The 56,398-nt window shown below is 50.5% G+C and carries 55 protein-coding genes, 1 tRNA gene, 1 other RNA gene and 4 pseudogenes (1 of these 61 cut by a window edge); 40 read left to right on the top strand and 21 right to left on the bottom strand.

Features of this window, described 5'->3' with window-relative positions; all coding sequences use genetic code 11:
• The 6 genes in view from mlaE to murA are tightly spaced (at most 9 nt apart) and all read left to right on the top strand, a layout consistent with a single transcriptional unit that may run on beyond the window.
• A protein-coding gene (mlaE, locus tag BZG82_RS00740) for a lipid asymmetry maintenance ABC transporter permease subunit MlaE (protein WP_175418646.1) crosses the window boundary here: on the top strand, positions 1-199 show its end. 581 nt of this gene lie to the left of the window's left edge; the window shows 199 of its 780 coding nt (coding positions 582-780); its start codon lies beyond the left edge, outside the window; its stop codon occupies positions 197-199.
• Positions 200-201: 2 nt separating this feature from the next.
• On the top strand, positions 202-681 hold the full coding sequence (gene mlaD, locus BZG82_RS00745; protein WP_077479454.1) for an outer membrane lipid asymmetry maintenance protein MlaD: 480 nt from the start codon (positions 202-204) through the stop codon (positions 679-681).
• 4 nt (positions 682-685) lie between these two features.
• On the top strand, positions 686-1,360 hold the full coding sequence (gene mlaC / locus BZG82_RS00750; RefSeq protein ID WP_077479453.1) for a phospholipid-binding protein MlaC: 675 nt from the start codon (positions 686-688) through the stop codon (positions 1,358-1,360).
• Complete coding sequence (locus tag BZG82_RS00755; protein WP_077479452.1) at positions 1,357-1,671, top strand: STAS domain-containing protein; 315 nt, start codon at positions 1,357-1,359, stop codon at positions 1,669-1,671. The genes mlaC and BZG82_RS00755 overlap by 4 nt, the downstream gene beginning before the upstream one ends.
• A 2-nt stretch (positions 1,672-1,673) precedes the next feature.
• Positions 1,674-1,928, top strand: a complete 255-nt coding sequence (ibaG, locus tag BZG82_RS00760; RefSeq protein WP_077456380.1) for a BolA family iron metabolism protein IbaG — start codon at positions 1,674-1,676, stop codon at positions 1,926-1,928.
• A 9-nt stretch (positions 1,929-1,937) separates the two neighbouring features.
• Entirely contained in the window at positions 1,938-3,197 is a 1,260-nt protein-coding gene (gene murA, locus BZG82_RS00765; protein WP_077764951.1) for a UDP-N-acetylglucosamine 1-carboxyvinyltransferase, read from the top strand.
• 102 nt (positions 3,198-3,299) lie between these two features.
• Here the strand turns inward: murA and degS are convergent, their stop codons facing one another.
• From degS to zapG, 3 genes are all read right to left on the bottom strand, one after another.
• Positions 3,300-4,373, bottom strand: a complete 1,074-nt coding sequence (gene degS / locus BZG82_RS00770) for an outer membrane-stress sensor serine endopeptidase DegS (RefSeq protein ID WP_077764952.1) — start codon at positions 4,371-4,373, stop codon at positions 3,300-3,302.
• Between the two features lie 141 nt (positions 4,374-4,514).
• Positions 4,515-5,879 (bottom strand): Do family serine endopeptidase, encoded by a 1,365-nt coding sequence (locus tag BZG82_RS00775; RefSeq protein ID WP_101494742.1) that lies wholly within the window; start codon positions 5,877-5,879, stop codon positions 4,515-4,517.
• Between the two features lie 68 nt (positions 5,880-5,947).
• Positions 5,948-6,355, bottom strand: a complete 408-nt coding sequence (gene zapG, locus BZG82_RS00780; protein WP_077479449.1) for a Z-ring associated protein ZapG — start codon at positions 6,353-6,355, stop codon at positions 5,948-5,950.
• A gap of 200 nt (positions 6,356-6,555) precedes the next feature.
• Here zapG and zapE point away from each other — a divergent pair, with 200 nt between their 5' ends.
• The 8 genes from zapE to sspB all read left to right on the top strand — a co-directional run bounded on the left by zapE (position 6,556) and on the right by sspB (position 12,947).
• Positions 6,556-7,662 (top strand): cell division protein ZapE, encoded by a 1,107-nt coding sequence (gene zapE / locus BZG82_RS00785; RefSeq protein ID WP_077764953.1) that lies wholly within the window; start codon positions 6,556-6,558, stop codon positions 7,660-7,662.
• A 251-nt stretch (positions 7,663-7,913) separates the two neighbouring features.
• Positions 7,914-8,342: a 50S ribosomal protein L13 gene (rplM, locus tag BZG82_RS00790; RefSeq protein WP_077456388.1), complete on the top strand. Its 429-nt coding sequence runs from the start codon at positions 7,914-7,916 to the stop codon at positions 8,340-8,342.
• A gap of 13 nt (positions 8,343-8,355) precedes the next feature.
• A complete protein-coding gene (gene rpsI, locus BZG82_RS00795) occupies positions 8,356-8,745 on the top strand; it encodes a 30S ribosomal protein S9 (protein ID WP_069588094.1) in 390 nt (129 codons plus the stop codon).
• 365 nt (positions 8,746-9,110) lie between these two features.
• Complete coding sequence (gene petA / locus BZG82_RS00800; protein ID WP_069588092.1) at positions 9,111-9,701, top strand: ubiquinol-cytochrome c reductase iron-sulfur subunit; 591 nt, start codon at positions 9,111-9,113, stop codon at positions 9,699-9,701.
• Positions 9,701-10,966: a cytochrome b gene (locus BZG82_RS00805; RefSeq protein WP_069588091.1), complete on the top strand. Its 1,266-nt coding sequence runs from the start codon at positions 9,701-9,703 to the stop codon at positions 10,964-10,966. Before petA ends, BZG82_RS00805 begins: the two co-directional genes overlap by 1 nt.
• Positions 10,963-11,700 carry a cytochrome c1 gene (locus BZG82_RS00810; protein WP_077662367.1) on the top strand — a complete coding sequence of 246 codons (738 nt, stop codon included), beginning with the start codon at positions 10,963-10,965 and terminating at the stop codon, positions 11,698-11,700. The genes BZG82_RS00805 and BZG82_RS00810 overlap by 4 nt, the downstream gene beginning before the upstream one ends.
• A gap of 87 nt (positions 11,701-11,787) precedes the next feature.
• Positions 11,788-12,426, top strand: a complete 639-nt coding sequence (gene sspA / locus BZG82_RS00815) for a stringent starvation protein SspA (protein ID WP_069588088.1) — start codon at positions 11,788-11,790, stop codon at positions 12,424-12,426.
• Entirely contained in the window at positions 12,426-12,947 is a 522-nt protein-coding gene (gene sspB, locus BZG82_RS00820; RefSeq protein WP_077479446.1) for a ClpXP protease specificity-enhancing factor, read from the top strand. Before sspA ends, sspB begins: the two co-directional genes overlap by 1 nt.
• Positions 12,948-13,068: 121 nt before the next feature.
• Here sspB and pyrI read toward each other — a convergent pair whose 3' ends face one another.
• The 3 genes from pyrI to argF all read right to left on the bottom strand — a co-directional run bounded on the left by pyrI (position 13,069) and on the right by argF (position 15,699).
• Complete coding sequence (gene pyrI / locus BZG82_RS00825) at positions 13,069-13,536, bottom strand: aspartate carbamoyltransferase regulatory subunit (protein WP_069589977.1); 468 nt, start codon at positions 13,534-13,536, stop codon at positions 13,069-13,071.
• A complete protein-coding gene (pyrB, locus tag BZG82_RS00830; protein ID WP_077764954.1) occupies positions 13,536-14,477 on the bottom strand; it encodes an aspartate carbamoyltransferase in 942 nt (313 codons plus the stop codon). Before pyrB ends, pyrI begins: the two co-directional genes overlap by 1 nt.
• A 214-nt stretch (positions 14,478-14,691) precedes the next feature.
• Entirely contained in the window at positions 14,692-15,699 is a 1,008-nt protein-coding gene (gene argF, locus BZG82_RS00835) for an ornithine carbamoyltransferase (RefSeq protein ID WP_077479444.1), read from the bottom strand.
• A gap of 321 nt (positions 15,700-16,020) precedes the next feature.
• On the opposite strand from argF, the gene BZG82_RS00840 reads away from it, so the two are divergent.
• From BZG82_RS00840 to BZG82_RS00855, 4 genes are all read left to right on the top strand, one after another.
• Positions 16,021-16,266: a hypothetical protein gene (locus BZG82_RS00840; protein ID WP_077481436.1), complete on the top strand. Its 246-nt coding sequence runs from the start codon at positions 16,021-16,023 to the stop codon at positions 16,264-16,266.
• A gap of 149 nt (positions 16,267-16,415) precedes the next feature.
• Positions 16,416-16,491 (top strand) — tRNA-Ile (locus BZG82_RS00845).
• A 1,020-nt stretch (positions 16,492-17,511) separates the two neighbouring features.
• Entirely contained in the window at positions 17,512-18,948 is a 1,437-nt protein-coding gene (locus BZG82_RS00850; RefSeq protein WP_077764955.1) for a P-loop ATPase, Sll1717 family, read from the top strand.
• A gap of 109 nt (positions 18,949-19,057) precedes the next feature.
• On the top strand, positions 19,058-19,843 hold the full coding sequence (locus tag BZG82_RS00855) for an HNH endonuclease signature motif containing protein (protein ID WP_077764956.1): 786 nt from the start codon (positions 19,058-19,060) through the stop codon (positions 19,841-19,843).
• Between the two features lie 113 nt (positions 19,844-19,956).
• On the opposite strand, the gene BZG82_RS00860 is transcribed toward BZG82_RS00855, so the two are convergent.
• Complete coding sequence (locus tag BZG82_RS00860; RefSeq protein WP_241837332.1) at positions 19,957-20,193, bottom strand: hypothetical protein; 237 nt, start codon at positions 20,191-20,193, stop codon at positions 19,957-19,959.
• A 378-nt stretch (positions 20,194-20,571) separates the two neighbouring features.
• Between BZG82_RS00860 and BZG82_RS00865 the strand changes: the two genes are divergently transcribed.
• On the top strand, positions 20,572-20,922 hold the full coding sequence (locus tag BZG82_RS00865) for a DUF2513 domain-containing protein (protein WP_077764957.1): 351 nt from the start codon (positions 20,572-20,574) through the stop codon (positions 20,920-20,922).
• 27 nt (positions 20,923-20,949) lie between these two features.
• On the opposite strand, the pseudogene BZG82_RS16700 reads toward BZG82_RS00865, so the two are convergent.
• Positions 20,950-21,046: pseudogene (locus BZG82_RS16700) on the bottom strand (IS110 family transposase); the annotation flags it as partial.
• Between the two features lie 45 nt (positions 21,047-21,091).
• A pseudogene (locus BZG82_RS16130) lies at positions 21,092-21,208 on the bottom strand (IS110 family transposase); the annotation flags it as partial.
• Positions 21,209-21,367: 159 nt separating this feature from the next.
• On the opposite strand from BZG82_RS16130, the gene BZG82_RS00875 reads away from it, so the two are divergent.
• Positions 21,368-21,853: a hypothetical protein gene (locus BZG82_RS00875; protein ID WP_077764959.1), complete on the top strand. Its 486-nt coding sequence runs from the start codon at positions 21,368-21,370 to the stop codon at positions 21,851-21,853.
• A gap of 563 nt (positions 21,854-22,416) precedes the next feature.
• On the opposite strand, the pseudogene BZG82_RS00880 reads toward BZG82_RS00875, so the two are convergent.
• A pseudogene (locus tag BZG82_RS00880) lies at positions 22,417-23,154 on the bottom strand (replication endonuclease); the annotation flags it as partial.
• Between the two features lie 237 nt (positions 23,155-23,391).
• Between BZG82_RS00880 and BZG82_RS00885 the strand changes: the two are divergent.
• Both BZG82_RS00885 and brnA read left to right on the top strand, forming a co-directional pair.
• Positions 23,392-23,658 (top strand): annotated as a pseudogene (locus BZG82_RS00885) (BrnT family toxin).
• Positions 23,645-23,887, top strand: a complete 243-nt coding sequence (gene brnA / locus BZG82_RS00890) for a type II toxin-antitoxin system BrnA family antitoxin (RefSeq protein WP_077764960.1) — start codon at positions 23,645-23,647, stop codon at positions 23,885-23,887. The pseudogene BZG82_RS00885 and the gene brnA overlap by 14 nt, the downstream one beginning before the upstream one ends.
• Before the next feature lie 186 nt (positions 23,888-24,073).
• Here the strand turns inward: brnA and BZG82_RS00895 are convergent, their stop codons facing one another.
• From BZG82_RS00895 to arcA, 3 genes are all read right to left on the bottom strand, one after another.
• The gene (locus tag BZG82_RS00895; protein WP_077764961.1) at positions 24,074-25,219 is read right to left on the bottom strand and encodes a DUF3103 family protein; all 1,146 of its coding nucleotides are present in this window, start codon (positions 25,217-25,219) and stop codon (positions 24,074-24,076) included.
• 400 nt (positions 25,220-25,619) lie between these two features.
• A complete protein-coding gene (locus BZG82_RS00900; protein WP_077764962.1) occupies positions 25,620-26,384 on the bottom strand; it encodes an outer membrane beta-barrel protein in 765 nt (254 codons plus the stop codon).
• A gap of 196 nt (positions 26,385-26,580) precedes the next feature.
• Positions 26,581-27,801, bottom strand: a complete 1,221-nt coding sequence (gene arcA, locus BZG82_RS00905) for an arginine deiminase (protein WP_069587982.1) — start codon at positions 27,799-27,801, stop codon at positions 26,581-26,583.
• Positions 27,802-28,130: 329 nt separating this feature from the next.
• Between arcA and rraB the strand changes: the two genes are divergently transcribed.
• The gene (gene rraB, locus BZG82_RS00910; RefSeq protein WP_077455376.1) at positions 28,131-28,514 is read left to right on the top strand and encodes a ribonuclease E inhibitor RraB; all 384 of its coding nucleotides are present in this window, start codon (positions 28,131-28,133) and stop codon (positions 28,512-28,514) included.
• A 50-nt stretch (positions 28,515-28,564) separates the two neighbouring features.
• On the opposite strand, the gene BZG82_RS00915 is transcribed toward rraB, so the two are convergent.
• The 4 genes from BZG82_RS00915 to pepA all read right to left on the bottom strand — a co-directional run bounded on the left by BZG82_RS00915 (position 28,565) and on the right by pepA (position 34,217).
• Positions 28,565-28,948 carry a DUF2061 domain-containing protein gene (locus BZG82_RS00915; RefSeq protein ID WP_077764963.1) on the bottom strand — a complete coding sequence of 128 codons (384 nt, stop codon included), beginning with the start codon at positions 28,946-28,948 and terminating at the stop codon, positions 28,565-28,567.
• A gap of 235 nt (positions 28,949-29,183) precedes the next feature.
• Positions 29,184-32,042: a valine--tRNA ligase gene (locus BZG82_RS00920; RefSeq protein WP_077662355.1), complete on the bottom strand. Its 2,859-nt coding sequence runs from the start codon at positions 32,040-32,042 to the stop codon at positions 29,184-29,186.
• Positions 32,043-32,060: 18 nt separating this feature from the next.
• Positions 32,061-32,555 (bottom strand): DNA polymerase III subunit chi, encoded by a 495-nt coding sequence (locus tag BZG82_RS00925; protein ID WP_077764964.1) that lies wholly within the window; start codon positions 32,553-32,555, stop codon positions 32,061-32,063.
• A 150-nt stretch (positions 32,556-32,705) separates the two neighbouring features.
• Positions 32,706-34,217 (bottom strand): leucyl aminopeptidase, encoded by a 1,512-nt coding sequence (pepA, locus tag BZG82_RS00930; protein ID WP_077662354.1) that lies wholly within the window; start codon positions 34,215-34,217, stop codon positions 32,706-32,708.
• A gap of 190 nt (positions 34,218-34,407) precedes the next feature.
• Between pepA and lptF the strand changes: the two genes are divergently transcribed.
• Positions 34,408-35,508 carry an LPS export ABC transporter permease LptF gene (gene lptF, locus BZG82_RS00935; RefSeq protein ID WP_077480323.1) on the top strand — a complete coding sequence of 367 codons (1,101 nt, stop codon included), beginning with the start codon at positions 34,408-34,410 and terminating at the stop codon, positions 35,506-35,508.
• Positions 35,508-36,581, top strand: coding sequence for an LPS export ABC transporter permease LptG (lptG, locus tag BZG82_RS00940; RefSeq protein ID WP_069586583.1), 1,074 nt, complete (start codon positions 35,508-35,510; stop codon positions 36,579-36,581). Before lptF ends, lptG begins: the two co-directional genes overlap by 1 nt.
• An 87-nt stretch (positions 36,582-36,668) precedes the next feature.
• Here lptG and BZG82_RS00945 read toward each other — a convergent pair whose 3' ends face one another.
• From BZG82_RS00945 to BZG82_RS00960, 4 genes are read right to left on the bottom strand one after another with little or no spacing between them, the layout of a single operon-like run.
• The gene (locus tag BZG82_RS00945; RefSeq protein WP_069586584.1) at positions 36,669-37,205 is read right to left on the bottom strand and encodes a BON domain-containing protein; all 537 of its coding nucleotides are present in this window, start codon (positions 37,203-37,205) and stop codon (positions 36,669-36,671) included.
• Between the two features lie 2 nt (positions 37,206-37,207).
• Positions 37,208-37,798: a phosphoheptose isomerase gene (locus tag BZG82_RS00950; protein WP_069586585.1), complete on the bottom strand. Its 591-nt coding sequence runs from the start codon at positions 37,796-37,798 to the stop codon at positions 37,208-37,210.
• 3 nt (positions 37,799-37,801) lie between these two features.
• Complete coding sequence (locus BZG82_RS00955) at positions 37,802-38,167, bottom strand: YraN family protein (RefSeq protein WP_069586586.1); 366 nt, start codon at positions 38,165-38,167, stop codon at positions 37,802-37,804.
• A complete protein-coding gene (locus BZG82_RS00960) occupies positions 38,167-40,017 on the bottom strand; it encodes a penicillin-binding protein activator (RefSeq protein WP_241837334.1) in 1,851 nt (616 codons plus the stop codon). The genes BZG82_RS00955 and BZG82_RS00960 overlap by 1 nt, the downstream gene beginning before the upstream one ends.
• 61 nt (positions 40,018-40,078) lie before the next feature.
• Here BZG82_RS00960 and rsmI point away from each other — a divergent pair, with 61 nt between their 5' ends.
• The 15 genes from rsmI (at position 40,079) to ftsA (ending at position 56,378) form a co-directional block, all read left to right on the top strand.
• Positions 40,079-40,936 carry a 16S rRNA (cytidine(1402)-2'-O)-methyltransferase gene (rsmI, locus tag BZG82_RS00965; RefSeq protein WP_069586588.1) on the top strand — a complete coding sequence of 286 codons (858 nt, stop codon included), beginning with the start codon at positions 40,079-40,081 and terminating at the stop codon, positions 40,934-40,936.
• 54 nt (positions 40,937-40,990) lie between these two features.
• Positions 40,991-41,371: RNase P RNA component class A (rnpB, locus tag BZG82_RS00970), an RNA gene on the top strand.
• Positions 41,372-41,622: 251 nt separating this feature from the next.
• Entirely contained in the window at positions 41,623-42,081 is a 459-nt protein-coding gene (mraZ, locus tag BZG82_RS00980; RefSeq protein WP_069586590.1) for a division/cell wall cluster transcriptional repressor MraZ, read from the top strand.
• A 16-nt stretch (positions 42,082-42,097) separates the two neighbouring features.
• Positions 42,098-43,048 carry a 16S rRNA (cytosine(1402)-N(4))-methyltransferase RsmH gene (rsmH, locus tag BZG82_RS00985; protein ID WP_077639587.1) on the top strand — a complete coding sequence of 317 codons (951 nt, stop codon included), beginning with the start codon at positions 42,098-42,100 and terminating at the stop codon, positions 43,046-43,048.
• A 3-nt stretch (positions 43,049-43,051) separates the two neighbouring features.
• A complete protein-coding gene (gene ftsL, locus BZG82_RS00990; protein ID WP_069586592.1) occupies positions 43,052-43,381 on the top strand; it encodes a cell division protein FtsL in 330 nt (109 codons plus the stop codon).
• Positions 43,378-45,144 carry a penicillin-binding transpeptidase domain-containing protein gene (locus BZG82_RS00995; RefSeq protein WP_069586593.1) on the top strand — a complete coding sequence of 589 codons (1,767 nt, stop codon included), beginning with the start codon at positions 43,378-43,380 and terminating at the stop codon, positions 45,142-45,144. Before ftsL ends, BZG82_RS00995 begins: the two co-directional genes overlap by 4 nt.
• The gene (gene murE, locus BZG82_RS01000) at positions 45,131-46,609 is read left to right on the top strand and encodes a UDP-N-acetylmuramoyl-L-alanyl-D-glutamate--2,6-diaminopimelate ligase (protein WP_077764967.1); all 1,479 of its coding nucleotides are present in this window, start codon (positions 45,131-45,133) and stop codon (positions 46,607-46,609) included. Before BZG82_RS00995 ends, murE begins: the two co-directional genes overlap by 14 nt.
• Positions 46,606-47,970, top strand: a complete 1,365-nt coding sequence (locus tag BZG82_RS01005) for a UDP-N-acetylmuramoyl-tripeptide--D-alanyl-D-alanine ligase (protein ID WP_077674949.1) — start codon at positions 46,606-46,608, stop codon at positions 47,968-47,970. Before murE ends, BZG82_RS01005 begins: the two co-directional genes overlap by 4 nt.
• A complete protein-coding gene (gene mraY, locus BZG82_RS01010; RefSeq protein WP_069586596.1) occupies positions 47,970-49,052 on the top strand; it encodes a phospho-N-acetylmuramoyl-pentapeptide-transferase in 1,083 nt (360 codons plus the stop codon). The genes BZG82_RS01005 and mraY overlap by 1 nt, the downstream gene beginning before the upstream one ends.
• A gap of 2 nt (positions 49,053-49,054) precedes the next feature.
• Positions 49,055-50,392, top strand: a complete 1,338-nt coding sequence (murD, locus tag BZG82_RS01015; protein WP_077764968.1) for a UDP-N-acetylmuramoyl-L-alanine--D-glutamate ligase — start codon at positions 49,055-49,057, stop codon at positions 50,390-50,392.
• Entirely contained in the window at positions 50,389-51,594 is a 1,206-nt protein-coding gene (gene ftsW, locus BZG82_RS01020) for a cell division protein FtsW (protein ID WP_077639583.1), read from the top strand. The genes murD and ftsW overlap by 4 nt, the downstream gene beginning before the upstream one ends.
• A complete protein-coding gene (murG, locus tag BZG82_RS01025) occupies positions 51,584-52,642 on the top strand; it encodes an undecaprenyldiphospho-muramoylpentapeptide beta-N-acetylglucosaminyltransferase (RefSeq protein ID WP_077764969.1) in 1,059 nt (352 codons plus the stop codon). The genes ftsW and murG overlap by 11 nt, the downstream gene beginning before the upstream one ends.
• Positions 52,643-52,656: 14 nt before the next feature.
• Positions 52,657-54,126: a UDP-N-acetylmuramate--L-alanine ligase gene (gene murC / locus BZG82_RS01030; RefSeq protein WP_077662349.1), complete on the top strand. Its 1,470-nt coding sequence runs from the start codon at positions 52,657-52,659 to the stop codon at positions 54,124-54,126.
• Between the two features lie 212 nt (positions 54,127-54,338).
• The gene (locus BZG82_RS01035) at positions 54,339-55,109 is read left to right on the top strand and encodes a cell division protein FtsQ/DivIB (RefSeq protein WP_108742940.1); all 771 of its coding nucleotides are present in this window, start codon (positions 54,339-54,341) and stop codon (positions 55,107-55,109) included.
• A gap of 12 nt (positions 55,110-55,121) precedes the next feature.
• Positions 55,122-56,378, top strand: a complete 1,257-nt coding sequence (gene ftsA / locus BZG82_RS01040; protein ID WP_069586602.1) for a cell division protein FtsA — start codon at positions 55,122-55,124, stop codon at positions 56,376-56,378.
• Positions 56,379-56,398: the final 20 nt, after the last annotated feature.

Below are 56,398 nucleotides of genomic sequence, written 5' to 3' on the forward strand. Positions count from 1 at the left end.
GGGCTACGACGTTGGCAACGCACTGATCAAAAGTGTGGTATTTGCTATCGCAGTGACTTGGATTGCCCTGTTTAACGGTTACGATGCCACGCCGACCTCGGAAGGTATCAGCCGTGCCACCACACGCACTGTGGTGCACTCTTCATTGGCCGTGCTCGGCCTTGACTTTGTCCTTACTGCACTCATGTTTGGGAATTAATCATGCAACAGAGTCGAAAAACAGAATTTTGGGTAGGCTGCTTTGTCATCGCCGGCATTGCAGCATTATTGGTGCTGGCGTTCCAAGTGGCGGATGTTCAACGTTGGGGACGAGCGGATACTTACACCTTAACCGCAGAGTTTGACAACATTGGTGGCCTGAAAGTGCGCTCACCGGTCAAAGTCGGGGGCGTGACCGTGGGTCAGGTGACCGCTATCTCGCTGAATGCAGAAACCTATGTGCCGAAAGTCACCCTACAGATTAACAGTAGTGCGGGATATTTCCCTGAGTCGAGCTCGGCATCGATTTACACCGCAGGATTACTCGGTGAGCAGTACATTGGTATTACGCCCGGGTTTGTCGATGAAGCATTAGGCATTGGCTACCTTGAAGACGGCGGTAAGTTAGAAGACACCAAGTCTGCGTTGGTACTCGAGGACTTGATTGGACAGTTCTTGTATAGCGTGGGCGATAAGGAGTAATCGAATGAAGAAGGTTTTGATCACACTGTCATCAGCGCTGATCGTGTTTGTCGCCAGTGTCAGTTCGTTTGTGCATGCCAGTGAGCCGGTGGACCAAACCAACCCCTACCGGTTGATTGAGCAAGTGGCTGACAACACCTTTACTCGCCTGCGTAAAGATCGCACCTTGTTCCGCGCCGATCCGGATTTGCTGCGTGACGTGGTCAAAGACGAGCTACTGCCCTACATCCACACCCGCTATGCGGCGTCGTTGGTGCTAGGTGCGCAGCATTATCGTCAAGCCACCCCCGAACAGCGTGATGCATTCACCGAGGCATTTACCGAATACATGATTGCTTCTTACGCACAAATCCTGCTCGAGTACGACAACCAAGATGTCAACGTGCAACGTGACCAAGCCATTGGTGATGACGACAAGATTGTAAAAGTGCGCGTGGATATCACCGATTCCTCGCGTCCGCCGATTCGTCTTGATTTCAGCCTGCGTAAAAATACTCGGACAGGAAATTGGCAAGCCTATGACGTAACGGCGGAAGGGGTGAGTATGATCCAATCTAAACAATCAGAGTGGAAAGCGCCGCTGCGTCGTGATGGTATTGATTCTGTGATTGAACAGCTCAAAGAGCTGGCGGCAAAACCGATTCGTCGCGAGGATAAACAGAAACAGGGCGAGTCATGAGTGTCGAGTTAATTACAAGCGGCGGGCAGCATTACCACTTGTCAGGACGGTTAGATCGTGACACAGTGCCCGCTTTTTGGCGCCAGCGTAGCCAGTGGCTACCTAATGATTCGGCGCTGAGCCTGGATTTAAGCGGGCTATCTCGCGTCGACTCTGCCGGCATGGCCATGTTGTTGCACTTGGATAAAACCTTGAAAGAGAAAGGTCAGACCGTGCGCTACAGCGGCATGCCAGAGCAGCTCAAACTGTTGTTGACGCTAAGCAACATCGAGGCATTTTTTGACGATGCTGAGCATCAAGAAGGGGTTTAAACGTGGAAGCGAGCGAAGTTAAAGCCATTTTAGACGCGGCTCTGTCACTAGACGAGCTGCACGTGAAAGGCGACGGAAGCCACTTTGAAGTAGTGGCCGTGGCAGAGATGTTCGACGGAATGTCGCGTGTGAAAAAACAGCAGACCATCTACGGCCCGCTGATGGAGCACATTGCACGTAACGATATTCATGCTGTGAGCATTAAAGCGATGACCCCCGCAGAGTGGGCGCGCGATAAAAAGCTGATGCAGTTGTAAGAGGGTCAGATGCAAAAGTTTCGAGTGACGGGCAATGGCCCGCTTAAAGGTGACGTGGCCATTTCCGGCGCGAAAAATGCAGCTCTCCCTATTTTATTTGCTTCACTGTTGGCTGAAGAGCCCGTTGAAGTCGCCAATGTGCCTAAACTGCGCGATATCGATACCACTATGGCGCTATTATCGCGCCTTGGGGCAAAAGTCAGCCGCAATGGCTCTGTCCATGTCGATGCCAGCGATATCACGGAACTGTGTGCCCCCTATGATTTGGTTAAAACCATGCGTGCGTCGATTTGGGCGCTCGGCCCCTTGGTCGCACGTTTCGGTAAAGGGGAAGTGTCTTTACCCGGCGGATGTGCGATTGGTGCCCGTCCGGTGGACTTGCACATTAACGGCTTAGAGCAGCTCGGCGCCACCATCACACTCGATGAAGGCTATGTGCGAGCCACCGTCGATGGTCGTCTAAAAGGCGCCCACATTGTGATGGATAAAGTCAGCGTGGGTGCTACCGTCACTGTGATGTGTGCTGCCACCTTGGCAGAAGGCACGACAGTGATTGAAAACGCCGCCCGCGAGCCAGAAATCGTAGATACGGCGAAATTCCTCAATACCCTTGGGGCGAAAGTCAAAGGCGCAGGCACCGACCGGATTGAAATTGAAGGGGTTGAACGTCTTGGCGGCGGCGTACATGCGGTGGTTGCAGATCGGATTGAAACCGGTACCTTTTTGGTGGCTGCGGCGGTTTCAGGCGGCCATATCGTCTGTCGCAATACCTCTCCGGATTTACTCGAAGCCGTGCTTCATAAATTGGAAGAAGCTGGCGCTAAGGTCACCACAGGCGATGACTTTATCGAGCTGGATATGACCGGTCGCGAACTGAAAGCGGTGAATGTGCGTACCGCGCCGCATCCGGGTTTCCCAACCGACATGCAAGCGCAATTTACCTTGTTGAACTTGGTGGCGAAAGGGACCGGGATTATTACCGAAACCATCTTCGAGAATCGCTTTATGCATGTGCCTGAACTGCAACGTATGGGCGCACACGCAGAAATAGAAGGAAACACCGTGGTGTGTGGTGATTGCGAGAGCCTCAGTGGCGCGCAAGTGATGGCCACCGATCTGCGTGCCTCGGCAAGCTTAGTGATTGCTGGATGCATTGCCAAAGGCGAAACCGTGGTGGATCGCATTTATCATATCGATCGCGGTTATGAGCGTATCGAAGATAAACTGCAAGCGCTGGGTGCGAAAATCGAGCGTATTGACGGCGAGTAAGCGCGTTGTACGATGAGTTAACGAAAAAACGCCAGCCTTGATGGGGCTGGCGTTTTTGTCTTTGTGAGGCGTCAGCGTGTGCTAACGATGCGTTGCCGTCGACTATTCGCCGCTGTCTGGCTCGTTCCCGACCGTCACCGGCAGGGTTAAACTCTCACCATCGCGAATAAGGGTAATCGAAAGCGTTGTGCCAGGACGCGCATCGGTGACAATATCCATCGCCCCACGGGCACCTTTAACGGGTTTATCGTTAATTTTAATGATCAAATCTTGCGGCTGAATTCCCGCCTTTTCTGCCGGTCCGCCTTTATCCATGTCCGCCACCATGACACCGCGCTGTTGCTCGGCATCAAGCAAGCGCGCCATCACTGGATTGACGTCACGACCATCGATACCAATGTAGCCTCGGATCACGCGTCCATCAGCAATTAATTTATTCATGATCTTTTCGGTTAAGCGATAGGGAATGGCAAAGGAAATCCCGTAGGTTTCCAGATCGGTTGCCTGCTGAAACGAAGCGGTGTTGATCCCCACCAGCTCACCGCGGCTATTCACCAACGCGCCGCCGGAATTCCCTCGGTTAATCGCGGCATCGGTTTGTAGAAAGTCTTGGCGGCCATAAAAGCTCATCCCAGTGCGGCCCGTGGCGGAGATAATGCCGTAAGTGGTGGTTTGCCCGAGGTTATACGGGTTACCAATCGCAAGAACGGTATCGCCAACGGTAGGTTGATAGTCTTGGTTGACCGGGATCACGGGTAAGTTTTCAGCTGGAACTTTCAGCACCGCCAGATCCGTGCGTTGATCTTTACCGACCATTTGCGCGGTAAAAATACGGCCGTCTTGCAGGGCAACAATCACCTGATCCGCTTTGGCGACCACATGGTAATTGGTGACCACATAGCCTTTGGCGCTCATGATCACGCCCGAGCCAAGTCCTTGGGTATTGAGCTGCAAACGGTCGCCGCGAACGTAATTGCGGGTATAAATATTCACCACTGCGGGAGAGGCACGCTTGACCGCATAACTGAACGAGACAAGCTCGGGCTGCTGGACCTCATCGAAATCGGGTAAGGATGAAACACTAAAAAGGCCTGAGCGTAGATCAGGCACCGCAACCAAAATTAGGGCGGCAGTGAATAAGCCAATAAGCGTGGAGCGAACCAATAGTGTCAGCATAAATGATGCTATCCTCAACGAAGCCAACTGCGAGGCTAGAGGATAGCATTGCAACAATCGTTTGTGGAAATGCAAAGCGGTGAGCTTTGTACAAAAAATGCCTGCCAAGTGGCAGGCATTTTGCGTGAGGCAAAGGCGGGATTAACGGATCACTAAATACAAGGAGCCGTTGTCTCGGGCGATGTTCAGAGCCAGCACATTCGGCTTGTCTTCCAAAATCTTACGTAAATCACCGAGGTTTTCGACTTTATGTCGGTTTACCCCGACAATCACATCCCCTTCGCGCAGCCCGTAGCGCGCCGCGAGAGAGCCTTCTGCGACCGCAGCGACTTCTACACCGGCAGGATCGCCATCATGGTTTTTCAGCTCAGCGCCTTTCAACGCCTTATGCAGGTCATCGGCTTTGGCTTGCGTCTGGCTCGCTTCTTTCAGCGTGGTTTTGGCCGTGATGGTTTCGCCATCTCGGATCACACCCAGCTCAACGTCTTTGCCTGCGCCTAAGGTCGCGATTTTTGCGCGTAGCTCGCCAAAGGTACGGATACTCTTACCGTTGACCGAAACAATAATGTCGCCGGCTTTTAAGCCAGCCTCTTCGGCGGCAGAGTCCGGCATCACTTGGCTGACAAACGCACCATGTTTGGTGGCAAGGCCAAATGCATCTGCCAACTCAGAGGTCAGCTCACGGCCGGTCACGCCCAGCATGCCGCGGCGTACCGAGCCATATTCGAGAATTTGGTCGACCAAGCTTTTCGCCATGTTGGCTGGGATGGCAAAACCAATCCCGACGTTGCCGCCATTGGGGCCTAAAATCGCGGTGTTGATACCAATTAACTCACCATTAAGGTTCACCAACGCGCCGCCGGAGTTACCGCTGTTAATCGCGGCATCGGTTTGAATAAAGTTTTCAAAGTTTTCTAAATTCAAACCACTGCGTCCGAGCGCAGAGATAATCCCTGAGGTGACGGTTTGCCCCAGTCCAAAGGGGTTACCAATCGCGACGGCAAAATCACCGACGCGTAGTGCGTCTGAATTAGCCAGTTTGATTGCAGTGAGGTCTTTCGCTGCGTCATCCAGTTGCAGCAGGGCAATATCTGACATCTCATCGCTGCCAATTAGGCGTGCGTCATATTCACGGCCATCTTGCAGCTGGACGCGAATTTGGTCGGCGTCATCAATCACATGATGGTTGGTAACAATGTAGCCTTTGTCGGCATCGATAATGACGCCAGAGCCTAAGCCGCGGAATGGGCGCTCTTGGACTTGCTCAGAAGGCATGTTGGGGCCAAAGAAAAAACGGAACGCTTCGGGAACACGTTGTTTCGAAACTTTATTACCCTCGACAGCGATACTGACCACGGCAGGAGAAACTTTCTCAAGCATTGGCGCCAAGCTAGGCATGGTCTGACCGCTCACCGCTTGAGGAAGTGCCGCATGGCTAGGAAGAGGAGAAAACGCCGCGCCAAGGGTCAACGCGGCAACACTAATCGCTAGTAAAGACTTTTTCATCATAGACTCACTCCGATTGTCCGAGTATGGATAAGAGTGGGGTCTATCTTAAAAAGTTCAATCCTTGATCAACTCACGCGCGATTTTCCTTCTTCTTTCAGTAGCCCAGAGCCAGTGTCAGAGTAATCGCGTGGCGGTTGATCGCCGTCAGTGGCTTCTTTAATCTCGGTGATCTTGCCCAAGCGCTTCGCAAAAGGATTATCTTGCTCGGGTAAATTCGGCATCAGATCGGAAGACGTTTTTGCCATATGCTGATACAGCTTGCTGTAATCCTTCGAGATAGTATCGAGCAGATCAGCACTTTGGGCGAAATGATCGACCAACTCTTGGCGATATTGCTCCAGCTCGTAACGTGACTTTTCCAGCTCCCTTTTTAAATCTTTTTGTTGTTTGAGGTCACGCGTAGTCATGCGGGCTATCAAAAAGCCAACCGCTACGCCGATGATGAGAAAGATCAGGCTATTAATCCAAGCCATAACTGCTCCTTGTAGTCACAAGTTGACCAACCACAGATACCATTTTCCCGCCTAAAAAGACAAGCGAAACGCCTCTGCTTGTTTCAACTTTAGCGCACTGTTTTGAGAAAAGTGAAGGTTGGTGATTGCTGCTCACTATACATGGCAATCGTCTGACGTGGTACTATCGAGGCAGGCGAATAACACGAGGCTTTCAAGGAATGACGCCGCTCGAACATTATAATAACGATCTGACCCAAAACGATTTTATTGAAGACCCCGCACAGCGTATGGCCGTTGAGAAACTCGATGCGCTCTATCACCGCTTACTACAAACGCCTGTGGTTGCGCCTAAGCCTGATAAGCGTGCTTGGCTACCATGGCGTAAATCGACCCCCCAACCGATCACACCGGTTAAAGGACTTTACTTTTGGGGCGGTGTCGGACGCGGTAAAACCTATCTGATGGATACCTTTTTCCATGCGCTACCGTTTGAAAACAAAATGCGCATGCACTTTCACCGCTTTATGCATCGGGTGCATCAAGAGTTAAAAGCGTTGGATGGTGAGGCCGATCCGCTTTGGCAAATCGCGGATAAATTTGCCCAAGAGACACGCGTTTTGTGTTTCGATGAATTTTTTGTCTCTGATATCACTGATGCGATGATCCTCGGCACCTTAATGGAAGCCCTGTTTGCACGCGGTATTACGCTGGTGGCCACATCAAACATTGTGCCAGACGAGTTATATCGTAACGGCCTGCAGCGACAACGATTTTTACCCGCGATTGATTTAATCAATCAGCATTGTGAGGTGGTAAACGTTGACTCGGGGGTGGATTATCGCCTGCGCACCCTCACTCAAGCAGACATTTTTCATCACCCCTTAGGTGACAGTGCTCGCGTCAAAATGGACGACTACTTTCGTAAGCTCAATGGCGAGGGTGGGGTGCGCGATGATGTGATTGAAGTGAACCATCGCGCGTTGCCAACCATTGAAAATGGTGATGGTGTCGCGCATTTTAGTTTTGCTGAGCTGTGTCAGTCCGCACGTAGTCAAACCGATTACATGGAATTGGCGCGTTTGTATCACACGGTATTGCTGGCCGATATGCCGCAACTTCAAGCTAATCAAGAAGATGCTGCCCGCCGTTTTATTGCCCTAGTGGATGAATTTTACGAGCGTAACGTTAAGCTGATCATTTCTGCAGCGGTGCCGATGGACAGCCTCTATGCGGGCGAGCGATTGCGGTTTGAGTTTGAACGTTGTCAGTCGCGCCTTATCGAGATGCAAAGCCACGAATACCTTGCATTGGCGCACTTACCATAGGCTGTCGCGCGCCTGTTGGCGCTTTGCGCATCAGGCGGTTGCTAAACAATAACCAGTTGCGCATTTTGGTGGGATTTTTTTTGAAAAAGAGGTGATTTTTTCTCCACTCTTCCCTATAATCCCGCAACCCACCGTTACTGTTGAAAGGCTTAGGCCGAGGGTACCACCACTCGAAGGGGTGTTGTATGGACTCTTAACAGTGGGAGCTTCGGCTCCTTAAGTGAAACTTATTAAATCGGGTAATCATTAGCATGAAAACTTTCGTTGCTAAACCAGAAACTGTAAAACGCGACTGGTACGTTGTAGACGCTGAAGGCAAAACTCTGGGCCGTCTGGCTACTGAAATTGCATCTCGTCTGCGTGGTAAGCACAAACCAGAATACACCCCTCACGTTGACACCGGTGACTACATCGTTGTTATCAACGCTGAGAAAGTTACTGTAACTGGCCGCAAAGCGTCTGACAAAATGTACTACAGCCACACTGGCTACGTAGGTGGCATCAAGTCAATCAGCTTCGAGAAGCTGATCGCGCAAAAACCTGAGCTGGTTATTGAGAAAGCCGTTAAAGGCATGCTGCCTCGCGGTCCTCTAGGTCGTGCGATGTACCGTAAACTGAAAGTTTACGCGGGTTCTGAGCACAAGCACGCGGCACAACAACCGCAAGTACTAGACATCTAAGAGGAATATAGCAATGGCAGAACAATACTACGGCACTGGTCGTCGCAAAAGCTCCGCAGCTCGTGTATTCATCAAGCCGGGCAGCGGTAACATCGAGATCAACAAGCGTTCTCTGGACACTTACTTTGGTCGCGAAACTGCTCGCATGGTTGTTCGTCAGCCACTAGAGTTGGTTGAGATGATCGACAAGCTGGACCTGTACATCACCGTTTCTGGTGGTGGTATCTCTGGTCAAGCGGGCGCTATCCGTCACGGCATCACTCGTGCACTGATGGAATATGATGAGTCTCTACGTCCTGCACTACGTGCAGCTGGCTTCGTGACTCGTGACGCGCGTAAAGTTGAGCGTAAAAAAGTGGGTCTGCGCAAAGCACGTCGTCGCCCACAATTCTCGAAGCGTTAATTTACGCCCGAGCAATATTTGCCTCAAAAAGCCTGGTGGTTACACCGGGCTTTTTTTATGTTTGCACCAAACGGCTTACAAATATATTTCCTTTCAAAACAGCGTATAAGCACGCATTTTCCAACATTTCTATTACCCTTTCCTTAATTCTGTGCACACCGCTCACATTTGTTACAAAAAGGTAGCTTTATCTTGTCAAAAAGTAGGGTTTTCTCTATCATCTAGCCGACGTAATAGCAGCTAAGATTTAATCGAACTGATCCCGGTCAGCCGTTATTACATATTCGTTTTTGAGTTAGCCGTACGCTCCATGGACGCAAAGGACACAATAAAAATCCAAGCGGGAGCACATGGGAGAATGTTGGATGAGCAATGCGCCAGTGAATACCGGCCGACGCCGTTTCCTGACTGCGACGACGTCAGTTGTTGGCGGTTTAGGGGCCGTAGCAGTTGCCGTGCCTTTTATTAAGTCCTGGAACCCAAGCGCCAAAGCAAAGGCCGCGGGGGCGCCAGTTGAAGTCGATATCAGTAAACTGCAAGACGGCCAGATGATCCGCGTCGAATGGCGAGGAAAGCCTGTATGGGTGGTCCGTCGCAGCCAAGCAATACTCGAAGAGTTGTCTACGTTTGAAGACAGACTTCGTGACCCCGCGTCTGAGCAACCTCAGCAGCCAGGGTATGCAACCAATCAAACCCGTTCTATCAAGCCAGAAATCTTTGTTGCGGTTGGTATTTGTACCCACCTTGGTTGTTCACCAACCTATTTGCCAGACAGCTTTAGCGAGCAGGTGAGTGGGGTGAAAGCCGGGTTCTTCTGCCCGTGCCACGGTTCCAAGTTTGATATGGCCGGACGCGTATTCCAAAGTGTTCCAGCGCCGCTTAACTTGGTGGTGCCGCCTTATATGTTCTTGGACGACAAGCGCATACTCGTGGGACAAGATGAGGGGAATGCGTAATGGAAAATTTCCTGAACTGGGTTGAAAAACGTATTCCAGCGATGAATGCGTACCGTAAACACATGACCGAATACCCTATGCCGAAGAACTTTAACTTCTGGTATATGTTCGGTGTGTTGGCGATGATTGTTTTGGTTAACCAAATTCTTACAGGGATTTGGCTAACCATGAACTATGTGCCGTCAGCAGAAGGCGCGTTCGCGTCGGTTGAATACATCATGCGTGATGTGGAATACGGCTGGCTGCTCCGCTACATGCACTCCACCGGGGCCTCGGCCTTTTTCGTGGTGGTGTATCTGCACATGTTCCGCGGGTTAATTTACGGCTCGTATCAAAAGCCTCGTGAACTGCTGTGGCTGTTCGGTATGTTGATTTTCTTGGTGCTAATGGCCGAAGCCTTTATGGGCTATCTGCTGCCATGGGGTCAGATGTCATACTGGGGCGCGCAGGTTATCATTTCTCTGTTTGGTGCCATTCCGGTTATCGGTGACGACCTCACCCTGTGGATCCGTGGTGACTACGTCGTTTCTGGCGCAACATTGAACCGCTTCTTTGCGCTGCACGTCATTGCGTTGCCGATTGTGCTGCTGTTGCTTGTTGTGCTTCACGTACTGGCACTGCACGAAGTGGGCTCAAACAACCCAGACGGTATCGATACCAAACTGCCAAAAGGCAAGATGGGCGACGATTACCAGTCACAGTTTAAGTTCCACCCTGACTACACCAAGAAATATGACATCATCGATTCGATCCCTTTCCACCCTTACGGGACGGTGAAAGATCTGATTGGTATCGGTGTGTTCGGCATCTTGTTTGCCTACGTCATTTTCTTTAACCCTGAAATGGGCGGCTATTTCCTTGAGCCACCTAACTTTGAAGCGGCGAACCCGCTGAAGACGCCTGAGCACATTGCCCCGGTTTGGTACTTCACGCCTTTCTATGCGATTTTGCGTGCGATTCCAGACAAACTGATTGGGGTTATCGCCATGGGTGCATCGATTGTGGTGCTGTTCTTGTTGCCATGGCTTGACCGCTGTCGCGTGCGTTCATACCGCTACCGCAGCAAGTTGCACTTGGCGAACATTGTGCAATTCGTGATTGCCTTTATCGCTCTGGGCATTCTCGGTGCGTTGCCTGCGACGCCAACTTATACCTTGCTGGCGCAGATCTTCAGCTTCTGTTACTTCATGTTCTTCGTGCTGTTGTTCTTCTACAGCAAAAATGAAGCAACAAAACCGCTACCAGAGAGGGTGACATTCAAATGAAAAAATGGATTGTAATGTTATGCGCGCTGTTGCCCTCTTTGGCGATGGCCGCCGGTGGTAATGTTCATTTGGACGATGCCAACAACGACTTAACGGACAAAGCCTCATTGCAACGTGGTGCCAAGCTATTTATGAACTACTGCTTTGGTTGTCACGCCACGCAATATCAGCGCTATCAGCGTGTGGCTGAAGATCTCAACATCCCGAAAGACTTGATGGAAGATAACCTCATCTTCGACAAAAACGCCAAGTACGGGGATTTGATGAAAAACGCCATGTCGCAAGAATCGGGTGCCAAATATTTTGGTGCCCCAGCGCCGGACCTCACCTTGGTGGCGCGCGTGCGTGGTGTCGATTGGCTATACACCTATTTACGCTCGTTTTATGTTGACCCTTCTCGTCCATTTGGCGTGAACAATACAGTCTTCCCTAATGTGGGTATGCCACACGTGCTCGAAGAGCTACAAGGGACACCGCGTAAGGTTTACGAGCAACGTATGGTTGACGGTAAAATGGTTGAAGAGTTCGTTGGCCTAGAATCTGATGGCAACGGTGAGCTCAGCTCCGGCGAGTACGACAATGCCGTGCGCGATCTGGTTAACTTCCTTGAATATGCCGGCGAACCTGTAAAGCTAGAGCGTCAGCAACTAGGTTGGTGGGTGATTGGCTTCTTCGTGATATTCCTTATCTTGGGTTACCTACTCAAGAAAGAATATTGGCGCGATGTGCACTGATCGGTTAATCTAGTGTGTTGCTAATCCGCAATGGGGACGCTTTGTCCCCATTGCTTTCTATTGATATTGAACATCCTGGAGGGGTTGATGGCTGTTGCTGCCAATAAACGCTCGGTGATGACGTTATTCTCTGACGCATCTGATCTCTATAGTCATCAGGTACGCATCGTCCTCGCAGAGAAAGGTGTCAGTGTAGAAATTGAGTTGGTAGATCCGAACAATCTGCCTGAGGACTTGGTTGATCTGAATCCTTATAACTCTGTTCCGACCTTGGTGGACCGTGAACTTGCGTTGTATAACGCAGACATCATCATGGAATACTTGGATGAGCGTTTCCCTCACCCGCCATTGATGCCAGTTTACCCGGTTGCGCGTGCGCAAAGCCGTTTGATGATGTATCGCATCAAACGTAACTGGTATACCTTGGTTGAAAAGATCAGCCACGGTAGTGCTGATGAGGCCGACAAGGCACGTAAACAACTGCGCGAAGAGCTACTGGCACTGGCGCCTGTGTTTGCGGAAAGCCCGTACTTCTTGAGTGAAGAGTTTAGCCTTGTTGATTGCTATCTTGCACCACTGCTGTGGCGTTTGCCTGTTCTGGGCATTGAGCTGGCAGGCCCAGGCTCTAAAGAAGTCAAAGACTACATGACGCGTCTGTTTGAGCGTGATTCATTTCTCGCCTCACTGACAGAAGCTGAACGTGAAATGCGACTAACGGGTCAATAATGTCTACATCAGAATTCTCGATGACACCACGCCGCCCTTATTTGGTGCGTGCTTTCTATGATTGGTTACTCGATAACGAGCTCACTCCGCACATGGTTGTTGATGCAACCTTGCCGGGCGTGCAGGTGCCGTTTGACTATGTCAAAGACGGTCAAATCGTTCTCAATATCGCGCCACGCGCGGTTGGTAACCTTGAACTGGGTAACGAGTTCGTCAGTTTCAATGCCCGCTTTGGCGGACGGCCACAACAGGTCAATGTACCGATGTCGGCCGTGATGGCTTTGTATGCTCGCGAAAACGGCGCCGGCACCATGTTTGAAATGGAGCCTGCGTATGCCTCGTCAGAAGATGAAGAGATGCCATCGGGAGCCTTTGATGAACTGAACATCGATGATGACGAGCCATCGTTGGTGTCGGTCGATAGCGTCGACGATCCGGAAGCCTTGCCACAAGCCGAAGAGGATGAGATCCCAACTGCTCCGGCGAAAAAAGGGAAACCGACCCTGACTGTGGTGAAATAACCGATCTTATCGCTGTTTATTGAAACAGCCCGATCGCTTGATTAGAAAAGCCAGCTTAATGCTGGCTTTTTTGTTGACCTTGATAAGAACACAAGGGCTAGTCGGCGCGGATAACGAGTGCTTAGTGATTTTCGGTCATGATCTCGCGAGAGAAAACCTTTTCACAGTATTTGCAGCGTAGTTTGACATCTTGCTGCTCGGTTAACACCCGAAAGCTACTGACCACTGCAGGTTCACCGTGCGTGATACAGTTACTGTTCGGACAGCGGAACACACCTTGAATCACCTCGGGTAATGTCAGCGGCAGCTTAGCGACCACTTGATACTCTTCGATTTGATTCACTGTCGCTTGAGGCGCATAAAGTGCCAGCTGGCTGGCTTGATCTTCGCTGATCACCACGTTTTCAATTTTGATCAAATCCTTGCTGCCGAGCGCGGAAGAGGGCAAGTTCAAGCCAATGGTGATCCGTTCTTCACTGCCATGCATTTGAAAGAGGTTGAGGATCTTAAAGCCAATGTGCGCTGGAATATGGTCAATCACAGTGCCGTTGCGAATCGCTTCTACTTGTAGTTTGCTATCAGTGTTCATTAGGCGACTCCTTCCACTTGTTCATTTAACACCAAGGCCAATAGTGCTTCGCGCGCGTAGACCCCATTTTCGGCTTGCTCAAAGTAATACGCATGCTGGGTTTTATCGACATCCACGGTAATTTCATCCACCCGTGGCAGTGGGTGCATCACTTTCATATTGGGTTTCGCATCACGCAACATCGCGGCGTTTAAGATAAACGCAGCTTTGATATGGGCGTATTCTGACTCATCGAAGCGCTCTTTTTGCACACGGGTCATGTACAGCACATCCAACTCAGGCACCACTTCTTCAATGCTGCTATGCAGGCTGTAAGGGTGGCCCGCCGCGGTGAGCTCATCGAGCAAGTATTCGGGCATGGCAAGCGCATCGGGGGCGATATAAAAGAAACGGTTCCCTTCAAACTTGAATAAGGCTTGAGTGAGGGAGTGCACGGTACGGCCATACTTCAGATCGCCGACCATGGCAATGTTGAGGTTATCCAGACGGCCTTGGGTTTCATAAATGGAGAACAAATCCAGCAAGGTTTGGGTCGGGTGCTGGTTCGCACCGTCGCCGCCATTTACCACTGGCACACCTTCCGAAAACTCTGAGGCCAAGCGGGCAGCGCCTTCTTTGGGGTGGCGCATCACAAAGCCATCCACATACGATGAAATCACCCGTACCGAGTCAGCCAAGGTTTCACCCTTTTTACCTGATGAGGTATTGCCGCCATCAGGAAAGCCAATCACCGAGCCGCCTAAGCGCTGAATGGCCGTTTCAAACGACAAGCGTGTGCGGGTGGAGGCTTCAAAGAAGCAACTGGCAATCACCTTGTTTTTTAGCAGCGTCGGGTTAGGGCGTGCCTTGAGTTCGCCCGCCGTGGCAACGATTAACTCCAGCTCGTTGCGGCTGAGCTCGGGAATGGAAATAATGTGTTTGTTATACAGGGTATTGGCCATAACGCGAGTCCCTTTCTTTGCAGTGTGCTACAGGCAAAAAAAAACCTCCGAAACGGAGGTTTTTACGATCACGACCAATGCGGGTGCTGTCCCCCTGAGGGGCGGATAGCGCGCTGTTTGTGGGTGGAATAACAAACATATCGACTGGCCGTGTAATGAAATCTGGCCGAATTATACGCGCCTTTTTGTGGGGTGCAAGCAAAAGTGCAATCGTTTACGCCTGTGGTTTTACGAGTGTGGCGACCATCACAGCCTTGATGGTATGCATGCGATTCTCTGCTTGATCAAAGACGATCGACTGCGCAGATTCAAACACCTCTTCAGTCACTTCTAGGCCATTTAATCCATATTGTTCAGCCACTTGCTTGCCCACTTGGGTCTCATCATTATGGAACGCGGGCAGGCAGTGCATAAATTTCACCTGAGGGTTTTGTGTCGCTTGCATCAAGGCTGGGGTGACTTGATAAGGCGTAAGCGCGGCCACGCGTTGTGCCCATGCCGACTCGGGCTCGCCCATCGATACCCAAATATCTGTATACACAAAATCACAGCCTTCCACCGCGGCAGTTTCTTCACTTAAGGTGATCGACGCGCCGGTACTGGCGGCAATATCTTGGCAACGCGCGACCAAACCCTCGTCGGGCCAATAAGCCTTGGGCCCAATCAGGCGTACATCCATTCCCATTTTAGCGGCGCCTACCAGCAGGGAATTGCCCATGTTATTGCGCGCATCCCCCAAATAGGCAAAGGCGATTTGATTAAGCGGCTTGTCACTGTGCTCTTGCATGGTGAGCAGATCAGCAAGGACTTGAGTGGGGTGAAAGGTATCCGTTAGTCCATTCCAAACCGGCACGCCCGCGTAGGCTGCCAAGGTTTCCACCACATCTTGCCCAAAACCGCGATACTGAATGCCATCGTACATTCTTCCCAGTACGCGCGCGGTATCTTTGATGGTTTCCTTATGGCCAATTTGCGTACCGCTCGGGCCGAGATAGGTCACTTGTGCGCCTTGATCAAACGCAGCAACCTCAAAGGCACACCGCGTGCGCGTGGAGGTTTTCTCAAAAATCAACGCAATATTCTTACCCTTTAGACGGGCAACTTCTTCACCATTGGCCTTTGCCGCTTTTAACATCGCAGCGTCGTCCACCAAATCTTGGATCTGCGACGGGGACAGATCTAACAGTGTGAGCAGTGAGTGTTGGTAGAGGTTGCTTTTCATATCTATCCCTGTTTATGGCTTATTTATGAATATAAAACCAATAAAAATGTTTAATTATTCTTTTGGATAGTAAGGGGAGAGACGATGGGATGCAAGCCTATTGCCCCACGCAAGCGCAACATGTTGACCAAAAATCTATCATTCTGATGTTTTTCTGACCGGGGAGGGGCTTTTTAAACGACAGCTGACACGCCTAAAAAACCAGCGACAAACTCCGCGCGCCTTTTACCAACCCATAGCACCTCAATGACAGAACACCGCTGGCATCGCGAGATACTGATTTTGTCCTCAAGGGCAACGACAAAAACGAAGGAGAAAGTGATGAAAGCACACAACAAAGCACTCACCCTAAGCGCATTGATGATGATGGTTGGTTTAGCTGGTCCTGCTATGGCAAACGATGAGCCAATGCAGCCAGCAAACGGACAGCCTGCCGTGACCTGCCCAGACGGAGGCACCGACTGTGATACCCAGCCGATGCCAGAAGAAGACAACAGCACTTGGCCTGCTGAAGAAGAGAACACTTGGCCAGCCGACGACACCAGCCAAGACCCTGCGATGCAGTAAGGCAATATAACCTAAGCAAAGCGTGAGTGCCGCCACATTGGCGGCGCTTGTTTTGCTTTTACCGCGCTAAGTGCTCAAAAAGCATACTGAATTCACCCCCCTTACAGCTAGACACCCTGTCGGGCATCCCCTATAATCCCAACCCACTCGGCCCCTTAGCTCAGTGGTTAGAGCAGTCGACTCATAATCGATTGGTCCCCAGTTCAAGTCTGGGAGGGGCCACCAGTCATAGCAAGGCGTAGAAGGTTAGTACCTACTACGCCTTTTTTGTGCCTACTGATTTTTAGTCAAACACTTAGTCAAACAAGAACGCACTACTCTTGCTGTTTCGCATCAAAATAAATCAGGTGACAAATCGATAGCTCAAAACGCTGGATTAGGGGAGAGAAATAGAAAAGCCCTAATAGCTGCGTTTGCAAGGGCTCCAATTGCCCAAGGAGCGCACCTTCCATCAGGGCTTAAATTCGTTGGTGAGAGCAATAATCTAGCTCAGTGTTCACAGCTTATGAGGATAAACGTTTACTACGTGAACACAAATGGCATATAGCCGATAGATCTTCCGAGAGGATTGTGCGAACTATAGAAAAAGTCCCAATGGCTGCGTCGGCTTGGGCTCCGATTGCCCAAGGGGCGCTCCTTCCATCGGGACCGAGCCACAAAACTAGTGTCCAAACTAAGTCTTGTCAATCGAGACTGGTCTAGCATTTATTTGATGTGACTATTTATCGAGATAGGGGTAAGTCCGCCAACCTAACCTTTCGCTGTGCTAAAGCCCACCTTTGTACCCATATCACAAAACATGTGCCATCTAACATTTTGGATAACAGCGCACGAAAACCCACACACGGCTTGATACACTCATCTACAAATCTGCCAATACGATGGCTTGTTAGGTGCCGACAACTGATCGGCGGTAGCATGGCTGAACACTGGATGCTTAACCCGATTATCGACTAGAGACTGCCAAAAGCGTGCACGCTTATCCGTGACCGATTCACACTATCCCAGAACGGTTGACAAAAAGATCCTATAAGTCATGCGGTTACAGCTTGACGCTTGGGGATAGTGTGAATACCAGAATAGAGATAGGCGGCATGCACACTTTCGCGAAAGGCAGTATCCATTAGAGGTGATAAATTCAATTGGTAACAGCTAGTTAGCTAGAAAAGAGTGCGTATAACGGTTTTGGGAAATCGCGCATGCGCACTAATGCAATGTTACAAGTACATAAAAAGTTGAGGAAAAATGAAATTTTCAGACATTAACTTTAATTATACTGATGCACAGGAAGAGCGCATATATGCTCCTGAACTTATTGACTCTGCTTACGTAGATATCAATAACATTACAGAGGAAGTATTAAAACCAAATAAGTATTTAGTTCATGGACCAAAAGGTGCGGGAAAGTCTGCATTAGCTTCAAAGTTGAAATTTATGTCTGAATCACAATGGGATTTCTTTTGTGACATCGATGATATGGAGGAGTTTGAGTTTAATTTGCTCAAAAAAACTTCAGGCATATCTGGTGAAAAAGTTGGAGGCAGCGTAACTGTATGGAAGCTACTCTTATACATAAGAATTATTTCTTTATATCAGGATAATATTTTTTTAACTGATTCTGGGAGCACAATAAATGCATTGTTTTCTGATCTTAAAAAATATGGCTTTCTTTCATCTAATAGCTTATTACAGGTTGTTCAGGAAACATCTAGGAAAGGCTTATATTCAAAGTTTTCTACTACCATTGCATCTTTTCAAGGCAAAGCCGAAAAAGCAGCAGATTCAAAAGTTAAAGACCCTGCTGAATTGGTAGAAGCGATAGAATCAGCGTTGAAGGAATTACCCGAAATCACTTCGAAGCACTACTTAGTTATTGATGGTTTAGATTATTTACTACGAAATGGTAGAGGATTTTCTGGTTACTTAGCTGACTTAATTGCTGCTGTTCGTCAAGTCAATAATTATTTTTCGGAACTAAAAAACCAAAGTAAAGTAATCGTTCTTTTCCGAGATGAAGTTTTAGCTCTTGTTCCAGACCCTAATCTAACAAAGCGAATAAATGATAACGGAATACCATTAGATTGGTATGACAAAGAAGGTAAGCCATTTGACAGTTACCTATTGCAGGTCATTGAAAGTAGAGCTCAAACTGCAGGGTTTAATAAGGATATTAAATACTTATGGAAGGAGTGGTTCCCAGTAAAAATAGCTAATAAAGATAGCATATTATTTGTATTAGACAGTACACGATATTTACCTAGAGATCTAATTAGCTTTTTCCGTTCACTTCAAGCTTTAAAAAAAGAACCACCTTTTAATGACCAAGATATTTTTTCAGCATTAAATTCGTACTCAGACTGGTTTGCTTCTGAACTGAGCGATGCATTGGTTGGGTTGGTAGATGAGAACGTTAGAGATTCAATTGAAGGTATATTTTCAGAAATTGGCCCTAGATTTGATACCAATGATTTCAAAGAAAGCCTAGAAGAATATGGTTTAGACAAAGAGCATGCAGAGAAGATAYTGCACACTCTCTTCAATACATCATGGATTGGAAACGTATGGACAAAATATGATAGCCCTCGTTATGCTTGGAAACATCGAAGAAAAAAATCAGTGTTTTCTCCGCGCAAAAAATCGGTGGTGCACAATGGACTTCTTAAATCGCTGAGTTTGAGATAAATACTTGTAACAAGGCGCTCAATAATGACAAAAAACGCTTCGCATTTTTTGCATCTTAGCTTTGCGTTAAGCTTCTGTGGTAGTTTAGGATTTTACAGGAATTAATAAAATGGGAATCAACCAACGTGACATTAAAAAACTTTTCAGCTTGTCTGCTGGGAGGTGCAATATCTGTCGTTGCCTACTTATTGAGGATGACGTTCAAATTGGTGAAATGGCTCATGTCATAGCTCGAAGTTCTGGTGGACCTAGAGGGATAAATGGAAAATCAAATATAAATACATATGATAATTTAATATTGCTTTGTGCTAACCATCACAAAGAGGTGGATTCAAAGCCTATCGATTACTCCGTGGAAAAACTATTAAAGATAAAAAAAGATCACGAAGAGTATGTGAAGAAAAGTTTAGATAATACTTCTGATTACTTTGAAGATCTATCATCTTTAAATACGCTGTTTGAATATATTCCTATTCTTGAATTTCGGGGGATGGCCTTAGATTTACCCAATAAAACATCTATAGATTTTGATGCTCGAGACATGTTTGAAGCTTTTTTGAAGGGTAATCCTCAGTCTTACCCTTTTTGTGACTCCACTCTGACGCAATATTGGGAAAATTTTATCTATAAAATGGATGAGCTAGATGTTTGGTTGAGTGGTCACCTACGAGGAACCAGCTTGGTTAGTAAGGACAATATGTTCTCCGGAGAACCATTTACTAACATTTATGTTAGTAAAGAACGAGGATGTATTGTTTTAAATAAAGCAGCACTGTCTTGGGAGCAAATTGACTTAGTAAATGAAAATGTCTCCAAGTTGGTGCAAGAGTTCCTTTACGCTCACACAGCTCTTGTCGATTATATTCGTTATAATTTTAAAAACATAAAATGGTGATAAAGCAGCATAATAAACGTATTAATGAATAGACGTCTAAAGCTTGGCTGGAGCTCGTTCCTCGCTGATTTTAGCCAAGCTTTATCCGCCCATTATAAGGGCGCTGGCGGATCTTAACTGAGCTCCATCGTATGAGTTAGCCGTTGATATTCCCTGATGGCCCACTGATATTTAGTCAGCTTAATCAGATATCGCCGATAGTTTCTGACCTCGCTACCAAGACGACGTATCGAGAATACGCGACGATGCTTAATGGTGTTGGTTTTAAAGTGATAATGCCAACCTGCTTGGGTCGCCACTAAGCCATTCCACCACATTAAGATATCGGCAAGCAGGGCAATAAGTAGCAAAATATTGAGCCGTTTTGCACAGTACGTTCGATTGTGTCGAAGCGCTATACCGTAGGTGGTAAATGACCAAGGTTGCGTCTTATTTGGTGAGGGTTAAATCAGCGTCGTCGAGTAAGGCTTTAGTGGCAAAAGTAAGAGGATAAGTAAGCCGTCTTTTGTGAATATTGAGGCACTGCTTTGACAGTGTTTGTAGTAGAATTTGGTCATCACGAATCGTTAGCATCGCCATTGAATCTGTCTGTATCGAGTGTGTTTTAGGCGAAATTCATTAGATCAGAGGGAGCGATGCGTATCTACCTCATTGTTTCAAATTATATTTATGAGGGGATTCGCTAGGTGTGGGCGTTATGGCTCTAATGATAAAATAGGATTTTTGAGATGAAACGAGATATGTCATTAATTCGTGAGATTCTCTTCTCAATTGAGGAGCATGATAAGGTTTTGCCCGTAGACGACTTCTCGTCCGAGGTAATCGAATATCATGTAAATTTGCTTACTGAAGCGCAACTAGTTGAACGCTCTTCTTTCGGAATAGATTTTTCATTTGTTACAGTAACCAGACTGACATGGAAAGGACATGAATTCCTAGACAGCATCAGAGAAGAGCAAGTTTGGAACACAATAAAAAGTGAGTTTAAAGAAGCTGGAATATCAACAATTGCCAAAGTAGGTAGAGAGTTAGCTGAGGGTTTTGCTAAGAAGAAAGTCGAGGAAATACTTGGCTCCTAGCCATAACAAACGAGTATGTCGTCAATCCTAAATGTTAGCGAAATTTTTATTCCACATCATGCCGTCTCTGAGCATCGAGTTTAAGATCACTACCATCGCGCACACAGGTAATAATGACGAATTTATCGGCTTTCGACGGCGCTAATCGAGATACGTAGCTTTTAACGTTTAATAAATTAACGCGTGAAAAATATTCATGGAGAATGACTTTTCCGTGTTCATCCACCGCGTGAAGAGAAAAGCGGTGCTTGGCGAGATCAACGCCACAAAAGAATTGAGTAGACATGGTTACCTCCGGTATTAAAGGCCGCACCTAAGTGTGGCAGATCTTCAAGAGGGGGAATCCATGTCATTCGTTATGTCTCTATTACATCGATTATGCAATCTTTTCAAAATAATGCATAAATTTTATGTACGTTTCATAAGTACACATAGAAGGATAATTATGAAATGGCTAGAAACTTTAGTCTCAAACTTTAGCAGTAAAAAAGAAACTGTTGCGGATGAGCTACTACACACTCCTAAAAATTTGTATTCTCGAACTTTAAGGCGAGCAAAAGGCAGGGCTTTAGCATATTTGCAGTTGGCGAATAGAGATTTTAAGTTCTCAGTGCAAGCGTTTAAATTTGTCGAATCCTCAACATCTACGATTTCTACGAAAGAGCTGAAACATGGCGTATTATTTTTGCAAAGTCATGTACGCTCTCTCGAAAGTAGAAAGTCTTATTTGGTTATATATGCTGCACTACTTGCATCCTTTATAGCACTATTCAAGTTACTAGGGATTATATACTTGTCTATAGTAGTTGCGGCAATCGTACTTCCTGTAGTTGCAAGTGATAGGGTGTTCATGACTCACCGAGTTCACCTCCTAGAGGATCTTGTAACCTATTTACAATTGGTTATCGATGAACGTGAAAGCGATACATAACAAGTGCTTAAAGGGGATTATGGACTTGATCCGTGTTACTGGACACGCATCGACGACCTGAGGAGGTCAGTATGCCAGCCTATAAAACGGGTAAAAAGACAGCGCAATATTCATCGAGATAGATAGTTTGGTATGGGCAGTTCCCTGAAAAACTGGTAACGCTTTTAAGCAGAATAGTAGAGAAAGAATGAACGAAGAAATATCGACAGAACACGAAGGTGTCGTCCATACAGCCGCATATTCAATATTTGACGATGTACTTACGGTTTATCTGCCAGATGGGACCACTAAAGACACTGAGCTAAGAGGCCTTAAGCCTGAATCAACGGCAAAGGCTCATCTTCGTGCTTACATCAAGAAACACACTTAAAAAGCTTCAGCAATCCCTCCTGCTAAGGTAGCCCACGCTCTGCGCCTTTTCGGGCTCAGCTTTGCCTGCATATATCTAAAAAGCTTCCCCATTTCATCTTCGCCTGTGCGAGGCGTTAGGGTTTGTTCGGCGTTGACCCTTTTCCGCTAAAATACAGTTATTCACAGAACTCCAAGTAAAAGCGCATCTGTCTTCAAGACAGATGCCATTCGTTGGTTCGGGTGATGATGGCCTTTCCGCCTGCTGAGATGCCTTTAAGCACCTTTAAAAGCTCGTCTTCGCTGTACATGGACGTTTTCACCACGCCTGTATCACTATCAAAAGCCAGCTCATAATGAGGGGCTATAGCCTGCTCTGTGCGCTTGCAGAATACGCCACCCATCAAATCTGTAAAGCTTTTCCAGTTGCCTTTGTCGGCTGCGTCGTGAATGTCCTGTACTAGCTGACTTTCTGCCATCATTGCCTTTAAACGACGTAATTCACGCCAAACTGTCACCGAACATCCTCCCAGTTGTTGAAATTGGCGAATGCCCCAGCATGCCGCCCATGCATCGACGCGCGCCGCTGCACATTTCGGATCTTCACCGTAGATACCTGCATCAAGATGATCACCGTCGATGTTCTTTGAAATGTACTTCGCGATATACCCCGTCGCTGAGCCCTTGTTCGGGTCAATCTTCACTTCCGTAAAGCGGTGCTGCTCTGCGCCTGTTTCGTCGCCATCTTCCCGTAAAGCGTAATCTCTCATGGTAGTGATGAGGGTGTCGTAATGCGCAGGTTCGACGAACAACAATAAATGCCAATAGGGTGTACCGTCGTGCTGTGGCTCCACAACCCGAAAGCCATAGAATCGCACATCCTCGCGCTGTAGCTTGGCACGCATAAGCTTCCAAATATCATTGAGATAATCCTGAGCCTCAGCAGGCGTAGTGGTTAACCAAAATTGGCCTCGGTGTAAGAGTGTGTGAGAACAGAGATCCGTTCAGCAGAATCAGAGTAACCAAATTCGACAAGTGCGGCTCGGTAGTTTTGTAACGCTTCTGGCTTGGTTCAAATCCCGTATGCATTCCCACGCGGGAGCGTGGGAACGAGTTTAGCGGCGAGCTCGGCTGAGCTATACCACTGCTAGTAGATTGCACAGTATGCAAAAAGAGTATAATTTTTACTCATGCGTGGATTTGAATTCGATGAGAACAAAAGCAGGTTAAATGCGACGAAGCATGGAATTGACTTAAAGACCGCGTAAGGTTTGTAGGACGATCCTTATCTTATTGAAATTCCTGCCAAGAAAAGCGATGAGCCAAGGTATGTGGTGATCGGCATGTTAAACGGTAAGTATTGGTCTGGCGTAATCACATCTCGTGGTAACAATATTCGGATCATTTCTGTCAGGCGTTCACGGAAAGCGGAGGTGAGCTTATATGAAAGCGCATGAATTTGATGCCAAGTTTGAGAGTGACGATGACATTGTAGATGATCTTGCTCTATTGAAAGCTAAGCGTCCAAGACAAACCCAGAAACGGGTGAACGTGGACTTCCCCGAGTGGATGTTAGCCTCCTTAGATCGTGAGGCTAGCCGGGTGGGCGTAACACGTCAGTCAATCATTAAAATGTGGTTGGCAGAACGGCTGGAAAATGTATCGCATCATCACACACACGAATAATCTACGTATAAACGCGCTAACGTTAAGCATCGTAACAGGGAGTTGACTTAGTCACTCCCACGAACGAGCGCGGGAACGCGTCAGTATGTGAACGAATACTATTAACTACCATGCTTGTTATTACGACAAAAAACGCAGCCCTGAGGCTGCGTTTTGTCTATCTAGCTCAATGAAACCAAGCCTGGATTATTTAGTTGGTTCGATAACCAGAGGCTCCCACGTAGCGGTGGCGTTGCCGCCAGCACCGACGTGATCTTGGTAGGTGCGGTCTTTGAGGAGGGTGTAATACACGTCCACAAAGTCATCATCGTTGGTGAGCCAGCCGTCGGGGATGGCTTCGATGATCTTACCGGTGATTTTGGTGATCACGCCGTAAGCTTGCACTTCAAGATCGGGGATTGCTGCAATGATATCGCTAGCAATTTCGTTGAGTTTCAGCGCCAGCTCTTTGTAGTTGGTGCCGTCGTCTTGTTCCATCAAGATAACGTCCGCGGCGCCCCAACGATAACGCTCCCAGTGGATCATTACCTGATTAGGATGATAGGTGGTTTTGTCGTAATCCAAATAAGGCATATCCACAATGTCGAGCGTTGGCTCGTCACGGCTTGGGTTTACACCGGTCACAATGGCATACACTTCCGCCGCACCTGAGATCCAAGGCTCTTTGTCATCCTCAAGACGAATCGTTTTCAGCACTGTGGTGTGAATGGGTTGTGGCTCTGCTGCCATCATTGGGGCGCTGCGACGGACACGCGGTGCAGGGTTTTGCTCTGCGAGGGTGCGGCGCATCACTTCTAGGCCAGCTTTCAGTGAGGCTTTGCCATTGGTGTCGACCACTAAGACAGGACGGTCTGGCATTTGGTAGACGTCGAGCCAATGGGTATTGCCTTCAATATCAAATGCTTCGATTTGCGTCCATGTTTGCTCATCGCCAGCAGGTTCAAAGGCGAACAGCGGCGATTGACCTGCTTGCCAGCGTGCGAGCATGCTTGGGTCGGCCAAGCGAACTTCGAGCAATTGGTCGGCCACTTCTTCGACGCCTTGCGCTTCACGCAATGCACGGTCGGCGCTGTATAGCTGCGAGTCAATGCTGCGTTTACTGCGCGCGCTACGCGTTTGGGGCTCGGTGAGTGATGAGAGCGACGCGCTTAAGCTGTAGCTGTTAATGCTACGGTGCAAGGTCGGCGCAATCAGCTTGTACTGTTGGCTCAGTTGTTTGGCGGTGTCGCGCTTGATCTCTACCACGGTGTTGTCTGCACTGCCGGCAAAAGCAGGAGTGAAAACTTGAGTAAGACCGGCAAATAGCAGCGAAATCAGTGTTTTTTTATTCATCGCATTTCCTTTTTGTTGTGTTCCAACTGACGTTAGCGAGGCTAACGTTTTGTATCTTGCGATGCTTGTCTTCAAACACGCTATCTCAAATAAAAAGGGCTGTGAGCACAGTTCACAAAAAAACTGAAACTCTAATGCGAAATTAGTAATTTTTGGCAGTAGAGTAAACACTCAATACAAAAAAGAAATGATAAAAGTAGGGGTTTTGTTTAAACATCAACATCGAAACGTTGAGAATAACGCGCTGAATTATTGAGTGATTTGATAATTATTAGGTGATAAATCTGGCAAAAAATAAAAGTCAGAAATGAGAAGGCACGCTAAGCCTAAACATGATGGCAGACGGTAAAACTGTAAGCGGTGGCCGAGACAATCGGCCACCGTTGGGTCAGGCGAAGTCTTAGAAGGTGTAATTCAAGCCCAAAAAGGCTTGATGGGTGTCTTCAAAGGTAATGCGTTGGCCTAGCAAGACATTGTCGTCTTTTTCGAGTTTTTCGTAGCGGTAGCCAAGCTCGAGACTGAAATGATCGGTAAATTCGTGACCAATACCGGCGCTGATACCGGTTGCGCGTCCATCGGTCTTTGTTCGCCCTTTTAGTGTTTCGCCCATAGCGCTAGCAGAGTATTGAACCTCGTTGTCGTAGTGACCAATTCGTGCCCCAATACTGAGATAGTTTTTTGGCATAAAGTGGTACAGGTAGTCAGCGCCCACACCGTACTGGTAACCTTCTCTACTTAACTCTGCGCTTAAATTTTTGTTATTTAAAGACAGGTTATACGAGACTTCGGTTTCAATATTACGTTGTAAGTAACCGTACACCCGCAGGTTTTGGCCAAAATAGCTGCCGACTTTCAACGTTGCCATACCGCCATCATCAATATCGTTTGCACGTTGTTTGGCTGTATCGCTACTGGTGTCGCTACCAAAGCGAATATAGCCAAGCTCACCGCCTACATAGAGGCTGCTTTCAATATCCCAATGCCATGTTGATGTGAAGTGATAGTCATCATCGTTTATTGAAAGCGGGGAAGGCGTTGTTGCTTTTTGTGGCATGGTTTTGAGCGCTTGAATGACTTGCTCTTGCTGAGTTTTAGTCATATCAGCCCATGTTGCTGGTGCAATAAAGAGGCTGAACAGTGCAAGCGACATGTACTTCATTTTCATGGGTAGCTTCTTTTCTCAATGGTTAGGTTGGGGTCCCATCCATAGGGTTGTTGTGACTGATTGTTATGTGATCCGTGTCAAAAAGCGGCGGGAGTATATAGCGGGTTAGTGGAGGGCGCAATCTATATTTTTTGCATCTAAACTTTTGTAATTATTGAGTTAAAAAGCCGCTGGCAAGGCAGCGGCTAACAGGCAGTTAGATACCGTCGCGTTCCAGCGGACAGCTCATGCAGCGCGCGCCGCCGCGGCCTCGTCCGAGCTGATCTCCGGGCACAGATAATACCTTGATACCTGCTTTATCATATTTTTCATTGGTGTAGGTATTGCCTTCGTAGCCAATGACAACGCCGGGGCGTACGGTTAGCACGTTATTGGCATCGTTCCATTGCTCACGCTCGGCCGCGTAGCTATCACCACCGGTGGTAATGATATTGAGTGGGCCAACATCCAGCGCTTTTTCAATCGCAGTGAGATAGCAAGATTGCGCTTCCACGTTCAGGCTATCTTCCCCTTTGCGGGTTAAGCGCCAGCATGGCAAATCAGGACGCATCACGGTGGGGTAGACCGAGAAGGTATGCACATCCATATGGGTCATTACGGTATCAAGGTGCATACACGAGCGGCTTTTCGGCAGTTGTACCGCAATTACTTCTTTGGCTTGACCACTAAACAGCAGGCTTCGCGCCAATTGTTCAACCCCTTGAGGCGTAGTGCGCTCCGACATACCAATTAAGACAGCGCCGCGGCCAATCACTAACACATCGCCGCCTTCAATCATGGCGTTGTCGTAATCACGCACTTCATCACCGAGGTAATTAATAAACTGGCTTTCTGCAAATTCGGGATGCCAGCGATAAATGGCGCGCAGGTGATTGGTTTCACGTTGGCGCGCGGATTTTGCCATCGGGTTGAGTGAGACACCGCCATATACCCAGCAGGACGTATCTCGGGTAAATAAGTGGTTCGGGAGTGGCTCAATCACGAAATCGGTTTTGTCGTGCATCGCTTGCATCATTGAAGATGATTGCACGGGCAAATCAATGTAGCTTAATCCGCCGAGTAAAATGTCGGCGAGTGCATTGTGATCGATATCGGCCATGTAGGCGCGCACGTCGTTAGCAAACTGGTAGCCGAGGCGATATTGGTTGAGTTGGGTGTCGAGTAGCCATTGTTTTGCTTCTGGCACGGCGAGGGTTTCAACCAGCAAATCATGAAGCAAATAAACCTGCACCCCTTCGTTGGTTAAGGTGCGGGCGAACATATCATGCTCTTCTCCGGCTCGTTCCACCGCCAGAACATCATCAAATAACAGCTCATGGCAGTTCGATGGCGTCAGGTGGTTTAACGCTCGTTCAGGGCGGTGAAGCAATACCCGCTTCAGTTGCCCAACTTCTGATCCAACGTAAAACTCACTCATGGTAGGTCCTCTTTTTCCTTTCTACGGGCCAGGCAATGAGACAGACTACATCGCCTTACACACGTCATTGTGTGTCACCAGTGGTGCGGGGAGTGCAGGTCTTGCTCGAGGGACGGGCGTGTCTCATGTCCTCCTTGGATGGTCGAATAATGACAACCTTCTGAAAGCAGGTCAATGTTACAATTCACTAACAATCCCAGCGAACTAGCAAGGTCACAGAAAATTCATCAACTTGGCGACTTTCTGGTCAGTTTGCCTTTTTATCAACGTGGCATTTTTTGCTAAACCGTGCCATATTGCGCCCCACATTCACTATTTGGAGTCGCGGCATGTCACTGGCAGAAATGATTCAAGAGCAACAAGAAGATACTCGCATGATTATTGAGGAGCTTCTGGCGGATGGAAGCGATCCGGATGCGCTTTACACTATTGAGCATCACCTATCGGCGGCCACGTTTGCTGAGTTAGAAGATGCCGCTGTTGAGGCATTTAAACTGGGCTTTGAAGTGGCGGAAGCCGAAGAGCTAGAGTTGGAAGAAGGCGGGACCATCGTCTGCTTTGATGCGGTGATGGAAACGGCACTTAATGCCGAGCGTATTGATGAGCAAGTAGAAAAATTGATGACGCTTGCTGAAAAACACGATATCGATTACGACGGCTGGGGCACGTACTTTGAGTCCGGTGAAGACGAAGACGGCGACGACAACGAATAAGTCGGCCATCCATCCTGTTTTAAAAGCCACGATATATCGTGGCTTTTTATTTAATGATGATGCCCCACATGAAGCGGAGCGGGGTTTACCGCATGACGACGCTGCCATACCTTTTCGTGGAAGAAGTAGGCAAGGGTGTTGATGCTTGGCTCAACCAGTGCCAGTGCGCCACCGACTAACCAATCGCCACTGATCACATAGCCCACTAAGAAGGCAACGTTAAAGTGCACCACCGCAAAGCTGGCGGTTTTCACCACGGGACGTGCGCGGCGGCTCAGTTGCCAGAGTTTTTCATGAAGATAAAACGCGCCAGTATTGACGGTGGGCTCTGTCATCGCAATCAAGCTACCTATGATGATATCGCCCGTCAGCACATAGGCCACGGTAAAGGCGATAGAAAAGTGGATAGCGGCAAAGCTTAATGTCTTCTTCATGGTGTAGCTCCTTCGCGGCAACACGCGTTTTATCAACACTGACAGTATGTCGTGTTTATGTCGATAAATAAAAACGGTTCTCACTATCTTTTAGATAGGGCGGAGCTATTAAGTGTGGTGGATTTTTGCTGCGGCGTGCTGAGTGACGGATGGGAGAAAATAAAAAAACCACGCCAGATGGCGTGGTTTATCACGAAGGTCTATCGATTTAAAACGTCCGACGTCAACGCTCGATTTAAAGCGCTGCAATCGTGGTTTTTTGCTCACCCAGTTTGGTGAGGCTGACACGATAGTTGTCGAGTTTTTCGCGCTCTTTGGCGACCACTGCTTCAGGGGCTTTGGAGACAAAACTTTCGTTGCCTAGCTTCCCTTCGATGCGTTTGATCTCGCCTTCTACTTTGGCGATTTCTTTATCCAAGCGCGCCAGTTCGGCATCTTTGTCAATCAGACCCGCCATCGGGATCAAGATTTCTGAGCTACCGACCAAGGCAGAAGCACAGGCTGGTAAAGATTCACTGCCATCCAGTACCTTGAAGCTGCCAAGTTTGGCAAGGGCGTGCAAGGTCGCGCTGTTGGTGTTCGCACGAGCGGCATCGCGTTCATCAGCGGCTTTCAGCATCACCTCAAGCGGCTGGCTTGGCGCAATATCGTACTCAGCACGTAGGTTACGGATGCTAACGATAAACTGCTTCACCCACTCAATGTCTTCTGACGCTTGGGTGTTCACGCGGCTAGCATCAAATTGCGGCAGTGGCTGCTGCATAATGGTATCGCCTTCCACACCGTCAACCAGCGGTTTAACACTTTGCCAAATCGCTTCGGTGATGTAAGGGATCACCGGATGCGCCAGACGCAAGGTTTTTTCCAATACCGTGATCAGGGTATAGCGGGTGGCACGTTGTTGTGCTTCGTCGCCTTTCCACAGGACAGGCTTGGTAAGTTCCAAGTACCAGTCACAGAATTGGTGCCAAATAAACTCATACAACACACCGGCAGCCATATCGAGACGATAGTTGTCGAGGTGAGTATTGAAGTCTTTCGCCGCTTGCTGGAACTGAGATTCAATCCACTGATCAGCCAGTGAGAATTGCATCTCGCCGCCGTTCATGCCGCAATCTTGATCTTCGGTATTCATCAGCACATAGCGGCTGGCGTTCCAAAGTTTGTTACAGAAGTTGCGGTAACCTTCAAGGCGCTTCATGTCCCAGTTGATGTCACGACCGGTAGAGGCCAGCGCTGCGAGGGTAAAACGCAGTGCATCGGTGCCGTGGGCTTCGATGCCGTTTTCAAACGTTTTACGGGTCGCTTTCTCAATTTTTTCAGCCAGCTTTGGTTGCATCATGTTGCCGGTGCGCTTCGCTACCAACTCATCGATGCCAATGCCGTCAATCATGTCGAGAGGGTCAAGGACGTTACCCTTAGATTTTGACATCTTGGCGCCGCTTTCGTCGCGGATAAGGCCGGTCATATAGACCGTCTTAAAGGGCACTTGTGGCTTACCATTTTCATCTTTGATGAAGTGCATGGTCATCATGATCATGCGCGCCACCCAGAAGAAGATGATGTCAAAGCCTGATACCAACACGTCGGTCGGGTGGAAGGTTTTCAGCGCATCGGTGTTCTCTGGCCAGCCTAGGGTGCCAAATGTCCAAAGTGCCGATGAGAACCAAGTATCCAGTACGTCATCGTCTTGGCGCAGCGTTACGTCGTCTGCCAGTTGGTTTTCACGACGGACTTCGTCTTCGTCACGGCCAACATAGACATTGCCTTGGTCGTCGTACCAGGCAGGAATGCGGTGACCCCACCAAAGCTGACGAGAAATACACCAGTCTTGTACGTCACGCATCCACGCAAAGTACATGTTCTCGTATTGTTTTGGTACGAATTGAATGTCGCCATCTTCTACCGCTTTTACGGCAGGCTCTGCCAGTGGTGCAGTACGTACGTACCACTGGTCGGTAAGCATTGGCTCAATGACGACGCCGCCACGATCGCCGTATGGGACAGTGAGGTCGTGATCTTTGATTTCTTCCAATAAACCCAGCGCGTCAAATTCGGCCACGATCGCTTTACGCGCGGCAAAACGCTCCAAACCTTGGTAGTTGGCTGGAATATCGGTTGGGTAAGCATTGCTTGGCTGACCTTTGTGATCAAACACTTCAGCACTGTCGCGGATATCGGCGTTCAGCGTGAGAATGTTGATCATTGGCAGCTGGTGGCGCTGGCCCACTTCATAGTCGTTGAAGTCGTGCGCTGGAGTGATTTTTACACAGCCGGTGCCTTTTTCCATGTCAGCGTGCTCATCGCCCACGATAGGGATACGACGATTCACCACTGGCAGTAACACGTGCTGACCAATCAGGTCTTTGTAGCGCGGGTCTTCTGGGTTAACCGCAACACCGGTATCGCCCAGCATAGTCTCCGGACGGGTGGTGGCAACCACAATGTAGTCTTTGCCTTCGGCTGTTTTCGCGCCATCGGCAAGTGGATAACGGAAATGCCACATGTGGCCTTTCTTGTCTTTGTTTTCCACTTCGAGATCGGAAATCGCGGTGTGCAATTTCGGATCCCAGTTCACCAAACGCTTACCACGATAGATAAGATCTTCTTGGTAAAGGCGAACAAAGACTTCTTTAACGGCATTGGAAAAGCCTTCATCCATGGTGAAGCGCTCGCGATCCCAATCGACAGAGGCACCGAGCCGACGCAACTGTTGCGTGATCGTGCCGCCTGATTCGCCTTTCCATTGCCAGATCTTGTCGACAAATGCGTCACGACCGTAGTCGTGCTTGGTTTTGCCTTCTTCGGCTGCGATCTTACGTTCCACCACCATTTGTGTTGCGATACCGGCATGGTCGGTACCCACTTGCCACAAGGTGTTTTTGCCTTTCATACGCTCGGCACGGATCAAGGTATCCATAATGGTATCTTGGAACGCGTGACCCATATGCAAGCTGCCAGTGACGTTTGGCGGCGGGATCATGATGCTATAGGCATCTTTGCTGGTATCACCATGAGGTCGGAAATAGCCCGCCTCTTCCCAGCGCTGGTACAGCGCTTTTTCAATTGATTGTGGGTTATATGTCTTTTCCATAGCGCTCTTGAAAGATCGTCAAGGTTTGGGCGATTGGTCGATGGCAAGGGTTTGAAGTTGCAGGCCTGCCAGTCGGTATGCTTTATATCGGTGACGCGCGTGCTGTTTGAGCGTCTCATCGCAAGGAACGAAGTCTACCACTTGTGCAAACGAAGGCGCAAAATTTGATGCCTCTGTCGCCAAATTGATTAGCACGCTGCGGTGCCCGGAGTGACGTACACCGGGCCAACCGATTTCTACGGGTGCACCACCTCGTGGTCCTTCTCCTACCAAATTATGGGGAACAAACGTATCGGCGTCGCGCTGCCATAAGGCATCATCCAGTTGATGGGCCTGTTGCTGGTCGCGGGCGGCGAGATAAATACGTTGTCCCTGTTGATAGTAATAGAAGGCCAAATGAATCGCGGTGTCTATTAACGTTTGTTGTTCGCGCGCTTGTTGTTCGGGCGTCAATCCATCGTTAGATGACGCGCCGTCGGGTGGCGCCAACAAATAAAAGGTGGCGGTGGACATATACGCTCCTAAAGTTGAGAAACGGCCTCCGTCCCAAAAGTGTGGTGTCCGGTCAAGCGCGGGATAACCAACATAGCGGATTGTGCGCGCTGACACCAGTGTCGATTAAAGTTCAGACAAAAAAAGGAGGCCGTTTGGCCTCCTTGGCAATTACTCGACCACTTCGAGGCCAGAGCGATTCAATAAGAACTGCACCAGCAAAGGCACCGGGCGGCCGGTTGAGCCTTTTTCCTTGCCGCCGCTTTTCCATGCGGTACCGGCAATATCTAGGTGCGCCCAGTTGTATTTCTTGGCAAAGCGCGACAAGAAACAGCCCGCAGTGATGGTGCCACCACCTTTGCCACCAATGTTGGCCATATCGGCAAAGGGGCTGTCGAGCTGCTCTTGGAACTCGTCAGTCATCGGCAGACGCCAAGCGCGGTCACCCGCTTGCTCAGAGGCATTGATGATTTCATGCGCTAGCGGGTTCTGGTTGGCAATCAAAGCACTGATGTGATGGCTAAGAGCCATGATGCAGGCGCCGGTTAAGGTGGCCACATCAATCACACAGTCTGGCTCATAGCGTTCAACATAAGTCAGGGCGTCACACAAGACTAAACGGCCTTCGGCATCGGTGTTGAGCACTTCCACCGTTTGGCCTGACATAGTGGTGAGAATATCGCCGGGACGATAGGCTTGACCATCAGGCATGTTTTCACAGCCGGCGAGCACACCGACGACGTTAAGCGGTAAGTTGAGCTCGGCAAGGGCACGCATCACCCCAAAGACAGACGCGGCACCGCCCATGTCGTACTTCATTTCGTCCATGCCCGCACCGGGCTTAATGGAAATGCCGCCTGAATCGAAGGTCAGTCCTTTACCGACCAACACAATCGGTTTGGCGTCTGGGTCAGGATGGCCTTTGTATTCCATGATTGACATCATCGACTCGTTTTTCGAGCCACGGCCAACGGCAAGGTAGGAATGCATGCCGAGCTTTTCCATTTCTTGCTCGCCGATGATGCGCGTGGTAACGGTATCAAAGTCGTCGGCTAAACGACGGGCTTGCGAGGCGAGATAGGCAGGGTTAGCCACGTTGGGTGGCATATTGCCCAAATCTTTACACGCGTTGACACCTGAAGAAACGGCTAAGCCATGCGCAATCGCACGTTCACCCAAATTCAATTCACGACGGGTTGGCACATTGAACACCAACTTGCGTAGCGGGCGACGGATTTCTGGCTTCACGCTCTTGAATTGGTTGAAGGTGTAGAGGGTGTCTTTGGTGCTTTCAACGGCTTGACGGACTTTCCAGTAGGTGTCGCGGCCTTTCACGTGCAGCTCGGTTAAGAAGCACACTGCTTCCATCGACCCGGTTTCATTAAGGGTGTTGATGGTTTTTTTGATAATCTCTTTGTATTGGCGCTCGCCAAGTTCGCGCTCTTTACCGCAGCCGACCAGCAGGACACGCTCAGACAGGACGTTCGGGACATGGTGTAGCAGGAGCACTTGGCCTGGCTTGCCTTCCAAGTCACCGCGGCGCAGTAGGGCACTGATATAGCCGTCACTGATTTTGTCGAGTTGCTCGGCGACGGGTGACAGGCGGCGAGGTTCAAATACGCCCACGACAATACAGGCACTGCGTTGCTTTTCGGGGCTACCGCTCTTTACACTGAACTCCATTTGTACTCCTAGATCCTAAAGACAATTGAGACCAAATGTTGGATAATGCCGCCTCTATGTTGTTGAACGCTCTATTGCGCCCGGATCAGCCGGCGGTCAACAAATGGCCGAAAGATTAGAAAACAACTAATTAAACCAGAAACTATAGTTATTCGAGTAAAAAAACAAGTTTTCCATAGGTGCCTTCGCTTTGATAATTGTTCGATATTTGATCCGGGAGACGGTTAAGACACAAGTTGCAGTTTTATTTGTGTTATTTCTGGTCTTTTTTAGCCAAAAGTTTATCCGTGTTCTTGCCAATGCGACAGAAGGGTCGATTCCAAGTGATCAAATTATCACCTTGGTGGGACTCTACATGCCGTCCATGGCAATGTTGATGTTGCCGCTAAGTTTGTACATTGGGATATTGATCACCTTTGGTCGCTTGTACGCGGAAAGTGAAATCACGGTGATGAATGCCACCGGGATTGGTAACGAATTTTTGATCCGCGCTGCATTGTATTTGGCACTGATCACAGGTTCTGTGGCCGCCTTTAATGCGCTATGGCTAACACCTTGGGCCAATAACCAAGAGCTGAAGGTGATGGAGCAACTGGAGGCAGAGTCGGGACTGGAGCTCTTGGTACAAGGCCAGTTCCAGAGTGCACCGTCTGGACAAGCGGTGATTTTTGTCGACAACATCGAAAATGACGGCAAGACCTTGAACCGTATTTTTGTCGCCCAACCTGTGCCCCGCGAGTCGCTGCTGCCCAACGTGGTGGTGTCGGATAAAGGCTATATCTCGGAGTTGCCAGATGGGCGTCAGGTGCTCGATTTAGTCGATGGCACCCGCACCGAAGGGATCCCTAGTCGCCTTGAATATGGGGTGACGACCTATAAAAACTATCAGGTATTGATTGGCCAGCGTGAAGTGCGTGAAAAAAGCCGAGATTGGGACGCGGTGCCGACCTTGCAGCTATTTGGGGAAAGCAGCTTAAAAGCGCGTGCCGAGCTGCAATGGCGGATCTCGCTGGTCCTGTGTATCCCGCTGATGACCATGATTGTGGTCCCGCTGTCATCGGTGAACCCTCGCCAAGGACGCTTTGCCAAGCTCTTCCCGGCGATATTGATTTATCTGGCCTATTTCTTGTCTATCAGTGCAGCAAAATCCGCGGTCGAAGATGGTGATTTACCCGCACAAATTGGTTTGTGGAGTGTTAACGTCGCGGCCTTGTTACTCGCGGTTATTTTAGCCAGTTGGGACTCATTACCTATGCGTAAACTCAAAGCCAGTTTGAAAGGAGCCGCCTGATGTTTCGCATCCTAGATTGGTATATCGGCCGCACCCTGATCGGCACCTCATCACTGTGTTTGGCCACACTGGTTGGGTTATCCGCCATCATCAAGTTCGTCGAACAGCTGCGTTCGGTCGGGGATGGCGCCTACACCATGGGCAAAGCAATTTTCTACGTGCTGCTGAGCATGCCGCGTGACATTGAAATGTTTTTCCCCATGGCAGTATTGCTCGGCGCCCTGATTGGACTTGGGATGCTCGCGTCCAGCTCTGAGCTGGTAGTAATGCAGGCGGCAGGCGTGTCGAAACTGCAAATCGGTATGTCGGTGCTGAAAACCGCGATCCCCTTGATGCTGATTGTCATGGTACTCGGTGAATGGGGCGCGCCTGATGCGCAAAAAGCCGCGCGTGAGTTGCGTTCGATTGCCAAATCCGGTGGGAATGTCATGTCGGTACGACGCGGGGTATGGGCCAAAGATGGCAATGATTTTATTTATATTGCTCGGGCCGACGAGCAAGACAACCTCAATGGCGTAAGCATCTGGAAATTTGATGACAACCAAGTGATGACCAATGTGGTGTTTGCCGAACGTGCCGACTACCTCGATAAAGACAGTTGGATGCTCAAAGATGTCACCATTACGCGCATGCAAAATCACACCGCCTTTACCAATGTGAAGCAAGACCAGCTGGTGTGGAAAACCACGCTCACCCCCGATAAATTGGCGGTGGTGACGGTAAAACCGGAAGAGCTGCCGCTATCTGGCTTGTATAGCTATGTCACCTATCTGAAAGCCTCGCAGCAGGATGCGTCGCGCTATGAGCTCGCGTTGTGGCGAAAAGCGGTGCAGCCGCTGTCGATAGCGGTGATGATGCTGTTGGCACTGAGCTTCGTGTTTGGCCCGCTTCGCAGTGTCACCATGGGCGCTCGGGTACTGTCTGGGGTGATTTTCGGGTTCGGTTTTTATATTGCCAACGAAGTGTTTGGACCGATGAGTTTGGTGTATAAGCTGCCGCCAGCGTTAGGGGCCGTGACGCCGAGTTTGATTTTCTTGGCCGTCACCTTGCTACTGCTTAGACGCAAATTGTAGCCACCGCATCGATACATGACGAAGACAAAAAAGGCCAAGGTATGATTTCCTTGGCCTTTTACATGGATAAGAGCGCAGATATATGAACTAGCGCTGGTCCGTGTACTGAAACGCTTTAATCACCTGATTGACGCCGCGAATATTGCGGGCGATATCGGCGGCTTTATCCGCTTGTGCTTGGGTCACGGCACCGAGAAGAAAGACTTCTCGTGCCTCGGTCACCACTTTGATATTCACGCTGCGCAGAGTGTCATCAGCAACAAGTGCGGCTTTAACGCGGGTCGTGAGCCAGCTGTCGGTACTAATATCAGCCAAGCCCAGCATCGGCGCTTGGCGAATTTGGTTGTAGACCACATCCACATTGTCGAGCGCACGAATGCGGGCAACAAACTCTTCGGTCAATGCCGGATCGGCACTTTGCCCCACCAAGAGAACCTGACCTTGGAAAGCCGCAGCTTTCGCGCGGATCTTATTTCTAAACGGCGGTTTATTGACAATGCCAGCGGTATTGAGACCGATTTGTGTATCTTGCCATTCTTCGCCAGTGGTGCGCGGGTCAGAAGAGTAAACGGCGGAACAAGCCTGTAAGGTAAAGGCGAGTAAAACGGTCAATAACACACGCATGTTTATTCTCCGTGAGAAGGGAAAAGCACCTGGTCAATCAGGTCACACAGGCAGTGCACGGCAAGTAGGTGACCTTCTTGAATACGCGCCGTACGCTGTGAGGGAATGCGAATTTCGACATCTCGCTGGCCAAGCAAGCCTGCCATTTCGCCGCCGTCTTTGCCCGTCATGGCAATGATGGTCATATCGCGCGTCACCGCGGCTTCCATTGATTTAATGATGTCTTTGCTGTTTCCGCTCGTTGAGATGGCGAGGAGCACATCCCCGGCTTGGCCGAGCGCGCGCACTTGCTTGGAAAACACTTCATCGTGGCTGTAATCGTTCGCCACCGCCGTTAACGTGGTGGTGTCTGCGGTCAGCGCTAACGCCGGCAAGCTAGGACGCTCGGTTTCGAAGCGGTTTAGCAAACAGGAGGCGAAATGTTGCGCATTAGCTGCAGAGCCGCCATTGCCACAGCAAAGAATTTTATTTCCATTCAGCAGGCTTTGCACCATCACTTGTGCCGCTTGTGACAGATGCTCTGGGATCGCTTCTGCGGCCGCGATTTGTGTTTGAATACTCTCGGTAAAGCTTTCTTTGATGCTTTCTAGCATTACTTACCCTTCAACGATGTTTTTTATCCAGTTGATTGCTTCAACGTGGCCATCAAAGGTCACAGCGTCAAAGCGAAACTCGGTGTGGTGACTGTGAAAGCCGTGACGTTGCATCCAACGTTCGGCAGCAAGGTACAAGCGGCGGCGTTTGGTGGCGGTGATGCTTGCGGCAGCGCCGCCAAAACCTTTCCCCCGTCGGAAGCGGACTTCGACGAAGACTAAGCACTTGCCCTCTTGCATGATTAAATCCAGCTCGCCGCGGCGGCTATGGGCGTTTTTATCCAGTAAGGTCAGCCCTTGTTGGAGCAGGTATTGGCAAGCATGTTGCTCATAGGCTTGTCCCGTCTCCTTAGTTGGCTGACCTTGCATTACTGGCTTGCTCCGTTATCTGTCGGGGTAACCGGCTCGATATCGGTTTTGCCAAAGCGTGCCCACTGCATTTTACGGTTAATGACGCAATTGTCACCGAGTGACAGTTGCCCGGTTTGACCATTGACCTGATAACCGGGCAGCGCTTGCATCTGAGGCAGGCCGGTTAGGAGGGCGTAAGCATCTACCCCGAGTGCATGTAGGCGCGCGGTATTATTACTTTGCGCTGGGTGGCGACGCGCATGTTGCTGGTGCGCTTCGCTGTCTGGGCTGATCAGAAGGGGGACATCGCTAAACTCAATGCCTTGTAACTCGCCCAGTTGTCCCATGCCATCGGCGCGGTTGTTGCTGCGTGAGCTGGCATACAGTTTAGGCGGAACCACATCAGGATTAATCGCCACTTCGATGAAAGGTTTCAACAAGGTCAGATCGGCGGCACCGGCTACCATGTAAACCGCATCGATATCGCGGCGACTTCTTGGCTGCGATAACAAGGGCAGATCGGTCAGCTGTTTCATTTGCTGAATACGGCGCTGACTCCCGTCTAATCCGAAAATGGATTGAATGCGGGCTTGCATGCCACTGCGATCACCAAAGGCAGCTTGCTCCGCTTGGGTGTCCGTTAAAGCCTGCCAGCGGGTGGAAAACGCTTCGCTCATGCGACGCCCAAAGGTGGAGTCAGGATACAGCACCATCGGGAACTGATAACCTTGGTTATAAAGATGATCGGCGGCTTGTGCTGCTTCTTGCTCGGGAGAAAGGGTGAAATAACACACACCGGGAGTGAAACTATCATCGTTGGGCTGGTTCAATGCCAACAAAGGCACTTGACCGGCGATTGCCTCACTGACTGCGGCGACCATGTGTTTTTGGAGCGGGCCAACCACAAAGTCGAGACGATCGTCTTGCACGCGCTGTTCAAGGGCCTGCATATCGAGCGCATTGGTGTCGTAGAAAAACACCGTCGGCTTTTGCTCACTCTTGTCATCGAGCATGGCTTCAACAAAGCCGTCGCGAATGGCATCCCCTTGTTCGGCAAACTTGTCACTCAGTGGCAGCATCACACCGACACGTGTTGGTTGGGTGATGGTAAGCGACTGAATATCTGCCAAGTTGTCAGGCAAGTACCGATTGGCCGGATGCGCGGGGTGCTGGCTCAAGTAATCATTAAGCGCGGTTTGCATTTGAGCTGGATCGCGGCTGTAGCGCCGTGCAATGTCTAGCAAGCGAACCCAACCGGCGAGAATGTCATCATCGCCGCTTTCAATCCGTTTCACTTCGCGCTGGTTTAATTGCTGCAAATCTTGCCACAAAGTATTCCACGCTTGGCGAGCCTCGTTACCTTCCAAATAGCCAGCGGCCAAGCGTTGGTTGGTCACCGCGGCGAAGGCATTGCTTTGCTGACGCGCAATGGTGGCTTTTTGACGATAAAAACGCGCGCGCTGCTCGGCACTCAACTGCCAACTTGGGTTGAGGGTGAGTGCTTCGTCAGCTTGAGGGAGCTTGCCGGTTTCCGCTAAAAAGCGCGCCCGTGTCAGCGTCCACTCGATCTGTTGATCGGTGGTAAGAGGGCGTCGCTCCAAGCGTTGCAGCAAAACGTCTGCTTGGTTGAACTGTTGCTCGTTAATGAGCGCCTTGATTGCCAGTAAAAACCAGTCATTTTGCTGGTTGCCTTCACTGGTTTCTGCTTGTAGCAGGTAGAAGGTTGAGTTCTCCTTCGCCGGTTGACTGATCGTATGGCGAGCTGTGGGTCCTGTGGTTGGCGCGCTACAGGCCGCCAGTGCCAACGCCAAGGCTACAGGCGTGACAAGTCGTGTTACACTTTGACGCTTCTGGGTAAGTTTAAGCATGAACATGTTTCAACCGTGACAACGTTGCCCCTATCTTAATCGCCGAAGGGTTGTTAAACAAATGACTGATGCAAATCTATCCGAGCGGGCACTTCCCACGCTATATATTGTACCGACGCCAATCGGCAATTTGGCTGACATCACGCAACGTGCGTTAGAGGTGTTAGCCAATGTTGACCTGATTGCCGCCGAAGATACGCGGCACACGGCTCGATTATTGTCGCATTTCTCGATTAGCACCAAAACGTTTGCCCTGCACGAACATAATGAGCAGCAAAAAGCGGCTGCGCTGATTAATCGCTTGCAGCAAGGTCAGTCGATAGCTCTGGTCTCCGATGCGGGCACGCCGCTGATCAGTGACCCAGGCTATCACCTTGTGACGCAATGCCGCGACGCGGGGATCCGAGTGGTTCCGCTGCCGGGCGCGTGTGCGGTGGTGACTGCATTGAGTGCATCAGGCTTGCCTTCAGACCGCTTTAGTTTTGAAGGGTTCCTGCCGCCGAAAACGAAAGCCCGTCAAGACACGTTCCGTGATTTAGCCGATGACCCGCGCACCTTGATTTTTTATGAGTCGCCGCACCGTATCCGCGATAGTTTGGCCGATATGCTGGCAGTGCTTGGGCCAGAACGTCGCGTGGTACTGGCGCGCGAGCTCACCAAAACCTTTGAAACCATCCACGGTGCGCCCTTGGGGACATTAATTGAATGGTTGAATGAAGACCCCAACCGCTTAAAAGGCGAGATGGTGTTGCTAGTGGCCGGCCACCGTGCCGATAAAAATGCGTTGCCACAGTCCGCCTGTCGCGCATTAGGGTTACTTGCCGCTGAGCTACCTCTTAAAAAAGCGGCGGCGTTAGTCGCGGAACTGTATTCGGTTAAAAAGAACGCACTCTATAAGTGGGGCTTGGAGAATCTGTAACTGGGCGTGATTTTGGCTGGCTTGCGCTAACAATCTTCTATATACTCCCCCGCTCGAGTTGGCCGGGTAACCGCTGCTTTATTGATGTCCTTTGGGAGACTGATAAAGGGGAGGAAAGTCCGGGCTCCTCAGGGCAGGGTGCCAGGTAACGCCTGGGGGGCGTGAGCCTACGACCAGTGCAGCAGAGAGTAGACCGCCGATGGCTCTTCGGAGCACAGGTAAGGGTGAAAGGGTGCGGTAAGAGCGCACCGCGCGTCTGGCAACAGTTCGTGGCACGGTAAACTCCACCCGGAGCAAGACCAAATAGGTCCCTATTGGCGCGGCCCGCGTTTGGGGACGGGTAGGTTGCTGGAGCCTGTGAGCGATTGCAGGCCTAGACGAATGGTTACCGCCGTTTTTACGGTACAGAACCCGGCTTACAGGCCAACTCAACCGCATTTATAGGCGAGCCTTTTGGGCTCGCCTTCTTGTTTTCAGCGATTGGTCAGATGATTTAGTTATATTGCTATCAATAGTCGATAAGTGAACGCAGACTAACCAGCTGAATTGCCTCTTTTATTTCATAATGTGTGATCGTAATCACTTTCGTGACTCGCTTGACTTTCTTTTTACCTGCTACGTACACTTCTGGGTGGGAAAATGTGGTGTAAAGTGGATAATTTTGGTGAAAAAGGGAAAATAACGCCATGTTACGAGGCGTCAGCGCCATTTCGGTCGATAAAAAAGGACGGCTTGCCTTGCCGACCCGTTATCGTGATGCGTTAGTTGCGCATTGCGAAGGCCGCTTTGTGTGCACCATTGATCACCAACTCCCTTGCTTGGCCTTATATCCGGTCCCTGAATGGGAAGTGATTGAAGACAAGCTCTCAAAATTATCCAGCTTTCAGCCTGCAGAGCGGCGTCTCCAGCGTTTGTTGCTTGGGCACGCATTTGATTGCGAAATGGACGGACAAGGGCGACTGCTGCTTGGGTCCACGTTGCGCCAATATGCCGGACTGGATGGCAAAGCGATGTTGGTTGGCCAGCTCAACAAATTTGAAATTTGGGATGAGCAAACCTGGCAGCAGCAAATTCGTCAGGATATGGATACACAGGCGGAGTCAAACCACCTCATCAGTGAACGATTAGCAGATCTGTCACTGTAATTAATGAAGCGAATTTATGTCAGAACAATATACCCATGTATCCGTCCTTTTAAATGAATCTGTGGACGGCCTTGCCATTAAACCTGACGGCATTTATGTCGACGGCACCTTTGGTCGTGGCGGCCACTCGCGACATATTTTGTCTCAGTTGGGCGAGAACGGGCGCTTGTATGCGATTGATCGCGATCCTCGTGCCATCGAAGAAGCGGGCACCATCAAGGATCCGCGTTTTCAAATTATTCATGGGCCATTTTCGGGCATTGAAACCTACCTCACCGATTTAGGATTGGCAGGAAAAGTCGATGGTGTGTTGCTCGATTTGGGCGTGTCTTCGCCACAGCTGGATGATCCGACCCGTGGCTTTAGTTTTTTGCGTGATGGTCCGCTCGATATGCGTATGGACCCGACCGCCGGCCAGTCTGCGGCGCAGTGGTTGGAAACGGCAAGCGCCGATGACATTGCTTGGGTGCTAAAAGTCTTCGGCGAAGAACGCTTTGCCAAGCGGATTGCTCATGCGATCGTCAAATACCGTGAAGATGAAGAGACCCCGCCGCTTGAAACCACCAGTCAACTGGCCAAGTTGATCGACAACACGGTGCCGTTTAAAGAGAAGAAAAAGCACCCCGCGACCCGCAGCTTTCAGGCGATCCGCATTTATATCAACAGTGAGCTCGATGAGATAGAACTGGCCTTGCAAGGCGCATTGGCGGTGTTGGCGCCTCAAGGACGCTTATCGGTGATCAGTTTCCACTCACTCGAAGATCGCATGGTGAAACGCTTTATTCGCAAACAAAGCAAAGGGCCGGAGGTGCCGAGAGGGGTGCCGCTGACCGAGGCGCAGATTGCTGAACTTGGTTCGGCGGCGATGAAACCCATAGGTAAAGCGATCAAACCATCGTCACAAGAAATTGAACACAATGCCCGTGCCCGTAGTTCGGTGCTGCGTGTAGCAGAAAAGCTTGGATAAACCATGGAAAGACGCCCGAGCCTCGCTAAACAAATTCGCCACGACCTACTGGCAGTAGGCAAGGTGCCTTTGTTGCTGCTCGGCGCCGTGCTGGTCTCGGCAATTGCGGTGGTATTGATGACACAATCCACCCGCAACTTGATTGCTAAACAAGATGCGTTGCTCGACCAGCGTGAAACGTTAGAAGTGGAATGGCGAAACCAACTGTTGGAGGAAAACTCCTTGTCGGAACATAGCCATGTCGAATCTGTGGCGCGAAACGCGTTTGGTATGATTCGGCCCACGCAAAAAAATGAAGTGATCGTTAAACGACCCTTGAGTACGAACCCGTGAAAAAGCGTACCCAGAAGCCAGCAAATCGACGCACGCCAAAAGCGCCACCTGTTTTTATCAAGTGGCGCTTTGGCCTTATTTGTGTGTTTATTGGTCTCGCGTTCGCCGCACTGGTGGCTCGGGCGGCTTTTATTCAAGTGATTGAGCCCGACCGTTTACGCTACGAAGGGGACTTACGTTCGGTCAGGGTGGAAGAAGTACATTCCGCCCGTGGGATGATATCCGACCGCAATGGTGAGCCTCTGGCGGTCAGTGTGCCTGTCCAAGCAGTCTGGGCGGATCCTGTCACGGTATTTAAGCATCAGGGATTAGCGAAAAAAGATCGTTGGTACGCACTTGCGGATGTGTTGGGACTGGATCGCCAAGCTCTGATCGACAAAATTGAAGCAAACCGCAACCGCCGGTTTATCTACCTGCAGCGCCAAGTCCGCCCGGCCATGGCGTCTTATGTCAATAAGCTCGACCTGCCCGGGGTGGGCTTAAAAGAAGAATCTCGTCGTTTTTATCCTAGTGCCGAAGTAAGTGCTCACTTAGTGGGTGTGACCGGTATCGACGGTCACGGTTTGGAAGGGATTGAACGCCGTTACGATGAGTGGCTTACCGGTGAACATGGCAAACGTACCGTACGCAAAGACCGCTTTGGTCGCGTGGTAGAGCACATTGCCACCGAAGATAAAAAAGAAGGCCAACCTATCGCATTGAGCATTGATCAGCGTCTGCAAGCCATTGCTTATCGCGCGATTAAGCAAGCGGTCGCAGATTACCGCGCGACGTCTGGTTCACTGGTGATGGTAGATGTCAAAACCGGTGAAGTACTCGCCATGGTCAATGCGCCTTCCTATAACCCCAATAACCGTGGTGATCTGAAAAGCTTTAATATGCGCAACCGTGCGATCACCGATGTGTTTGAGCCCGGCTCTACCATGAAGCCTTTTGTGGTGCTGACGGCGTTGGAGAATGGGGTCGCCGACATGAATACCGTGATTGATACCGGAAACGGCATCATGCAAATCGGCGGCAGCCGCGTGCGTGATGTGTCGAAAGTCGGAAAAGCCAATCTGGCGCGCATTCTCAAAAAATCCAGCAACATCGGTGTCAGTAAGCTGTCACTGGCTATGCCGGTCGAAACCTTACTTGGCGAGTATGGCAGCTTTGGTTTGGGGGCGAGCACAGGCGTTGAGCTGGTGGGCGAGTCGGTGGGTATTTTCCCGACCCGTCGCCGTTGGTCCGATTTTGAACGTGCGACCTTAGCGTTTGGTTATGGCTTGTCAGTCACGCCCGCACAACTTGCCCGTGCTTATGCCACCTTGGGCTCACTGGGTGTGAATCGTCCGTTGAGTATCATCAAGCATGAAGGGGTGACGGAAGGCAAACAAGTCGCCACCCGCGACAATGTTTATAAAGTACTGCAGATGCTAGAAGGTGTCACCCAAGAAGGTGGCAGTGCGCGTCGTGCGGCGGTGGATGGATATCGTGTTGGTGCTAAAACCGGGACGGCAAAAGTCGCGGTCGCGGGAGGATACGGTGACGAATACATTGGCTACACCGCGGGGCTGGCGCCGATCAGTAACCCACGACTCGCGATGGTGGTGGTGATCAACGAACCCCAAGGTGACAAGTATTACGGCGGCCAAGTGGCAGCCCCTGTATTTTCGAGCGTGATGAAAAGTGCGCTTCAGATTTTAAATATTGCTCCGGACGCTCAGACCGGCCCGGGGCTTCAAGTAGCTCAGCGTTCTAACCAAGTGGATGCGAATGAATGATTTAAAGCAGTGGCTAAGCCCTTGGCTAGCTGATGCACCGAGTATCACAGTAAACCGACTCACGTTGGACAGTCGCCAAGTGACGTCAGGGGATGTGTTTGTTGCCATTGCCGGCCATCAAGTGGACGGTCGTCGATTTATTCCTGCGGCCATCGAGGCCGGTGCGGTGGCGATTGTTCAGCAAGCCGATGATGCAATGGCGCGTCTTGATTGGCACCACGAGGTGCCAGTTATCTCTTTGCCGGATCTCCCCGCCTTATTGTCAGCGTTGGCGGCGCGGTTCTATCACGACCCGCAGCAGCGAGTAGGCTTGATTGGCGTGACTGGCACCAACGGTAAGACCACGGTGTCGCAGCTGATTGCACAATGGCTTGATGCGCTAAATGCGCCCACCGCGGTGATGGGCACCACAGGCAATGGCTTTATCGGCCGACTGCAGGCCGCGGAAAATACCACGGGCGATGCCATTAGTATTCAAGCGCAGTTAGCGACCTTTGCCGACCAAGGCGCCAAGCATGTAGCGATGGAAGTGTCCTCGCATGGATTGGTGCAAGGCCGCGTGGCGAGCTTGGCCTTTGATGCGGCGGTATTTACCAATCTCAGCCACGACCACCTTGATTATCACGGCACCTTAGCGGCATACGCTGAGGCGAAAAAGCAGCTTTTCTCATTGGGTAATCCGCTCAAAGTGATTAATGCCGATGATAAGGTGGGACGCCAATGGCTACGCGAGTGGCCCGAGGCGATTGCGGTCGCGCTGCACGCAGATTCTTTGCAACACCACGTCGGCCCTTATGTGCGTGCCACCCAGATTGATTTTGCCACCGACGGCGTGCGTGTGATGGTCGAAACCAGTTGGGGGCAAGGGGAGTTGAATGCTGCCTTGGTGGGGGATTTTAACGTCAGCAATCTCTTGGTCAGCTTGGCGACCCTATTAGGCTTAGGCTATTCACTGGATGCCTTGTTAGCCACTAGCGATCAATTGAACGCCGTCATTGGCCGGATGGAGGTTTTTCTTGCTCCTGACAAACCGACCATGGTGGTTGACTATGCTCACACGCCCGATGCGCTGGAGAAGGCACTGATCGCACTGCGCCGCCACTGTCGGGGTAAGTTGTGGTGTGTATTTGGCTGCGGCGGCGATCGCGATACTCGCAAGCGTCCGGTGATGGCTCGCATCGCAGAGCAATATGCCGATCAGGCGGTATTGACTAACGATAACCCGCGCAGTGAAGCGCCCAATGCGATTACCGATGACATGCTTGCTGGGATGCAGGCCCCCGATAACGCGTGGGTGGAGCACGATCGCGCGCGTGCGTTGTCACGGGTGATGCAGGCGGCCAAGGCTGACGATATCGTGCTGGTCGCGGGCAAAGGCCATGAAGACTACCAAGTCCTTGCCGACGGCAAAGTGCATTATTCCGACCGTGAAACCGTGGCTGCGTTACTGAAGGAGTTACCATGATTACCACCGCACTCACAACTTTTGCTGATGTTTTGGCCGCGCAATGGCACGGTGTGGACACCCCGCCGACGCTGGATGTTGCCGCGATCACTACAGATACCCGACAGGTGTCTGAAGGCGCGCTATTTGTGGCGTTGAAAGGCGAACGGTTTGATGGGCACGACTTTGCAGAACAAGCCAAGCAGGCGGGCGCTGTAGCTCTGGTGGTATCGACACCGCTGGATATCGACTTGCCGCAATTGGTGGTCAACGATACCCGTATCGCACTGGGCCAGCTGGGCGCGTGGGTTAAAGCGCAGTGTCAGGTTCCTACTATCGCGATTACGGGCAGCTGTGGCAAAACCACGGTCAAAGAAATGCTCGCGTCCATTTTGTCGCGCAAAGGGAAGACCTTGGCCACCGCAGGCAATTTTAATAACGATATCGGGGTGCCGCTCACCTTGTTTCGTCTCACGCCCGATCATGACTATGCGGTGATTGAGCTGGGGGCGAACCATATCGGTGAAATTGCATACACCACATCGCTTGTCAAACCGGATATTGCCATGGTGACCAACCTTGCAGCTGCCCACCTTGAAGGGTTTGGCTCGCTAGAGGGGGTCGCGACCGCCAAAGGTGAAATCTATCAAGGCCTGCCTCAAGGCGGCATTGCGCTGGTTAACGCGCAAAGCCATGGCGGTGAGAAATGGCAAGCCGTGTTGGCAGACAAAAACGTGATTCAGGTGACTGAGCAAGCGGCTGCGCCTTTGCAACTGGTGGAGAGCGAGCTGGTCGAGGCGGGCTGCTACCGCTTAGTGTTCAGTGACGGCGAGCAGCAATCTACGGTGACGTTACCGCTGCCCGGCAAACACAATATTACCAATGCATTGATGGCCGGGTGTGCCGCGATGCAGTTACCGGGCGTGACCTTAGAGGACGTTACTCAAGGACTTGCGGCGATGAAAAATGCCGCAGGTCGCACCGAAGTGAGTGAGCCGCGTGCCGGACTGCGCTTGATTGACGATACCTACAATGCCAGCGTTCCGGCGATGAAATCCGCCATCGACGTGCTTGCCAGTTATTCTGGCGAGCGTTGGTTGATTTTAGGCGATATGGCCGAGCTAGGGCAGTACAGCGAACAAATGCACCGAGAAGTGGGTGAGCACGCCGCTAAGGCGGGGCTGACGCAGGTGTTTACCACAGGAACCGATAGCCGTGTGATCAGTGAATGCTGTCACGGCCGTCATTTTGACTCAAAAGACGCGCTGATCGCGCATGTAGTAACCATGATGAAAACACATAATCCCGACACCATTTTGGTCAAAGGCGCCCGAGGTATGGCGATGGAGGCGGTTGTTGCCGCCATTAAGGAGGCCTGCTGATGCTGGTATGGTTAGCTGAGGCATTGCAGGGCTTTTTCCCGTCGATGCGACTGTTTGAATATTTGACCTTTCGCGCCATTGTGAGTGCGTTAACTGCGCTGGTGTTCTCGTTATGGATGGGGCCTAGATTGATCAAATATCTGCAATCGATGCAGATTGGCCAAGTGGTACGAGAAGAAGGGCCCGAATCGCACTTTAGCAAGCGTGGTACACCTACGATGGGCGGGGTGCTTATCCTAGCCGCCATTACCCTGACCGTCTTTTTATGGGCAGATTTATCGAACCCCTATGTGTGGGCGGTGATGGTAGTGTTGCTAGGGTACGGTACGGTCGGCTTTGTCGATGATTATCGCAAAGTGGTGCGCAAAAACACCGATGGCTTAATTGCACGTTGGAAGTATTTTTGGCAATCCGCCATTGCGCTAGGTGTGGCGTTTGCGCTGTATGCGCACGGTAGTGACACCGCCGCGACCCAACTGGTTGTTCCCTTTTTCAAAGATGTGATGCCTCAACTGGGGCTGTTTTATATCGTCTTTACCTATTTTGTGATTGTTGGTACCAGTAATGCGGTGAACCTAACCGATGGGTTGGATGGTCTTGCGATTTTGCCGACGGTGATGGTCGCGGGAGGCTTTGCGTTTATTGCGTGGGCAACGGGGAATGTGAACTTTGCCAGCTATCTGCATATCCCTTACATCAAATACAGCAGTGAGCTGGTGGTGGTGTGTGCGGCTATTGTCGGCGCTGGCTTAGGCTTTTTGTGGTTTAACACCTATCCAGCCCAAGTATTCATGGGCGATGTCGGCTCGTTGGCCCTCGGTGGCGCGCTAGGCACCATTGCTGTCTTGGTGCGCCAAGAATTGCTGTTGATCATCATGGGCGGTGTGTTTGTGATGGAAACCGTGTCGGTGATCTTGCAAGTCGGCTCTTATAAATTGCGTGGGCAGCGCATTTTCCGTATGGCACCGATTCATCATCACTATGAATTAAAAGGGTGGCCGGAGCCGCGAGTCATTGTCCGCTTTTGGATTATTTCTTTGATGCTGGTGCTGATTGCACTGGCAACGCTGAAGGTACGTTAATCATGTCAACCGTGAGCCAGCGTTCGTTAACCGAGTTTGATCATATCGTGGTGATGGGCTTGGGGGTGACTGGATTATCCGTGGTGCGCTTTATTGCCCGCCATCATCCTCAAGCGACGATTCGCGTGATGGATTCGCGTCTTCAACCTCCCGGGTGTGATCAACTGCCGGCTCAGGTGGCATTACATACCGGTAGTTGGCAGGAACAGTGGTTAGCCGACGCCGATCTGGTGGTGACTAACCCAGGCATTGCGCTGACGACGCCCGCGCTTGGCCCTGTTCATCAAGCGGGCATCCCCATCGTTGGCGATATTGAGCTCTTTGCGTGGTATTGCGATAAGCCGGTGGTCGCCATCACCGGGTCGAACGGAAAAAGTACCGTCACCGCCTTAGTGGGCGAGATGGCGAAAGCGGCGGGTATCCGTGTGGGTGTGGGTGGCAATATCGGTGTCGCGGCGCTTGATTTACTCGACCAAGGGCATGACTTATATGTGCTGGAGCTGTCGAGCTTTCAACTGGAAACCACGGCGTCATTGGCGTTGGATGGCGCCGCGTTTTTAAACTTTTCTGAAGATCACATGGATCGTTACGACAGCTTGGCTGATTATCGCGCGGCCAAGTTACGTATTTTCGCTCACGCACACACCCGGATTGCCAACGCTGATGATAAAGCAACACACAGTGAGCAACCTCTCGTTTTATTTGGCTTTCAGCAAGGCGACTATCGTCTTATCAGCCATCAAGGCCAAGAGTGGCTCAGTGTGGAGGGTGATCCTGTCCTGCCCGTGGCCGAACTGGCGCTCGTTGGGCGTCATAATGTCGCCAATTGCTTAGCGGCAATGGCATTGGCAGACAGTGTCGGTATCGATCGCGATGGACAAGTTCAGGCGATGCAAACCTATACTGGCTTGCCTCATCGTTGCCAGACGGTGGCAACGATCAACGGCGTAACTTGGGTCAATGATTCCAAAGCGACCAATGTGGCCAGCACGTTAGCCGCTTTGGACGGCTTAACGCTGCAAGGGCAGCTTCATCTGCTACTCGGTGGTGATGGTAAAGGTGCGGATTTTCATGCGCTTCAACCTGTGTTGGATAAGCTATCTGCCCAGCTATATTGCTTTGGGCAAGATGGTGACAAACTGGCTGCATTGAGCCGTTCGTCGCATCGTTTTGGGACCTTGGAGCAGGCGATTGATGTCATTGCCCAACACGTTGCACCGGGTGATATGGTGCTATTGTCACCAGCTTGTTCGAGCCTCGATCAGTTCGCCAACTTTATGGCACGTGGCGATGCCTTTGCCGATGCTGTCAAACAACTAACCGTGAGTGATGCCCGATGATACGCACTTGGCCCAAACAGTGTTGGTCTTGGCTGCGCACCCCATCGCCGGGTGTGCTCTATGATCGCCAACTTGTTTGGGTATCACTGTTATTGATGGTGATTGGTCTGGTGATGGTGACGTCGGCGTCTATCCCGGTCGCCCTTCGCTTGGCCGATGCCCCATTTTTATTTGCGAAACGGCACGCGATTTATCTCACGGTAGCCGTGATAGCGGCTGTGGTGGTGATGTATATTCCCGTGCGGCTTTGGCAAAAATACAGTGGTTGGATGCTATTGCTGTCATCGGTGTTGCTGTTGGCCGTGTTAGCCATCGGGCGCTCGGTCAACGGCGCAGCGCGCTGGATCTCCATTGCTGGGATCAATGTTCAGCCTGCGGAGATTGCCAAGTTATCTCTATTCGTTTTTTTGGCAGGATACCTCGTCCGTCGTCATGGTGAGGTGCGCGAGCACTTTCGTGGCTTTGCGAAGCCGCTTGCGGTGCTGTTGTTATTTGCAAGCTTACTCCTTGCCCAGCCCGATTTAGGCTCAGTGGTGGTGATGTTTGTGACCACGGTGGGCATGTTGTTTATTGCCGGCGCCAAATTGTGGCAATTTATCGCGCTGCTGGTGGCAGGGCTCACGCTGGTGGGAGGTTTGATCATTGCAGAGCCTTATCGGGTGCGGCGTGTTACCGCTTTCCTTGACCCTTGGCAAGACCCGTTTGGCAGTGGCTATCAGCTCACCCAATCGTTAATGGCGTTTGGACGCGGTGATTGGTTTGGGCAAGGCTTGGGCAACTCGATTCAAAAATTGGAGTACTTGCCAGAAGCGCATACCGACTTTGTGTTCGCCGTGATTGCCGAAGAGCTAGGGCTGGTGGGCGTTAGTGTCATTTTGGTTTTAATTTTCTGTTTGGTCTTCAAAGCCTTATTTATTGGCAGACGTTGTCTTGAACAAGAACAATTGTTTGGTGGCTTTCTCGCCTTTGGTATCGGAATTTGGTTTGCGTTTCAAACCATGGTGAATGTGGGCGCTGCCGCGGGCATGCTGCCGACCAAGGGGCTGACGCTGCCTCTGATCAGTTATGGCGGTTCCAGCCTTTTGATCATGGCAATGGCGGTCGCCCTGCTGTTACGCATCGACCATGAGTACCGTTTAGCCACGGCCCAAGCCCATCAAATCAAGCATTATCAGGATAAAATTCAACACGATGAGCAGTAAACGTTTATTGGTAATGGCGGGGGGAACCGGTGGACATGTGTTTCCCGGCCTCGCGGTCGCCAAATATTTAGAGCAACAAGGCTGGCAGATCCGTTGGCTGGGTACTGCGGATCGCATGGAAGCGGATCTGGTTCCCAAACACGGCATTGATATTGAGTTTATTCGTGTCAAAGGCTTGATCGGTTCGGGCCTGATCCGCAAGCTGCGTGCGCCGTGGATGATCCTCAGCGCCATTTGGCAAGCGCGCCAAATCATTAAGCGCTACCAACCCGATGCGGTGTTGGGCATGGGCGGATATGTGAGTGGCCCCGGCGGCATCGCTGCTTGGCTCAGTGGTGTACCTGTGGTGCTTCATGAACAGAATGCGGTGGCTGGGTTAACCAACCAATGGTTGGCGAAAGTGGCTAAGCAAGTACTGCAAGCCTTTCCGGGAGCGTTTGAGGGTAAGCCTGTGGTCGGCAATCCGGTGCGCCGTGATGTGTGCACCTTGCCCTCACCGGCAGCACGCTTTCGTGACCGCAACGGACCATTGCGTATTCTGGTGATGGGCGGCAGCCAAGGTGCGCGCATCTTAAACCAAACCGTGCCTGTTGCGGTGGCAAAAACGGCGCAGCCGGTCATGGTGCGACACCAAGCCGGGAAAGGAAACGCGCAAAGCACAGAAGCGGCGTATCACGCTGAGGGCGTTACCGATGCGACCGTGACCGAGTTTATTGATGATGTTGCTAGTGCTTATGCTTGGGCCGATGTGGTGATTTGTCGCAGTGGCGCTTTGACGGTCTCGGAACTCGCGGCAGCCGGTGTGGGGGCGATCTTTGTGCCCTTTATGCATGCCGACCGTCAGCAAGCACTAAACGGTGATTACTTGGTTGAACGTGATGCGGCACTGATGATTGAACAGCCATCACTGACAGCCGCCACGCTGGCTGAGACAATTGACGGCTTAGACCGAGCGCGCCTCCTTACGATGGCGAACGCCGCGCGTGATGCCGCGATCATTGATGCGGATGCACGTGTGGCACAAGTGATTGCCGAACAAGCAAAATAATAGAGAAAAGATGAATGGGTAAATTGGATAATCAGCAGCTAGAAAAACTTCGCACCATGATCCCGGAAATGCGTCGGGTGAAACGGATCCACTTTGTGGGCATTGGCGGTGCGGGGATGTGTGGTATTGCTGAAGTGCTGATTAACGAAGGTTACCAAATAACCGGCTCGGATCTTGCACAAAATGTGGTCACCGAGCGTTTGGCGTCCATGGGGGCAGAGATCTTTATCGGTCATCAAGCCAGTCACATCGAGAAAGCAAGCGTGGTGGTGGTCTCTACCGCCATCAAGCCCGATAACCCGGAAGTGGTCGCGGCAAAATCTCTCCGCATTCCGGTGGTTCGTCGTGCCGAAATGTTGGCTGAATTGATGCGATATCGGCACGGTATTGCCGTTGCCGGCACCCATGGTAAAACCACGACCACCGCATTAGTGACCCAGATCTATTCGGAAGCCGGTTTAGATCCCACTTTTGTCAATGGTGGATTAGTCAAAAGTGCTGGCACCAACGCGCGTTTGGGGAGTAGCCGATATTTGATTGCGGAAGCGGACGAAAGCGATGCCTCTTTTTTGCATTTACAACCTATGGTCGCCATCGTTACCAATATTGAAGCCGACCATATGGATACCTACGGCGGTAACTTTGAAACGCTAAAGCAAACCTTTATTGATTTTCTTCATAATCTGCCGTTTTACGGGTTAGCGGTGGTGTGTATTGATGATCCTGTGGTACGCGCCCTGATCCCATCGATTGGTCGCCAAGTGATCACCTATGGCTTTTCTGATGATGCCGATGTGCGTTTGCACGATTATCACCAAAAAGGTCAGCGCGGGATTTTTAAAGTCACCCGTCCGGGACGCGAGACCTTGACCATAGAACTCAATATTCCGGGACAACACAACGCATTAAACGCCAGTGCCGCGATTGCTGTCGCGACCGAAGACGGTGTGGATGACGCTGCGATTGTGCGTGCGCTTGCCAGTTTTGAAGGAACAGGACGTCGTTTTGACCAACTGGGAGAATTCCCTGTCGAGCAAGGAACGGCGTTATTGGTTGATGATTATGGTCACCACCCGAGTGAAGTGGATGTCACCATTAAAGCGGCACGCGCTGGCTGGCAAGATCACCGTTTGGTGATGATCTTTCAGCCGCACCGGTACAGCCGTACCCGCGATCTCTATGATGATTTTGCCAATGTGCTGGAAAACGTGGATGTGCTGTTGATGTTGGATGTCTATTCCGCGGGAGAAACACCGATAGCGGGGGCTGACGGTAGAAGTTTGTGTCGCAGCATTCGGGCGCGAGGCAAGCTCGATCCGATTTTTGTGCCAAATGCCGAGGCGTTACCGGCCGCATTGGCCAATGTACTGCAAGCGAATGACTTAGTTTTAACACAAGGCGCGGGTGACATTGGTAAAGTAGCGCGAAATTTAGCGGCAATGGCGCTGGATAAAGCAAAAATGGCACAACAAAAAACAAACTGATGTGATAAAAAGCTGTGTCATAATCGGATGATCCGAATAAAAAGGCGGCTTTTTTCGCATCACAGAGCAAAATTGCTCGGAACAGATCTCAGCTTATTGATACAAAGCGTCAATCAAGTTGGAGCACGAGGCGCGGGATCGCTATAATCAGTCGGTTTTTTCGCTGGGTGTGTCAAGCTTGCTCGACACAAGGCGATAACAAAGGTATGAGCATGGTAAATGCGCTCACACGCATACAAGAAACGGTGAACCTTGAACGTCAGCAATGGGCGGGATTGGTGTTTCTTACCGCAGTCATTCTTTTGATGGTGACCGGCTTTGTGCGAGTGATCGATTGGATGAGCGATGAGCAGCAGCTGCCTTTGTCTCAGTTGGTCATCGAAGGCGATCGGACTCAGGTCAGTGATCAGCAAGTGCGCGACGCAGTGTTGTCGGTCGGCACCCTGAAAAGTTTTATGTTGCAAGATGTGAATAGCATCCAGGCAAATATCGAGGCGCTGCCTTGGGTTAAGCACGTGGCGGTTCGCAAACAGTGGCCGAACACCTTGAAAGTCCACATTACCGAGTACCAAGCGCGGGCTATCTGGAATGGACAGAAGCTGTTAACGCCTGAGGGCGAGATTTTTGATGGCACGCCGGCGGATGTTGCAGGACAGGATCTGGTGTCTTTGCACGGTATGCCAGAGAGTGCAAAAGAGGTGCTTGCCGCCAGTGAGACTCTAAATGCGCAGCTCAATCGCATTGGCTTGTCGATTCAAGCCTTATCACTGAACGAGCGACGCTCTTGGCGTATCGTGACACGCAGCGGCATACGGATTGAGTTGGGTCGAGAAGCACGAGAAGAGCGCTTAGCGCGGCTTGTGCACCTTTACCCTGAGATACAGCAACAACAAACACCGATCGCTTACGTGGACTTACGCTATGACACAGGTGCTGCCGTAGGTTGGAAAACAGAGACGGAAGAGACGACTAGCCAAGATTAAGAGATGGTGTGAATGAATAAAGCGACAGATAAATCACTGATTGTTGGACTGGATATCGGTACGTCCAAAGTGTCTGCGCTGGTCAGTGAAGTGCTGCCAGACGGCACCATCAACGTATTGGGCGTGGGGACCAGCCCGTCTCGTGGCATGGATAAAGGTGGCGTCAACGACCTAGAATCTGTGGTCAAATCCGTCCAGCGTGCGGTGAATGAAGCAGAAATGATGGCGGATTGCCAAATCAGTTCTGTGTATCTTTCTTTGTCAGGAAAGCACATTCACTGCCAGACTGAAAGAGGGATGGGTACGATTTCCGATGAGGAAGTGACCCAAGATGACGTTGACAATGTGATCCACACTGCCAAGTCAGTGAAGATTAGTGATGAGCAACGCGTGCTCCATGTGATCCCACAAGAATATAAAATTGACTATCAAGAAGGGATCAAAAACCCAGTGGGGTTGTCAGGTGTGCGTATGGAAGCCAGTGTGCACCTCATCACATGTCACAATGACACGGCAAAAAATATTGAGAAAGCGGTTGAACGCTGTGGTCTTAGAGTTGATCAACTGATTTTCTCCGGCTTGTCAGCAAGCCATGCGGTGATTACACCGGACGAACGTGAGCTGGGTGTCTGCGTTGTCGATATTGGCGGTGGTACCATGGATCTCGCAGTTTGGACGGGGGGCGCGCTGCGCCACGCAGAGGTTATCCCTTATGCGGGGAACGTGATTACCAGCGACATTGCTTACGCGTTCGGAACACCGCTTGCCGACGCAGAAGACATTAAAGTGAAGTATGGCTGCGCACTTAGCGAATTGGTCAGCAAGGATGCCAAAGTCAATGTGCCCAGTGTGGGCGGACGCCCATCACGGACATTGCAGCGCCAGACACTGGCAGAAGTGATTGAGCCACGTTGTTCTGAGCTGTTGGGATTGGTCAATCAGAAGCTGGTTGCCATTCAAGACAAGCTACGCAGCGAAGGCGTGAAGCACCAGTTAGCCGCAGGCATTGTACTGACTGGCGGTGCGGCACAGATGCACGGTTTGGTCGAATGTGCTGAGCGTGTGTTTCAGAATCAAGTACGAGTTGGGCAGCCTGTGGGTGTCACCGGATTAACCGACTATGTACAAGCACCATGTTATGCAACAGCGGTTGGGCTTTTGCATTACGGCAAAGAAAACTTGCTGACAGAAACGAGTGAACCAGAGCAAAAGCGGGCTGTTGCCAGTTGGGTAAGCAAGCTGAGTAGCTGGTTTAAGAAAGAATTTTAACCCTGATGCGAACAGGAAGG

This window comes from Salinivibrio sp. PR5, from assembly GCF_001996085.1.
Lineage (GTDB): Bacteria > Pseudomonadota > Gammaproteobacteria > Enterobacterales > Vibrionaceae > Salinivibrio > Salinivibrio proteolyticus.

What these genes read in the sequence shown, in the direction of transcription:
- BZG82_RS00915 (WP_077764963.1), bottom strand. Translation starts at nt 28,948, where the DNA reads ATGAAGAAGACATTAAGCTTTGCCGCTATCCACTTTTCTATCGCCTTT.
- pepA (WP_077662354.1), bottom strand. Translation starts at nt 34,217, where the DNA reads ATGGAGTTCAGTGTAAAGAGCGGTAGCCCCGAAAAGCAACGCAGTGCC.
- murC (WP_077662349.1), top strand. Translation starts at nt 52,657, where the DNA reads ATGGGTAAATTGGATAATCAGCAGCTAGAAAAACTTCGCACCATGATC.
- rsmH (WP_077639587.1), top strand. Translation starts at nt 42,098, where the DNA reads ATGTCAGAACAATATACCCATGTATCCGTCCTTTTAAATGAATCTGTG.
- BZG82_RS00920 (WP_077662355.1), bottom strand. Translation starts at nt 32,042, where the DNA reads ATGGAAAAGACATATAACCCACAATCAATTGAAAAAGCGCTGTACCAG.
- murE (WP_077764967.1), top strand. Translation starts at nt 45,131, where the DNA reads ATGCGAATGAATGATTTAAAGCAGTGGCTAAGCCCTTGGCTAGCTGAT.
- BZG82_RS00865 (WP_077764957.1), top strand. Translation starts at nt 20,572, where the DNA reads ATGAAACGAGATATGTCATTAATTCGTGAGATTCTCTTCTCAATTGAG.
- BZG82_RS00855 (WP_077764956.1), top strand. Translation starts at nt 19,058, where the DNA reads ATGGGAATCAACCAACGTGACATTAAAAAACTTTTCAGCTTGTCTGCT.
- mraY (WP_069586596.1), top strand. Translation starts at nt 47,970, where the DNA reads ATGCTGGTATGGTTAGCTGAGGCATTGCAGGGCTTTTTCCCGTCGATG.
- murA (WP_077764951.1), top strand. Translation starts at nt 1,938, where the DNA reads ATGCAAAAGTTTCGAGTGACGGGCAATGGCCCGCTTAAAGGTGACGTG.
- rraB (WP_077455376.1), top strand. Translation starts at nt 28,131, where the DNA reads ATGTCACTGGCAGAAATGATTCAAGAGCAACAAGAAGATACTCGCATG.
- mlaC (WP_077479453.1), top strand. Translation starts at nt 686, where the DNA reads ATGAAGAAGGTTTTGATCACACTGTCATCAGCGCTGATCGTGTTTGTC.
- brnA (WP_077764960.1), top strand. Translation starts at nt 23,645, where the DNA reads ATGAAAGCGCATGAATTTGATGCCAAGTTTGAGAGTGACGATGACATT.
- BZG82_RS00945 (WP_069586584.1), bottom strand. Translation starts at nt 37,205, where the DNA reads ATGCGTGTGTTATTGACCGTTTTACTCGCCTTTACCTTACAGGCTTGT.
- BZG82_RS00840 (WP_077481436.1), top strand. Translation starts at nt 16,021, where the DNA reads ATGAAAGCACACAACAAAGCACTCACCCTAAGCGCATTGATGATGATG.
- ftsL (WP_069586592.1), top strand. Translation starts at nt 43,052, where the DNA reads ATGGAAAGACGCCCGAGCCTCGCTAAACAAATTCGCCACGACCTACTG.
- arcA (WP_069587982.1), bottom strand. Translation starts at nt 27,801, where the DNA reads ATGAGTGAGTTTTACGTTGGATCAGAAGTTGGGCAACTGAAGCGGGTA.
- rsmI (WP_069586588.1), top strand. Translation starts at nt 40,079, where the DNA reads ATGACTGATGCAAATCTATCCGAGCGGGCACTTCCCACGCTATATATT.
- BZG82_RS00775 (WP_101494742.1), bottom strand. Translation starts at nt 5,879, where the DNA reads ATGAAAAAGTCTTTACTAGCGATTAGTGTTGCCGCGTTGACCCTTGGC.
- mraZ (WP_069586590.1), top strand. Translation starts at nt 41,623, where the DNA reads ATGTTACGAGGCGTCAGCGCCATTTCGGTCGATAAAAAAGGACGGCTT.
- BZG82_RS00895 (WP_077764961.1), bottom strand. Translation starts at nt 25,219, where the DNA reads ATGAATAAAAAAACACTGATTTCGCTGCTATTTGCCGGTCTTACTCAA.
- pyrI (WP_069589977.1), bottom strand. Translation starts at nt 13,536, where the DNA reads ATGAACACTGATAGCAAACTACAAGTAGAAGCGATTCGCAACGGCACT.
- pyrB (WP_077764954.1), bottom strand. Translation starts at nt 14,477, where the DNA reads ATGGCCAATACCCTGTATAACAAACACATTATTTCCATTCCCGAGCTC.
- BZG82_RS00950 (WP_069586585.1), bottom strand. Translation starts at nt 37,798, where the DNA reads ATGCTAGAAAGCATCAAAGAAAGCTTTACCGAGAGTATTCAAACACAA.
- ftsA (WP_069586602.1), top strand. Translation starts at nt 55,122, where the DNA reads ATGAATAAAGCGACAGATAAATCACTGATTGTTGGACTGGATATCGGT.
- murG (WP_077764969.1), top strand. Translation starts at nt 51,584, where the DNA reads ATGAGCAGTAAACGTTTATTGGTAATGGCGGGGGGAACCGGTGGACAT.
- sspA (WP_069588088.1), top strand. Translation starts at nt 11,788, where the DNA reads ATGGCTGTTGCTGCCAATAAACGCTCGGTGATGACGTTATTCTCTGAC.
- BZG82_RS01005 (WP_077674949.1), top strand. Translation starts at nt 46,606, where the DNA reads ATGATTACCACCGCACTCACAACTTTTGCTGATGTTTTGGCCGCGCAA.
- sspB (WP_077479446.1), top strand. Translation starts at nt 12,426, where the DNA reads ATGTCTACATCAGAATTCTCGATGACACCACGCCGCCCTTATTTGGTG.
- BZG82_RS00900 (WP_077764962.1), bottom strand. Translation starts at nt 26,384, where the DNA reads ATGAAAATGAAGTACATGTCGCTTGCACTGTTCAGCCTCTTTATTGCA.
- petA (WP_069588092.1), top strand. Translation starts at nt 9,111, where the DNA reads ATGAGCAATGCGCCAGTGAATACCGGCCGACGCCGTTTCCTGACTGCG.
- rpsI (WP_069588094.1), top strand. Translation starts at nt 8,356, where the DNA reads ATGGCAGAACAATACTACGGCACTGGTCGTCGCAAAAGCTCCGCAGCT.
- BZG82_RS01035 (WP_108742940.1), top strand. Translation starts at nt 54,339, where the DNA reads ATGGTAAATGCGCTCACACGCATACAAGAAACGGTGAACCTTGAACGT.
- ftsW (WP_077639583.1), top strand. Translation starts at nt 50,389, where the DNA reads ATGATACGCACTTGGCCCAAACAGTGTTGGTCTTGGCTGCGCACCCCA.
- BZG82_RS00755 (WP_077479452.1), top strand. Translation starts at nt 1,357, where the DNA reads ATGAGTGTCGAGTTAATTACAAGCGGCGGGCAGCATTACCACTTGTCA.
- zapE (WP_077764953.1), top strand. Translation starts at nt 6,556, where the DNA reads ATGACGCCGCTCGAACATTATAATAACGATCTGACCCAAAACGATTTT.
- BZG82_RS00810 (WP_077662367.1), top strand. Translation starts at nt 10,963, where the DNA reads ATGAAAAAATGGATTGTAATGTTATGCGCGCTGTTGCCCTCTTTGGCG.
- BZG82_RS00955 (WP_069586586.1), bottom strand. Translation starts at nt 38,167, where the DNA reads ATGCAAGGTCAGCCAACTAAGGAGACGGGACAAGCCTATGAGCAACAT.
- murD (WP_077764968.1), top strand. Translation starts at nt 49,055, where the DNA reads ATGTCAACCGTGAGCCAGCGTTCGTTAACCGAGTTTGATCATATCGTG.
- rplM (WP_077456388.1), top strand. Translation starts at nt 7,914, where the DNA reads ATGAAAACTTTCGTTGCTAAACCAGAAACTGTAAAACGCGACTGGTAC.
- BZG82_RS00960 (WP_241837334.1), bottom strand. Translation starts at nt 40,017, where the DNA reads ATGCTTAAACTTACCCAGAAGCGTCAAAGTGTAACACGACTTGTCACG.
- mlaD (WP_077479454.1), top strand. Translation starts at nt 202, where the DNA reads ATGCAACAGAGTCGAAAAACAGAATTTTGGGTAGGCTGCTTTGTCATC.
- BZG82_RS00805 (WP_069588091.1), top strand. Translation starts at nt 9,701, where the DNA reads ATGGAAAATTTCCTGAACTGGGTTGAAAAACGTATTCCAGCGATGAAT.
- zapG (WP_077479449.1), bottom strand. Translation starts at nt 6,355, where the DNA reads ATGGCTTGGATTAATAGCCTGATCTTTCTCATCATCGGCGTAGCGGTT.
- argF (WP_077479444.1), bottom strand. Translation starts at nt 15,699, where the DNA reads ATGAAAAGCAACCTCTACCAACACTCACTGCTCACACTGTTAGATCTG.
- degS (WP_077764952.1), bottom strand. Translation starts at nt 4,373, where the DNA reads ATGCTGACACTATTGGTTCGCTCCACGCTTATTGGCTTATTCACTGCC.
- BZG82_RS00925 (WP_077764964.1), bottom strand. Translation starts at nt 32,555, where the DNA reads ATGTCCACCGCCACCTTTTATTTGTTGGCGCCACCCGACGGCGCGTCA.
- BZG82_RS00875 (WP_077764959.1), top strand. Translation starts at nt 21,368, where the DNA reads ATGAAATGGCTAGAAACTTTAGTCTCAAACTTTAGCAGTAAAAAAGAA.
- lptG (WP_069586583.1), top strand. Translation starts at nt 35,508, where the DNA reads ATGTTTCGCATCCTAGATTGGTATATCGGCCGCACCCTGATCGGCACC.